Source organism: Microcoleus sp. S36b_A4 (genome assembly GCF_036700645.1).
GTDB lineage: Bacteria > Cyanobacteriota > Cyanobacteriia > Cyanobacteriales > Microcoleaceae > Microcoleus.
Genome location: NZ_JAUBPI010000029.1, coordinates 16,517 through 71,369, shown reverse-complemented (window position 1 = coordinate 71,369; position 54,853 = coordinate 16,517). Strand labels below are relative to the sequence as shown.

Below are 54,853 nucleotides of genomic sequence, written 5' to 3'. Positions count from 1 at the left end.
AACGTCTTAAGTTTAACTCCAATCAGGCAACTTAATGTTTTGTTACATAGATTGGTTTTTTCCCGCCTATCTACTTAGCTATCGGTAGTTGTTGTTTTTTGATTTGACTAATTACCAACAACTCCTTATTAGCGCTTACTGATTTTGTGCTTTTCTTTCTCGCAGTTTCAACAATATTTCTGCATGAACTTCGCGGGTTATAGGATAAAAATAGGTAAGAATCATGCCAGCAATTAAAGCAATTGTCGGCAGCGGCCCGATCGCAACTCGAATCGCAAACAGTGCAGACTCTGGCTGTACGGGTGCAGGCTGTCCCGGAACTGTAGATAGAAATCCAGCTCCTTCTAATGCTTGGCCTACCAACCACAAACCCCCTGCCAATCCGATTTTTTGCAGCAGTACCATAAACGAATAGAAAACGCCTTCGCGTCTTTCTCCTGTTTGCAGTTCGTCGAGTTCGATCACATCCGGTATCATCGACCAAGGTATGAGATAAGCCGTGGAAACTCCGACACCTGCCATGACTGCTAATACGTACATTTGCAATACTTGTCCTGGTTGCAGGAAAAACAGTCCAGCTTGGGCAATAATCCACAAACTCATGCCCATAAAATATACGGCTTTTTTGCCGTATCTCTCGCTGACTTTACTCCAAACAAATAGCATGATTAATGCAGTGCCTTGAACTGCGATCGCAACCAAGCTAAAAACGTACTGTGGCTGTTGCATCCAGTTAACAACAAAGTAGGGAATAATAGTAGCAGTTAATTGCACTCCCAGCCAAGAAAAAAGATAAATTCCAATGACGTACAAAAAAGGGCGATTGCTAAATGCAATCTGCAACTGTTCTTTCAGTGGCAAGGATGTAGAATTATCTAGATCTGCGTTTTCTAATAGTTGGGCTGCGACGTGCTTGCGAGTTCCCAAAACGCACCAGTACAAAGGCAAGACAGAGATAACTGCACAGATTGCACCTAATACTAAATATTGTTGATTCGGATCCTTTTCAAATACACGAAAGATAATTAGAGCTAAGATTAATGAAAAGATGCTGCCGCCAATGGAGAAAGCAAATCGAAAACTATTAAGGCTAGTGCGTTCGTTGTAGTCTTGAGTAAGTTCTGGAGTGAGGGCAGTGTAGGGAAGATTGACAGCCGTGTAGGCGGTGTTGAACAAAATGCTGATCGCAACATAGTACCAAAATAACACTGTGTGATCCGTGCTAGGTACAATCCACTGCAATAAGAAGAATATGCCGAAGGGAATGCCACCATATATTATCCAAGGATATCGGCGGCCCCAAGGATGAGAAGTGCGATCGCTCAAAACCCCCACAATCGGGTCATTTATGGCATCCCAAACCTTGCCAACTACTAAAATATTACTGGCTAAGCCAGCAGGTAAACCAGCGACATTGGTAAAGAAAACTAGGAGGTAAAATGCCAAAACATTAGCGGTAATTGCCGGGCCGAGGTCGCCGGCACCGTAAGCTAATTTTGTTGATAAACTGAGTTTTTGTCTTGCAGGATTGTTGGCGGCTGGTTGAGGCGGGGAAGTGTTGCTCATAAACTTTGATTTTGGGATTTTTTGGCTGTCATAGTCTTTCCAGTAGGAGTATAGCTCATGCTACGCCTTAATACTAAGTTTTTTGTAGCGATCGGGACGAGCCTGAAAATTTATATTGATAGGTTAGTGGGGGCGGGTTTACCAGATTATTTGTCTGAAGCAATTATTTTTGGTAAAACCTGCCGCTACTTAAGGAAACAGTTGCGAAATCTGAACTTCTATTTCTGGAAAAGCCAGCATTGACAAAACATCATCTTCATTAAATACTGTTTCTTGTCCGTAGTTTGCCTCGCCCGGTTCGCGAAAAACATAAACTTGCCGCGTATTAACATCCAGTATCCAATAATCAGTAATTCCCGCCTTAGCATAAGCCGGTGTTTTCCGCCTGCGGTCTGTTTCTAAAGTCGTGTCAGCTATTTCTATTAATAAGAAAATATTGTCGGGTGCGGGATGAAAATCTTGGTAAAGCCGAGGGTCGATTTGCACTACAGCAATATCCGGTTCTGGTTCTGAATTATAACTTAGAGTAACCGGGTCTTGGATGCGAATTAAAGCAAGTCCTGCCAGCAGATTTCTGAGATAGTCGGCTGCACAGAGATTAGTTGCTGCGTGGGGAGGATTTTTTGCACTTATTGAAATAATTTGCCCGTCAATTAATTCGACTCGTTCATCGGGATTGAGAATGCCAGTTTCCGTCATGCGGCGGTATTCCTCTACAGTCCACAAGCGTACATCTGTTACAGTCATGGCACAATTTCCTTTGGGGATATTATCTATTATCGATTAACATTCTAGTTTTGCTGAAATTGCTAGGTCAGCAATCTAGATTTAGCTGTAATTGCTCCCACACACCACAAAATGGCATTGACAATTTCCGATCGCTGAATATCTTCTGCATCTAAAAAACTTGCAAACTCTTCCTCAATATTCAAATGGTCGGCAAAATCATAAAGTATGCGCTTGTATTCCGTTGGCATCGGTATTAAAGTAGCTTTCACTAAATCGAAAAGCGCGTTCAAACAGTTGAGGATAGTAGCTGACTCGTCAAAATCTTCGGCATCGAGCAAGTATAGCGTTTCTGCAATGTCGCAAATAGCGTCTATTTGTGTGGGTGGCTTTCCCAGTTCGCTGACATCGATATTGCACAATTGGAGAGCGTTAATAGCTAGTTCTGGACGGGTAAAAAATACAAGTTGACCGCCGGCTATTAAGGGCGGCTCTTGTTCTCCATAGACAATTAGAGTATATAGATTTGGTATTTCGGTGCCGGGGTCGATCCGAAAACCGAACAGCCACAACAATTTTTCTGTATTTGGGTTCGCTGTTTGCAGTGTTGTTGGGAAAATATTTGGTTCTGACATGAATTTTTAATCCCTATAATACGCTGTTAAACTCGGTTTTTACGAAAAAAAATATTTATAATCTAGATAGAAACCGGGTTTATTAGGCAAGATTCCGTAATCTTTTTCCTATAAATTTTGCTGAATTATGTCGCAGCATTCGGCAACAGTGGCTCTTTTTTTCATTGCTGCTACTAGGGCTTCGTAAGCTGAGTGGTGGCTTTCGATCAGGTTTTTTGCTCGCAGCGAACCCCAGTTTTGTTTTAGTTGAATTTCGGAAATGGGACGGCGCAGTTGTGTTAAAATTGCGCTAATTTTTGTGCGGTCTTCTGCTCCTCCTTGTGCGCTGCCGTAAACAAATTTTTCTGCGACTATTCCGGCCATCCACACGGTGCAGTATTGGTCTAAAAGTTGGGAGGAAAGAGTGCCGTTTTGCAGTTGAGATGCTAATTGTTCGTCTTCAAATCGGACGCCGCCTTGGGCTGTTTGACCTTGTTTAAATGCTTCCCAAGCGTTGAGGGCGTAGCTGGTTACGGGAATTCCCAACAGGTGGGCGACTAGGAAGTGTCCGGCTTCGTGGTGAAGGATACGATCGCGCTTTTGTTTGGAAGTTCCCCCCAGCCAATCTAATAAAATAGTACCGCCTTGACCTTGCCACTGGAAACTGTCAAGGGTTGCTAGCCCCAACAGGCAAAAAGTGGCGATCGCAGGTACGGCTTCTGGCAAGTTGAATAGGGGACCCAACAATATTGAAACGGTGATGGCAAAGATAGAAATAGCGATAATATTCAAAGAAGTGTCTTTCATAATTGGGAATGGGTAACTGGGAATTGGTAATGGGTAATTTGTAATAGGGAATTGGTAATGGGAATTGGTTTTAGAGGTAAACTCAGGTACGATCGCGCGATCGGTTTGGCAGCGTCGGGTCGATCGCAGCAGCCGGGACTTCCGACAAAAACACCACCTTCCAGTTTGACTGAAAATTGCCCCTCCGAAGCCACCGATATTAAAAAGATATTAAAATAAATCAAAGTCCAATAAAAGTGTTAGTGGAATCCTTCATGTCAGTTTTGGCAGCGATCGCAGTTTTAGGTATCTTGATTGTCGTTCACGAACTCGGCCACTTCTTGGCGGCGAGACTTCAACACATCCACGTCAACCGCTTCTCCATCGGTTTCGGGCCAATCCTCTGGAAGTACCAAGGCCCGGAAACTGAATACGCCCTCCGCGCCTTTCCCCTGGGAGGTTTCGTGGGTTTCCCGGACGACGACCCAGACAGTACAATTCCCCCAAATGACCCGAATTTGCTCAAAAATCGCCCTGTGCTCGATCGGGCGATCGTCATTAGTGCAGGGGTAATTGCCAACTTAATTTTTGCTTATTTTCTGCTGGTGGTGCAATTGAGCACTGTCGGCGCTGCAGAAATGAACTACCTACCGGGAGTTAAAGTCCCGGAAGTCGCCGCAGAAGTCAGTTCGGCGGCGAAACAAGCCGGAATTCGATCGGGCGACGTTGTTCTGTCTGTTGACGGCAAGGAATTGGGCGCTTCCCGCGAAGCAGTCAAATTATTGGTCACAGCAATTCAAGATCATCCCAACCAACCCCTAGCGTTGGAAATTCAGCGCCAAGAACAAAAATTTGTGGTGACAGTAACTCCTGAAGAGTCGCCCGACGGCAAAGGTCGCATTGGTGTGCAGCTAACTTCTAACGGCACTGTGGTGCGGCAGAGGGCCGGATTTGTAGAGGCGTTTAGCAAGGCCGCCAAAGAATTTGAGCGGATTGTGGTGCTGACGGTTCAAGGTTTCGGGCAGTTACTTAGCAATTTCAGCCAGACTGCCGACAAGTTGTCCGGGCCTGTGGCGATTGTGGCGATTGGTGCAGGGATTGCCAAATCGGATGCTGCGAGTTTGTTTCAATATGCGGTGTTAATTAGCGTCAATTTGGCTGTGATTAATATCTTGCCTTTACCTGCTTTGGACGGCGGTCAGCTAGCTTTTCTGTTAATAGAAGGACTGCGGGGCAAGCCTCTGCCGAACCGCATTCAGGAAAATGTCATGCAGACTGGTTTGGTGTTGTTGCTGGGTTTGGGAGTGTTCTTGATTATTCGCGATACTGCTAATTTGGCTGGGTTTGATTTGCGAAATTTCATGCAATAGTAAATGAAGGAAGGAAGAAGGAAGAAGGAAGAAGGAAGAAGGAAGAAGGAAGAATTATGTCTAGTTTTCCTTTTTCCGATTTTCCTATTTTTCCCTCTCTTTTTTTCCTACGCAAGCGAGGCAGAGCCTCTGGTTATGGGTTCCCCGGTTGTGCATGGGAACCAGTTAAAAACAAATAACAAATGACTACTGATTACTGACTAATGACTAATGACTACTGACTAATGACTAAAAAGTTAAGTTTGAAACAACGATCGCTCGAAATTCTGATTCGCCTCAAACGCCTCTATCCCGAAGCTCCTTGCACTCTCAACTACGAAACTCCCGTGCAGTTACTGGTGGCGACGATTCTCTCTGCTCAGTGTACGGACGATCGAGTAAATTTGGTAACGCCGGCTTTGTTTGAGCGTTTTCCCGATGCGGTAGCTTTGGGAAATGCTGATTTAGAAGAATTGGAACGTCTGGTGCGATCGACGGGTTTCTACCGGAATAAGTCTAAAAATATTAAAGGTGCTTGTCAGGCGATCGTCAATAAATTTAACAATCAAGTGCCGCAGCGGATGGAACTGCTGTTAGAATTGCCCGGAGTTGCCCGCAAAACGGCTAATGTCGTTCTCGCCCACGCTTTTGGTATTAATATGGGCGTGACCGTAGACACTCACGTCAAACGTTTGACTCAGCGGTTGGGATTGACCGAACATACCGATCCTATAAGAATCGAGCGGGATTTGATGATATTGTTGCCGCAGCCGGATTGGGAAAATTGGTCGATTCGGTTGGTTTATCACGGCAGGGCAGTTTGTAATGCGAGAAATCCGGCTTGCAATATTTGCGAACTTGCAGATTTGTGTCCTTCTGCTAATATTTTGGTGTTGCACCAAGGTTAAGTACAGGCAAGATGCCTGTTCCACAAAAATGTTGAGTTATTCCAGATTTGTACCCTTTTGCTAATAGTTTGGTGTTGCACCAATGTTAAGTACAGGCAAGATGCCTGTTCCACAAAAATGTTGAGTTATTGTGGAACAGGCATCTTGCCTGTTGCTAAAAATCTTGTTAACAAAAGAAATAATTCAAATAAAAGCGATCTGAAATCACCAAAATATAGTACAATAGTAGATTGTGATTAATCTAAGGATATCAACAGATTATGGCTAAGAAGAGCATGGTCGAGCGCGAGAAAAAGCGCCAAAGACTCGTAGACAAGTACGCCGACAAGCGGGAAGACCTGAAAGACCAGTTTGACCAAGCTAACAATCAGATGGACAAAATGGCGATTCACCGCCAACTACAACAGCTACCCCGCAGCAGTTCGCGGACTCGCTTGCGGAACCGCTGCTGGGCAACTGGACGGCCCAGAGGTTACTATCGTGACTTCGGACTGTCTCGCAACATGATGCGAGAAATGGCTCACGAAGGTCTTTTGCCCGGTGTTGTGAAGTCTAGCTGGTAGCACGAAGGAAGAAGGAAGTTCGGCAACGGATTCGCTCGACGGATGTAACGGATGTAACGGATGTCAGGAAGAAGGAAGAAGGAAGAAAAAAACTCACAATTAATCGGCAGGATTAGGTTTGGGGTTGATTTTTGTTTCAGACTTATGAGTTATATTTTCCTCCTTCTTGCTTCACTGGCCGCAGCATTTATCGATGCCGAGACTTTCGAGTAACAAGTCGCTGACGGCGTTGGCGATCGCAAATTCGCCGTAGAAGCTTTTAGAAAAATCATAGGCCTGCATTTCGGTGACGATCGCAATTACGAGGCTGCCCACGTCATTTTCGCCTTCCATGCGCTGGCGGACATAGATTTGGGCAGCTCTTTTAGCTATTTGCTGGTTGGCTGCTTCTGGGATAAACTCGGAGTCTAGCCAAGCCAGCAGCGTTTGTTGCAGCCATTGGCCTTCTTGTTCGGGGTTTTTGGCGGGCGGTAAGGTAATAGGTTCAATGGTTTCAGACATGATTATTCCTAATTGCTAATGTTGACTTTGAAAAGTTAACTGAGAAATGACAACTGATAAATATATGCAATATGATATACCGACAATTATACAAGGATATGCCCAAGGCTACTTCTTGATGGCAAATGACGGCGAGGAAAGTTTGGGGTGGTATTCGAGTCGGCAGCGGGCGCTGATTCCCCTGGATGAAAGATTTACCTATCCGAAATCCCTGCGTCGCCAAATCAATCAAAATCGATTTTCGGTGGCTGTGAACCGCGATTTTGGGGCGGTGGTTGAGGGTTGTGCCGATCGCGAAACGACTTGGATTTCTAAGGAGCTCAAGAAGATTTACTGGGGTTTGTATGAGGCCGGTTGGGCTTACAGCTTCGAGACTTGGTGCGGGGACGAATTGGCGGGTGGTATTTTAGGATTGTCGATCGGCGGTGCGTTTATTGGGGAGTCGATGTTTTACCGAATTCCCGAGGGTTCTAAGGTGGCGATGGTGAAGTTGGTGGAGAGATTGCGCGATCGATCTTATCTGATGTTCGACGCTCAAATGAACAATCCGCACTTGGAAAGATTCGGAGCTTATACTGTTAAGGAAAAACTTTACAGCACTCTTTTACAAGCAGCTTTGAAGCGCCGCTGCTCGCTATTTTAAATATTCTGTTAGTAGGAAACTAGCAGTGCCATTTCCGGCGCTGATAGCGGTTTCAAACAATAGTATAATTAAGCTGAGATACTTCTCGGAGACAACCACAATGCAAGTCACAACCGAAGAAATTATTTATCCATGCAGCGACGGTCAGCCGATGGCAGATAGCACAATTCAATACAAATTAATTGTCACAATCAAATAAGGTTGCGAGTCGCTGTTGAAAGATGACCCAAACGTATTTATAGCAGCCGATTTACTGTGGTATCCGGTTGAAGGTAGAACAGATATTTCTCAAGCGCCCGATGTAATGGTGGTATTTGGGAGGCCAAAGGGCGATCGGCGTTCTTATCTACAATTTCGTGAAGATAATATTCCTCCTCAAGTCGTGTTTGAGATTCGCTCTTTCAGCGACAGCCAAATAAAAATGAACAAAAAATTTTCATTTTACAATCGCTACGGAGTCGAGGAGTATTACCTTTATGATCCCGCACAAAATGAGTTAACAGGTTGGCAGAGAATTGAAGGAATGTTAGAAGTGATTGAACCGATGGAGGGCTGGATAAGTCCAAGATTGGGAGTGCGGTTTGAGTTAGAATCGGAAGGGTTAGAAATTTATCGACCTGATGGACAAAAGTTTCTTTCCTATTCCGAATTAGATGAACAGCGAGAATTAGAGCGACGGCGTGCGGAACAAGAATTTCTGCGCGCCGAACAAGAATTTCTGCGTGCAGAAAGACAATTTCTGCGTGCAGAAAGACAATTTCTGCGCGCAGAAGAATCCTCGCAGCGTGCCGAACAAGAAGCTCAAAAAGCCGAACGTTTAGCCGCCAAACTGCGCGAATTGAACATCGATCCAGATAGCATCTAAGCTCGAACCAGGAGAATAAACCCGGTTTGTCAAAGAAATCGGGTTTCTGGGGATTGCAGTTATTTACTTTTTTCAGGGCGAACGGGGATATTTGGTCGATCGCCCCCCAGTTAAAATTACATATACTACAATATATAATACATAGATTTGAGCCAAAATCCTTGGAGCTCAGAAAAATCAGAATCGAGGCCCCTTGAATGTGTAAAAATACTGAAGCAAACATTACTAAACCCTGCACGGAGCAATTGTTGTGGATTCCAGATATAACCCCCAATCCATAGAAGAAAAATGGCAGCAGACATGGGCTGAGCAAAACTTAGACCAGATGCCAGAAGATACGCAAAAGCCTAAATTTTATGCCTTATCCATGTTCCCCTACCCGTCGGGAAACTTGCACATGGGCCACGTCCGCAACTACACAATCATTGATGTAATTGCCAGACTCAAGCGAATGCAAGGTTATCGGGTATTGAATCCGATGGGATGGGACGCTTTTGGTTTGCCCGCAGAAAATGCTGCCATCGAGCGAGGAATTCCTCCTGCACAATGGACTTATCAAAACATCGCCCAAATGAAAGGCTTATTTCGCCGCCTGGGTATTTCTTTCGACTGGACAAAAGAAGTTACAACTTGTTCTCCCGATTATTATCGGTGGACTCAATGGATTTTCTTGCAATTTTTAGAAGCCGGATTAGCTTATCAAAAAGAAGCCGCTGTTAATTGGGACCCCATAGACCAAACAGTCTTAGCAAACGAACAAGTAGATAACGAAGGTCGTTCCTGGCGTTCCGGTGCCAAAGTCGAGCGCAAATTATTGCGGCAGTGGTTCCTCAAAATTACCGATTACGCCGAACAGTTATTAAACGACTTAGACAAATTGCCAGATTGGCCAGAAAGAGTCAAATTAATGCAAGCCAACTGGATCGGCAAATCAGTCGGCGCTTACTTAGAATTTCCCATTGTCGGAATGGATGAAAAAATCGCCGTTTTCACCACACGTCCCGATACAGTTTACGGCGTCAGTTACCTTGTTTTAGCGCCGGAACATCCACTAACTCAGCGCGTGACAACTGCAGACAGAAAAGCCGCCGTAGAAACCTTCATCAAAGAAGTCGCCGCTCAAAGCGAGATCGATCGCACAGCCGAAGACAAACCAAAGCGCGGCATCCCCACAGGCGGCAAAGCAATCAATCCTTTCAGCGGCGAAGAAATTCCCATTTGGATTGCCGATTATGTGCTGTACGAATACGGCACCGGCGCAGTTATGGGAGTACCCGCCCACGACACGCGAGATTTCAAATTTGCCAATCAATATCAACTGCCAATTAAAGTAGTAATTGTAGATGATGATGAAGTTCCGCTGACCGAAGCTTACACAGAACCAGGAATTATGATTAATTCCGAAAGCTTCAACGGCATGGATTCAATTAAAGGCAAAGCAGCGATTATTCACCATGCCGAAAATGCAGGTTATGGCAAAGCTCGAATCCAATACCGCTTGAGAGATTGGTTAATTTCTAGACAGCGTTATTGGGGCGCTCCGATTCCCGTAATTCACTGTCCCACCTGCGGAACAGTCCCCGTCCCCGCATCGGATTTGCCCGTTTTGTTGCCGGAGAATGTACAATTTACGGGCAAAGGTTCGCCCTTGGCAAAGATGGAAGAATGGGTAAACGTTCCTTGTCCGAGTTGCGGCACTGCGGCGAAGCGGGAAACAGATACGATGGATACTTTTATCGATTCTTCGTGGTATTTCTTGCGCTATCCCGATGCTCAAAATCAAGAGCAAATCTTCGATGGAGCAAAGACAAATGATTGGATGCCCGTAGACCAATATGTGGGCGGCATCGAACACGCAATCTTGCACTTACTGTATTCGCGGTTCTTTACCAAGGTTTTGCGCGATCGGGGTTTAATCAATTGTGACGAACCATTTAAACGCCTGTTAACTCAAGGGATGGTGCAAGCAATGGCTTATAAAAATCCTGTTACTGGCAAATACGTTCCCCCAGCAGATATAGACCCCGCAAATCCCAAAGATCCTCAAACTGGCGAAGCTTTGGAAGTCTTCTATGAGAAGATGTCCAAATCAAAATACAATGGTGTTGACCCCTTGGAAGTTATGGGCAAATATGGGGTAGATACGGCGCGGATGTTTATTTTATTCAAAGCGCCGCCAGAGAAGGATTTGGAGTGGGACGACGCCGATGTGGAAGGGCAATTTCGCTTTTTAAATCGCGTTTGGCGCGTGGTAACAGAGTTTGCTGGACGAGTCCCTGCCACCCCCGCTCAAGCAGGAGAGAATGCGGAATTAAGTAAACCTGAGAAGGATTTGCGGCGGGCAATTCACACTGCTATTAAGGCAGTGAGCGAAGATTTGGAGGGCGATTATCAGTTCAATACTGCGGTTTCTGAAATGATGAAACTCAGCAATGCTTTGAATGATGCTAAATGTAAAGATTCGCCAATTTATGCAGAAGGAATTAACACTTTGATTCGCTTGTTAGCGCCTTTTGCGCCGCATATTGCTGATGAATTGTGGCACAACACTGGTAACAGTGAATCGGTGCATACGCAAACTTGGCCGAGTGTCGATCCATCTGCATTAATTACCGATGAAATTACGCTGGTAATTCAAGTTATGGGCAAGACTCGCGGCACAATTCAAGTGCCTTCTGGTGCTGATAAAGCTGCTTTGGAAAAGTTTGCTCGCGAGTCGGAATTGGCCAAGCGCCACCTGGAAGGTAAGGAGATTAAAAAGGTAATTGTGGTGCCTGGAAAGTTGGTTAATTTCGTGGTAGCTGGATAAAGATGAGAAACCCGGTTTCTTTAATAAACCGGGTTTCTGAGACTGGCAGTTAAGAATTAGCAATGCCAAAAATGAGTAATTTAAAAAATTCCCGACTATGACTTACGCACTCCGCAAAAGAAACCGGGTTTTTTAGGGAATCTGCTGGTTACAACAAAGTATTTTCGTAAAAAACCCGGTTTCTGAGCACCCCTGCGTAAGTCCTATTTAATTGTTAGTTTCAAAAAGCAATTGGACGATCGCTCCGCATTCCAATTTTAATACTGATTGAGCGCTGCCGCCATTAACGGCAATCTCTACCCAACCGTCAGAACCAGTTATGGCAATTAAATCGCCCGGTTCGCTGTCGCTGTAGGTTTTACCGCTGGGGATGCGAATTGCATCAGAACTATTGCTAATTGTCAATGACCAATTGTTACCTATAAGGCAATTATTGGGGATATTAGTAATTAGGTTGCCGAAGCGATCGACATATTGAATGCAGCCTGCTGCACCTCTGGCTGTAACGGCACAATTTGGTATCTCTAACTCTACTAAACTTGCAGGGTCGATCGCCTCCCCCAACTCTTCCAAAGCCACCCCGTTCGCCAAGTGAGCGCCCGCTGCTGCAAAAATATCGCGACCGTGAAAAGTGCTGCTGGGTTGAGGCGATCGCCAGTATTGAGAATTCGTGAGTTCGACAGAGGCGATCGCACTTTCCCGACTCAACACCCCGCTAAACAACCCGTTATCCGGCCCGACAAGAAAGCAATTAGCACATTTAATCGCCACCGGGCGCCTCTTGCTTCCCACCCCCGGATCGACGACAGCAACGTGTACGGTTTCCGGCGGAAAATAAGCAAAAGCAGTCATCAAACAAAACCTCGCCGCCGCAATATTTTGAGATGGTATTTGGTGCGTAATGTCAATGACTTTTAACTGCGGGTTAATTTGGGCGATCGCACCTTTCATCACTCCCACATAAACATCGCTTAATCCAAAATCCGTCAGCAGAGTTATAATTCTATTTTTAGACATATATCCAAAAGTAAAAATATGGTATCACAATGGGAAAACTTTCTGCAAAACTTGGGAGAATGGCACGGTTCTTTTACCCAGTTATCGCCACGAGGAGAGGTACTTCAAGATACTCCTAGCATTATTTCTCTCGAAGGTTTCAATGACAACAAAACAGTGCGATTGAAACTCCGTCGTTTTTCCCCAAATCCTAGCGGTGTCGGCGAACCGGAAGTGAGCGAACTTGTTCGAGAATATCAAAGTTTGGGACGAGATATCCTGTTTTTTGAGAATGGAGCTTTTTGTCAGGGAACTATTCAACTAGCGCCTTATTCTGAGTGCGGTGCCGAGTTTGGTTTTATCTACAATTATCGCCGATTGCGCTTCCCTCTGACATACAATACCGACGGCAATTTATCCAAACTTACCTTAATTCGGGAAAAACAGCCGGATAAAAATGTCCCCGAACGTCCGCCTTTAACTGTTGAAGATTTGCTCGGAGAGTGGCAGGGCGAGGCCGTGACAATGTATCCAGATTCGCGTTCTCCTGACTTTTATTCTACCAATTTACAATTGCATTTGGAAAGTAGCGATCGCCTAGTGCAGAAAATTACTTTTGGCAGTAATGCTACTGTTATCAGTTCTAGCGCCAGCATTGACGGTTCTGTATTAAATTTTAACAAAGGTGCTATGCCCGTGCAAGTTGTGCTGCTTCCTGACGGTGGTTCTTGCACTTTACCTGTCAAGATTGAATCCAGAAAACCTATATTTTTCGAGGCTGGTTGGTTGGTAGAACCTGACTTGCGGTTTCGGATGATTCGCAGTTACAACGATCGGGGTGAATGGGTAAGTTTGACTTTAGTTACTGAACGAAAAGTTAGTCATTAATTCCGAGCAGTTGTTGAGGATTAAGATTGAGTATTTTGCCCAGACAAGATGCCCGCCCCACCATAAAATTGATATATTGTGGAACGGGCATCTTGCCCGTTCTAACAATAGTACAAGATATCAGCACTACAAACATTTTTCCAATTTAGGAACCGGATTTTGTTTCCTGTGTTTGGGATTGAATCACCGCACTCCAGTCATCATTGTTAACAGCAGCTTCCAAATCCTTAGCCTGTTCGCCATCACTTTTGGCGGCTGTTTCTAACTCTTTGGTAAGAGTGGAATCTGCCATTGCTTTGCGTAATTTTAGCTTTTTTTCTTCATAAGCTTTTTGTTCCTCAGCAGACATAGCAGCGCGCGCAGCTTGACCTACCGTAGCCGCCCACATTTCGCTTTCAGCACCGTTTCCAGGCGGAATGCTGCCAATTTCTGCTATCCAAGCATCCCGCAAACTTTCCATTTCTTCCCGCTTTGGGAATTTGAAAGTTTGCACACGCAGAAAAGCGCAATTTTCAACGCCATTTTGGGCAATGTGACCGTTGATCGAAAGCAGGATATTTCGCGAATAACCTATAAACTGAGTGTTGCGGGAAGTGTCCATTACAGCGTAAACGCCGGCGACTTTCGCGTTAGTTGCCAAATCGCGCCATGTATCGATCGACATTACTTGCGTGCCGTCATTTTCTAATTCAGAAATAGTCGCTGCTGCGCTGTGTTCTGAGTCGGAACTGTATAAAAAGTTGTGCAGTCCTTCATGGGCGACAGGTACGTTTTGATGTTCAATTGCTACGTCTCGATCGGCATTCACTTGATTAGCTTCCATAAAACCCAATTCCTCAAAAAATGTCAACTTTACTCATTAAATCCCGCTTTCAGGGGCGGGCAAGATGCCCACCCCACAATAAAGTTCTCTTTGTGGAACAGGCATCTCGCCTGTTCTATTGTTTTTTTGCCCTTATCTACTTAACTTACGGCAATTTGTTGCAATTCCTCGTCAGTCAATTTAACTTCGAGCGCCTGCACAGAGTCCTCAATACTCGATACTTTGGTCGCACCGGGAATCGGAACGACGCAGGGCGATTGAGCCATCAACCAAGCTAATACTATACAATAAACTGAAACGTTTTTTTCTGCAGCTAATTTGGCGATCGCGGGCATATCTTGCAAGCTTGTGGCGCGACGGCTTCCTCCTAAAGGACTCCAAGGAAAAAATGTCAGTTTTTCGGTTTCGCAATATTCCAGTACGCCGTCTGATTCTGGCTGTCTGTGCCACGGATTATATTGATTCTGAACAGAGACAATTTCTACTGTATCGCGGGCGCGTTTGATCTGCTCTACAGAAAAGTTGGAAACTCCAATAAACCGAATCATTCCTGCTTCTACGGCTTCTTTTGCGGGTGCTAGGGCTGCTTCGATGGTATAAGCGGGATCGGGCGAGTGATATTGCCAAAGGTCGATCGGTTCCTTGCCGCCTAATGCTTCAAAACTTTCCCGAATTGTCTTGCGTAAATGATGGGGGTTGCCGTTGCGCGTCCACGCACCTTGAGGCCGCATTAAGCCACCTTTAGTGGCCACTGTAACGGCCCTAACATCTCCGCTATACTGTTCCAAAGCTTTTGCAATCAGGTGTTCGTTGTGGTGTTTGTCGGATTGATCTTGGCAGTAGGAATCTGCGGTGTCAATTAGGGTGACACCCAAATCGAGGGCGCGGTGAATTACCGCAATTGATTGCGATTCTGGCGGCCGGCCGCTTAAGGACATTGGCATACCTCCAAGACCGATCGCGCTGATAGTAAAATTACTGTTACCCAGTTTTTTTCTTTTCATTGGTTTGCCTGCGTTTGCGTGGTTTATTTCCAGTTTACATTTCCAGGATAGGTTGAAATATTACATTTATTTAACTATCTAAGTAAATAGAGTAAAATATTTTTTAGATAAGCTGTTTTGCCTTGAAAATGTAGATTTCACTTTCCTATTCCCGTGTCAAATTCTCTCCCTCTCAAACCTAATAAACAATCTAGATGTGCAGCAGTTTACCTACCTACTTAACTAGCTGGAAGCGCTGGTGTAAAAGCGGAGGGCAAATTGCCAGAAGTAGCGGGAGAAAAATAACAGCCCGATCGCCAATATTCCCGCCCCTGCGATCCAAACGATCTCACCTCTCCCCAGCATGGCTTCTGCAGGCACCGTCGTCAAGAAGGCAACGGGAACTACGAAAGTGAAGAAAAATCGATAAGCAGCAGGATAAGCTGCCATGGGAAATCTACCCGCTTCTAACAATCCTTCGAGAACTTCGGTAACATTGTAAATTTTGACAAACCAAATGCTGGTTGCCCCTAACATAAACCATATACTGTAAAGAGTAATAGTTCCGAATAACAGCGGTATTGCTGTTAAAAAATAGTTGCCGATTGCTACTCCCAATTTGTTAGCAGCATACAGCAGCAATACTGTTCCCAAGATTAAATCTGGGATTCCCCAAGGCGAAACTGTGTTTGCAGATAGCCAGAATTGGGAACTGATGGGTTTGAGGAGTACGAAATCGAGAGTACCTTGCTGGACTCGATCGACAATACGGCTGAGATTAGGTGCGAGAAACGTTGACGAAAACCCCTGCAAAATGGTGAAAATACCGAGTACAACTAAGGCTTCTTCCCATTTCCACCCAGAAAACGTGTAACCGGTACGGTAGAACAAAAATAGCCCAAACAAGCTGCCCGCAAGATTTCCGAGGCTGCTGATGGCCGCGAGGACAAAGTTGATTCGGTATTCTAGTTCGGCTGCGATCGCCGCACCCCAGAACAATTTCAGTACGTGCAAATATCGTCCCATGTTTGTCGCCATTTTTTGCCGTGTAAATACTTAAATTCCCATATTGTAAAGCTTGTGTGAAGTTAACTGCTGTAATGGCTGCTCATTTCACTATAACAATAAATTATTGATACTGTTTGCGTAAGTAATTTTACTGAGGACTGATATTAAGTTATTTAACACAATTTAAACAAAAACTAAAATTATTAAATTAAGTCAATCTTAAACCCCTATATTTTGGCAATTATTAAGCATCGTTCATGTTTGGAGACAAAAATCTGCTTAATTAATTGGAAATACTAATATGTTACAAGTTTTAATATTATAAATATTTGACAAACATCTAGCCATACCCAAACTAAACACTTAGGATGGGGCATACGTACTCAAAAGGAATACGCAATCAAAAATACGTAATCATACGTACAAAAGAGGGAGCGAGAAATTGACTTAAGTAACAACACGTAAGGAAAAAAAGACATGGATGCTTTAACATTATCGAGACTGGGCGTCAAGCACACCAAGAGTGCAGTGGCCGAATCGCTGCGGATCAATACAGGATACGACGTGACAAGCCCAGTCACTTTTTACGGGATTGTCAACGAGCGCTGCAATGTAAAATGCCGGCAGTGCGAGTATTGGCGGCTCAAAGAATATAAAGACGAAATGACGATCGAAGAATGGCAAAATGCCCTCTTGAGCGTCAAAGAATTTGTGGGCGAATTTTCAATCAACTTTAGTGGCGGCGAACCTTATATTAAAAAAGGTTTTCTAGACTTACTTGCCTTTGCGAATAAAAATGGCATTCACGCCGGCGTCACCACCAACGGCTATTGCATGACCAGGGAAAACGCAGCCAAAACTGTCGCTGCTCGTCCTTTTAATGTGAATATGTCAGTTGACGGGCCGAATGCAGAACTGCACGATTATTTGCGGGGTCAACCGGGGTTGTTCGATCGGCTTTCTAAAGGAATCGGTTATCTGCGCGAAGAACAAGAAAAACAGAACGTCCTGTTTCCGATCAACGTCAAACCGACAATGAACCGACTCAATTTCCGCCACCTCCCGGAAATAGTCACCTGGGCTCAGGGAATTGGGGCGACGACGGTGAACTTCCAACCAGTCAACCGCTGGACACCAGAAACATACGAGGAATTGTGGATTGAAAAAGAAGACATGGAGGAATTTGCACAAGTAATCGAGCAGCTAATTGAAATGAAGAACAACGGTGCTCCGATTATGAACAGCGATGAAGTGTTGCGATTGATGATTCCTCACTTTGCCGAAGAAACAGCTCCTGATTCAACTCGTCCTTGTCGCGTTGGACTCCGCAATTACTGGATTGATACGCGCGGCGATGTGAAATTGTGCGATGAGTTCCCGGTAATTGGTAATGTGAAAAATGCCAGCGCCCGCGAGATTTGGTACGGAGAAAAAGCTCAGGAAGTCCGTCGCGATACTTTGAATTGCGGCAAGCTTTGTCTGATTACTTGTGTCTCGCAAAAGACGATTTTGGATAAGGTGAAAATGGGGGTGAAATTATTAAAAAATTGAGGTTTAATCTGTGTTAGTATTGCTTGGGTTTATGGTGACCGGGTTTGAGCAGAAACCCGGTTTTTTGTTTATTTGTCTTCGTTCTTCCTGCCGATTTCCATTTGTTCTTGAGTGCTATATTTCTGCTCTTGTTCCTTTTGTTTGTATAATTCTAGTTGTTCGCGATCGCGCTGACGTTCCCTCTCTTCTTCCGGTTCAATTCCACCTGTTCGATTTCCAACATCCCGCAAATTGTGGATGTTGTCTGCTGGAACAAATCTTGAGTAGCAATCAGGTAGCTTAAGAATTTTTCAACTTGGCTTTTATATTTGCGCGATCACAAACTCAGGAACTTCAGCAAAAACACCAGTTGCCACCTTCAATGGAAAAACTTTTGATTTTAGGATTACTTTCGATATAATAATTTTTCGCATTAATATCAACAATATTGCTGTATCCTGGCAAATGCTGCAATTATTTAGCACAATCAAATATTGGGGTTCTAATTTCAACTAACAATTGCTTTAACTTCGCGAGTTAAATTTCTCGATTTGGTTCCGCTTCTATTTGAGTGAATTCTGGCAGCTTTCTTTCTAATTTGCTGGCTATTTGCTGGCATCGGCGATAGCCATTTTCAGGCCAAAAAGAGCGATAGCCTGCGCGTTGAGAAAAAGACATAAAGTGCGATCGCCATTTCAACGACAGCTTCGATGGGATACTCAATAGCCGCCGCGCGGGTAATGAGGGCGATGCGGATGCGATCTGGTAGGTAAGCGAGGATGGATTGAGCGTCAGCCGGAATTTGGCGGGCTGCTTGCGGTTGTCCGTCGGTCATGAAGATGGGGAGCGATCGCAACTGAGCGCTGCTAATCTCAAGGATGCTATCATAGATTAACAGTTACTATGTCTTTATAGGTAAATGACATGAACGCTAAAGAATTGCTCATTAAAGAAGTGGATAATATCCCCGAATTTATATTAGAAGAAGTTTGGGATTTTCTGCAATTTCTCAAAGCCAAGTATGATAAAGATAAGTTAGAAGCAAGCCTGCTCAGTGAATCTTCTTTGCAAAAAGACTGGTTAAGATTAGAGGAGGATGAAGCATGGCAGAATTTGTAAAAGGTGATGTGATAGTTGTTCCTTTCCCATTTTCAGATTTAACACAAGCCAAGCGCCGACCGGCTTTAGTCATAGCAACTTTGGCAGGAGACGATCTAATTCTTTGTCAGATTACTAGCCAGACGCTCGCCGATCGCTATGCTATTACCCTTGAAAGTAGTGATTTTAGCGAGGGCGGACTTAACCAAACGAGCAACATTAGACCTAATCGCTTGTTTACCGCTGATGAAGAAATTATACTTTATAAAGCTGGTAAGCTTAAACCTGAGAAGTTGAACGAGGCGATCGCCAAGATAGTTGAAATTATTCACCAGTAATTCTCTATTGTCAAGCGTTCCTCAGCTCAAAATGCTGTTTGACTAGATTGTGTTGTGCGATCGCCCGCGCGTTGATAAAAAGAGATAAAGTGCGATCAACCTTTCCAGACTAAAAATGCGATCGCACTCACACTCCCAACCTAATATCGCCCTTCTCATTCCACTCCTGGCGATCGCCCCATCACCTATAATTTTAATTAACATCCTGTCCCTTCCTTAAGCAGGGGTGGGGGGACAGGATGGGAGGGGAAACGAGACTTAAAGCGATCGATAAACGCGATAGTTAATTTCAGGGAAAATATTATCAATCTCCTCAACCTTCTCCAACCAACCCGAATCAACTTTCCCTTCTTTCACTTCATCGTAAAGTTTATGAAAGCGCATTAAGTGCGATCGAGTCCGCCGCACTGCATAGGGCACCATCGTCCCTGTACGCATGATAAATGCCCAGTCAGAAGATTGAGCTAGCAGCACTTCCCGCGCCGCCTGGTTCAAAGCACGATATTGCAACTCATCTTCCGGTTCCATACTTCCCAACTCAATCATCCGTTCCGCAGCCTTGTGCAAATGCGGGTAAATCCAAGCATTCGTCTCATTCAACCAATACTCGTGGAAACCCCGGAAACCCCAACTCGACTGAGACGGGCGGCACACTTGCTGAGTCGGATTTCCCCGCAAATAATCGGCTAAGTGCGTCATCTCGTAGGTATTTTGGTCGTACCAACTCTTGCGGAACAGGTAATCTAAGAACCAAGGCCCTTCGTACCACCAGTGACCGAAAAGTTCGGCGTCGTAAGGCGAAACAATAATCGGCGGACGCTGCATAATGCCGTTGAGGTGTTCGACTTGGCGTTCGCGGTTGAAAGCAAAGTTGCTGGCGTGTTCCGCTGCTTTTTCCCTTGCCCAGTAAGGATCGTACAACTGTTTATCGCCTAAACCCAATCCGCGACCGGTGATTTTGTGATATTTAATCCCGGTATTTTTCCGCTGGCCGTTGGGCATGATGTAGGGCTTAATGTAATCGTAGTCAGCTTCCCAGCCCAAATCTTTGTAGAATTCGCGGTATTCGGCGGCGCCGGGATAGCCGACTTCGGAAGACCAAACCTGCTGCGAGGATTCGTGATCCCGGCCGAAGGCTGCTACTCCGCATTCGGTGAAAATTGGGGCGTAGCTGCCGTAGCGGGGACGCGGGCGGGCGTAGAGGATGCCGTGACCGTCTGTAAGAAAGTAGCGGAGGCCGGCGTCGGCTAACATCCGTTCTAAGCCTTCATAGTAGGCGCATTCGGGCAGCCAAATACCTTTTGGTCGGCGGCCGAAGTTTGCTTCGTAGTTGTCGCAAGCTACTTGAATTTGTGCCCAAACTGCTTCGGGGTACATTTTCATCAGCGGTAGGTAGCCGTGGGTGGCACCGCAGGTGATGATTTCGAGGTTGTTGGTATCTTGGTGTTCTTTGAAGGCTTTGACTAAATCTCGATCGTACTTTTCCCAAAAGTTGCGGACTTGAGAGAAATGGGCGGCGTAATGTTCTGCCAAATAGCGGAGGTGACCATTTCCGCTATTGTGCTCGATTTCGAGATCCGCTAATTCTTCGAGTTTAGCTAAGTGGTCGTCGAAGCGGTCTTGCAGCAAGGGGTCGCGCAGCATGGCAACCAATGGCGGCGTCATGCTCATGGTAATTTTAAAGTCGATGCCGTCGCGCTTGAGCCCTTCAAAGACTTGCAGCAGGGGAATGTAGGTTTCCGCGATCGCCTCAAACAGCCATTCTTCTTCTAAAACGTAGTCGCTTTCGGGGTGGCGGACAAAGGGCAAGTGGGCGTGGAGAACGAGTGCGAGGTAGCCAATAGTCATAAAAAAATTTGGTAAGTGGGAAACGAGCGTGTCTTTAGACCGCTCGTGGGAAACGGCTAGGCGGTTTCAACCGCCGTGAATCTTTCCATTACACGGGGATTGCTAGATGGGAGTGTACTTTTGTAATGTACTTTCAGTGGGACAATTACCACATCCAACCTCGCAACCGGCGATCGCATAATGTTCGCTCCTTTATGAGCCTCTATGAGAGGGGTAATGTTAGCTTGCGCCTGAGTTAAGAGCCGATACTATATCTAGGAAACTGATTTAACCCAATAAGTCTGTTTAATCCTAAATTTCGCTTGGCAAGGAACTAGCGAGAGCATTCCCTGGTAGGCCTTTAACTCTTACCGTTAACGTAGTACGCAGGTACGCCTCTGGTCAACTATGGTTTAAGTCTTAGGCCCGAAGCAAGAAGCGTATCTAGAGACCGGGGTCATTGACATTGATTTGGATGCCGTAGTTATTAACTGACGCCAGTTAGGCACAGCTTTAAAATATTTTAAGATTTTATGCTGAAACGGGACTCACAAAATGCCGTGTTTTTTTAATGGCCTTTCTCTAACAAACTAAATGTCAGCAAATTCTGATTTTCTGCTTGCTGTCGGATTAGGGTTGCTGCTGTTTGAGAGTCTACTGGCTTTGAGAAAAAGAATCCCTGGGCGTACTCACATTTTAACCCTTTTAGTATAGATAGTTGCGAGGCTTCTTCGACTCCTTCGGCTACTACATCCATGCCTAAATTGTGGGATAAAGTAACGATAGACCGCACAATTTCTGTCGGATCAATGCCTCCTTTACTGAAATCGAACTCACCTCCCATCCTGCTAACAAAAGAGCGGTCTATTTTTAAGGTATTGGTGGGGAAGCGGTGCAGGTAGGAGAGCGAGGAATAGCCGGTGCCGAAATCGTCAATGCACAAGTCTATGTTTCGGGTTCTGAGCTGCACCAGCATTGCTGTTACTGAGTCGGAATTTTCTATGAGTACGCTTTCGGTAATTTCTAGTTTTAAACTGCTGCCGTCGAGGTGAGTTTCTGCGAGAACTCGATCGATGTATTCGATTAAATCTGGCTGAGAAAACTGTTTGACAGAAATGTTGACGCTAACGCTCAACGGGGGGTGGCTGGGAAATAGCTGCTGCCACTGGCGGATTTGGTGGCAAGCTGTGCGAAGTACCCAGCGGCCGAGGGGTACGATCAAGCCGGTTTCTTCGGCGATGGTGATGAATTCGCCGGGGGGAACTAAGCCGCGTTCTGGATGCTGCCAGCGCACTAGAGCCTCAAAACTGGTAATAGTGTTATTGGCGATCGACACGATCGGCTGGTAGTGAATAATAAACTGGGGCGCTGGGGATAAGGGAGGTAAGGCTGATTCGGGGGAGGAGGGAAAGTCTTCTTCTCTGATCGGTTCTCTAATTGATTCGATCGCCCGCCGCAGGTCGTTTTCTAGCTGCAATAGCCGCAAAGCGTGGGCGTGCATGGAACTGTTGAAAACTTCGTGTCGGGATCGGCCGAGTTCTTTGGCGCGGTACATTGCTGTGTCGGCGTCGCGCAGCAGGGTTGTCGGTTCCACGTATTCGCCAGAACTCAAAGCTATGCCGATGCTGGCGGTGATAAATACTTCGTGTCCGTCTAGAAGGATAGGGGAGGTGATTTTCTTTTGCAGACGGTTGACAATGGTGGTAGCTTCATTGATGCCCTCGATGTCTTCTAACAACAGCACAAACTCGTCTCCTCCAAGGCGAGCCACTGTATCTCCGACCCTCAGACAAGCTTCCAGACGCCGCGCGATCGATACTAGCAGTTGATCGCCGATGGCGTGGCCGAGGGAATCGTTGACTACTTTAAATCTATCTAAATCGAGAAACAGCACGGCAAACAAGTAGTCTTTGCGCCGTTTTGCCATCCTCAGAGCGTGTTCGAGCCGATCGGTAAATAGCGATCGGTTGGGCAATCCGGTGAGGGCGTCGTGAAAAGCATCGTGCAGCAGTTGTTCTTCGGCGAGTTTGCGCTGAGTGATGTCGTGACAGTTAATCACGATTCCCTTGACTGCGGGATCGTACAGCAAGTTGGTGGCTACAGCTTCTACATAACACCAGGAACCGTTGCGGTGGCGGACTCGGTACTCAACTGGGCACTGGCTTCTTTTGGGGTTTTCAATGGCTTTGTGGAGGGTTTCGGTGATCGTGGCGCTGTCGTCGGGGTGAACTATTTCTAAGGCGCTGCGGCCGATCGCCTGGTGGGGTGCGTATCCTAAAATTCGCTTGACGGAAGGGCTGATGTAGCGGAAGATTCCTTCGGCGTCGAGAATGATCGTGATGTCTGTGGCATTTTCAATCAGCGAGCGAAATCGCTGTTCGCTTTGGCGCAGTGCTGATTCTGCTTGTTTGCGATCGCTGATGTCGAGGGCTACTCCGTCTATAATTACGTCGCCGTTTTCGTTTTTGGAAAATTTAGCGCTGTCTTGAACCCACTTGACCTCCCCAGATCTCAGAACGATGCGGTACTGGCGATCGCACGGCAAAAGACTCGCTCTCGATGATGCTACGAGGCTGTCAGACGAGCTTTTGTCCTCTGGATGGATGATTTCGGTCAAGAGTTCCGGGTGCAAAATCACTTCTTCAGCCCCGAACCCAGTAACTTCGCGCACGCCCGGACTGATGTAGGGCATGGAGATTGTGCCATCGGAATGCAGCACGGTGCGGTAGACTGAGCCGGGAATGTTGGCTGCCATTGTGGCTAGCTGCTGCTGGATGCCGCAGACTGCTGCTTCGGCGCGCTTGCGTTCTGCAAGTTCGGTTTGGGCTTGTTGGTAGAGTTCGGCTTGGTGGATCGCGATCGCGCACTGATCGGCTATGGCTTTGAGTAGGGAGAGTTCTTCGACGGTCCAAGAGCGCGCCCGATCGCACTGATAGAGGCTAATTCCTCCCAAAAATGACTCCTGGTAGAGCAGTGGGGCGATCGCGACGGAGCGAAACCCTACCAACTGTGCGGATTCTTGCAGCGACGGGCACAGTGTCGATAACTCGTCGATGATCAGGGTTTCCCCAGCCGCGAGATCGGATCGGTAGTGCTCAGCCACTTTGCAATTTAGCCCGACGAACCGTTCTCTGTTGGATGCTTTGCTGATGTAGCGAACTCTGATTCCGCCTTCAGCATCTGGCTGCAAGATGGCGCAGGCGGTGATTTCGAGAGCTTCGTGCAGTTGATCTGCTGTGGTTTGCAGCACTTCGTCGAGTACAAGGGTGAAGCGCATGGCTTGGAGGATGCGGTTGACGATCGCTTCTCGCTGAGCTTGCCGCTGAATTTGGGCGATCGCTTCTTGTTGCTGGCGCCGCATTTTGTATTCTTGGAGCGATCGTTCTAAGACTGTTGGCAACCTAAACAGCCGCCCTTTTAATACGTAATCTGTCATTCCGGCTTTGAGGCACTCAACTGCCGCTTCTTCTCCCAAACTTCCCGTTACTAAAATCAAGGGTATGTCTTGCCCTAATTCCTGCATTAATTTCAACACTTCTAAACCGTTGAAGCCTGGGAGGCGGTAATCTGAGAGTACAGCATCGTACTTGCAATTCTCCAGCAGTTTTCTGCACTCTGTTGCTGTTTCTGCCATGTCGCACTTAAAATTTACCCCCCCCGATTCTAAGGCGAGCACTATTAATTCCATATCTTCTGCCATGTCTTCGATAATCAACAATTTTAATGTTGATTCCGCTACCATTTTTAGTAGATAGTTGGTCTGATTTATATCTAACATAAGGTATTCGGGAGGTTTTCAATTGGTTATTCGTGTTTTTGCTAGTAATTTTTTAGACTGAGTTTGGTTATTAATTTTATCTCGATATTTTTAGCAAAATCAATTATATACTCTACTCGCAAGACCTTTATTTAGCATCGGTAGTCGAGGGCTGACCGAACCCATTGGGGATCATCCCAATTTTTCAAAGAGCGTTTTTTAGGAGTACGAGCATCTTGCACCGCTAAGCCTAGCTCTTTCGCTTTCATTCCTGACAGTGAACACTTCTGTCACACCACAATTCGGATGCTCTCACCGATTGTGACTTATTTAAGTGTATAAGAGTTTTAAATTTTGAATTTAAAACTCTTATACACTTAACTTATGAATCTATATTACCGTTTGAGATTGTTTGCGCTAGTTTAAAGTAAAACGTGGCTCCTTGACTAGGTAGGCTTTCGGCCCAAACCGTGCCGCCGTGGCGGTGAATAATCCGCTGGACGATCGCCAAACCGATGCCCGTACCTTCAAATTCTCTCTGGGAGTGCAGCCTCTGAAAGGCTCCAAACAGGCGATCGGCGTATTCCATCGGAAAACCCACCCCGTTATCCTTGACAAAAATCGTCCCATCCGGTAGACCCTCAATAACTATTGTAGCCGGAGTGCGTCCGCGGCTGAACTTGACGGCGTTGCTAATCAAGTTGCTGAACACTTGTTGCAGCAAGGTTGGATCTCCCATTACTGTCGGCAAATCTCCGACGGCAAATTCAACGCTGTGGGGAGTTTGGGCCGGATCGGCGACGGCTGGGGGTTTAGTCAATTTAATCGCATTTTGTACCAAACGGCTCAGATCGATCGGAATTTGCCTCAACTCGGTGCGACTCACCCGCGACAGGGCGAGCAAACCGTCAATCAACAGGCTCATTTTTTGGCTGCTGTCTTCAATTACTTCCATATAGTGAACTATTTTGCGATCGCTCAAAGCCTCAGTTAACTCTAGCCGCTGTTTCAACGCTTCTACAAAACCTGAAATATGTCGCAAAGGTGCACGCAAGTCGTGGGAAACTGAGTAAGAAAAAGATTCTAATTCTTGATTGGCAGCTTCTAATTGCTCTGTGCGTTCTGACAAAGCTTGTTTTGTCTCTACCAACTCAGTGATATCGCGAGAAGTACCAATTAAAGCATAAACCTTGCCTTCTATATTTCTGAGGGGAATTTTAAAAGTATCGTAGTAAGTCGTCTCGCCAGCCATCACAAATTTATCCTGCAAGTGCATAGTTTCGCCTGTTTCAAATACCTGCGAATTTTCCCTACAAAATTGTGCGGATCTGCCTGGGGAAAAACATTCAAAAATAGTTTTGCCCTGCATCTCTTTCCTGCTATTTAATCCAGCAGTTTGGGCAACCGATTGATTGACAAAAGACAGTCGCATATTCTCGCGATTTACCACAAAAATGTGATCGGGCAAAGCATCAAAAAACGTCTCTAATTCTGCGGTACGCTGAGCGACTTGAGCTTCTAAAGTTTCGTTGAGTTCTTTGAGTTTAAACTCTACTCGTTTGCGTTCGGTGATATCTTGACCAATTCCGATACAACTGCCGTCTGAAAGACGAACATTTGCCCAAGAAGTGTCGATAATTCGCCCGTCTCTAACTTGTGTTTTGAAGTCGCTCCACTTCTGATTTGCTGCTTGGATTTCATCCCAAACATATTGACGGTATTCTGGCTGCGGATAAAATTCTGCCAAGATATCACGGTTTTTGATTTCTGCCAAACTCCAGCCTAGCACTTGTTCCCAGTGGCTGTTGACCCAGTTTATTTCACCATTTTTATCTAAGAAAGCGAGCATGATCGGCACGTTGTCGAAGATAGTTTGCAGCAGTTCTTTTTGCTGTTTTAATGATTCTTCGGCTTGTTTGCGATCGCTGATGTCGAGTACGGAACCGATAATTTGACTCATTTGTCCGTCGGGCGTTCTTTTGAAAATTGTAGAGCGATCGTGCACCCAGCGCCATTCCCCATTTTTGTGTTTAATTCTGTAGTCTCTGTCATCCGTTTCATAGGGATTGCTGCTGTATTTGAGTCGCTCCATACCTGTAATTAGCTTTAACATATCATCGGGATGAATTAAGCTAGCTAAAGCGTCTGTACCCAAATCTTGCAATTCTTCGGGAGTGTATCCCAGCATCGCTGTGACCGATTCATTTGCATAAATATTTTTGTTTTCTACTGCATCGTAAATGTAAAGGAAGTTAGGGATAGTTGTCAGGATACTCTCTAAAAGTTGTTGATGCTTTTGCAGTTCTGATTCTGCCTGCTTCCGCTCGCTTAAGTCCAGCACAAAACTGACGCCTAACTGCTTCGTTCCTTCTAAAAATGTGCTGCCCAGCAGCACCGGAACGCGGCTACCATCGGAGCGTATAAATTCTTTTTCAAAGGGGACAACAGTATTTCTAGCCTTCAGTTCGGCAACTTTTTCTGTATCTAAACGCACGTATTCTGGCGGTGTCATTTCTTGCCAGTTAATTTTTCCGGCAAGCAGCTCGTCCCGCGTATAATTTACCGTGTTTAAAAAAGCGGCGTTGGCATCTATAATGTGGCCGTTAAGATCCCAAAAAATTAAGCCGATCATATTAGAATCAACTATGGCTTTAAATTTGGATTCGCTTTTTCGCAACTGATCTTCGACTTGTTTTAGTTCTGTAATGTCACGGGAGATGGATAAAACTGTTTCTACTGAATTGCCTTCAGCAAACTCGGGAATGACTCGACAGTGGTAATATTTTATGCCCTCGGAAGTGGGAAACTCAAATTCTATAGTTTCTTGTTTGCCGCTACTAAAAACTTTTATAAAAGCCTCATCCCACAGGCTGCATAAGTGCGGTGGTATTCCTGATTCTTGGTTGGTTTTGCCAATCAAATTTTCGGCATTTTTTCCAAGAGTTGATTCTACTGCTGGGTTGATATAAAGGAGGCGTAGTTTGCGATCGAACCGGGCGATAATATCGGTCGCATTTTCGGCGATGGCGCTGAAAGCTTGTTCGCGCCGATGCAGTTCTTCTTGAGCGCGCTGGAACTCGGTTATGTCTCTGGCAAATGAGAGAATTGAAACTACTGTTCCCGATTCATCGATGAGTGCAGAATTGTACCATTCGCAGTAAATTATCGAGCCATCTTTGGTATAGTTGCGGTTGCGGCAAACGTTGCGGGTTTCTCTGCTGTGTAACAGTTCATTTGTAGCGGCGCACACTTCCTCGAAGTCTTCTTGATAAACTATTGACCATTCGTGCCAGTATTTGCCGATTACTTCTGCTGCACTCCAGCCAAATATTTGTTCTGCCATTGGCGACCACCGCACTACCCGAAATTCTTTGTCCCACTCTACAACTGCCATTGGTAAGTTTTCTAGATGAAATTCCCGCCGCGAGTTGGCTTTTTTTATTTGAGTTTGAAGTTGCTGGCGGAGTTGCTTAGCCTCGGTCAAGCGATCGCTAATTTCCTGTGTGTTTGCTGAGCCGGCGTTGGCAAGGTGAGCAATGGTTTCTGCTGTTTGTTTTTCGAGTTCGTTCCAAGCGAGTTCGAGGGCTAATTCCGCCTGCTCTAGCTCAGTGATGCTGTTCTGAAACAGTTTGGCACTTTCAACTGGAATTTCAGGCATAGTTTTGACACTTAGGCAAGTGTTACTTTGAGAGTTCAAAATTAAAGCTTAAAAAATAAAAATATGTAATTTCCTGTTAAATTATACATTTTTAATTTTTAGTCTGTGCGTGGAGCCGATCGTTGGAAGCGGCGGGCGTTATTAAATACTGCCAGTCAAAGGATTTGGGGTGCAGATTGATCAGCAATTGTGGTGGATGGATCTAAAACTCTCCTGGATAAGGGAAGGGTGCGGGCAGGAGCAGGCGCTAAGTATATTTTTGCACAGAGTTGTTGTTTGGGGGCGCTCAAAAGGAGAGCGGCGTGGCTGGGGGCGTGGGTCGATCGCGAATCTGTAGCAGGGCGTTGCCTATGCAGATATCCATTTGTCTCAACTAAACACGCTTTCCCCAAGTACGTCAGGGGTTTAAACCTGCCGAACTCAGGGTTTGACGCGCTTGTTGACACCAATGAAACCGCGCCTACCTCCAAATACTCTCCAATCACTTTGGTCAATAAAAAGCTAAAATAAAATCTAAAGTTATTCAGTCTTTTAAATTGCTTATGACTGCTTCTGCACCCTCTTCGATAAAAAACCGAACTCAGTACGAAGCCATTATCGGCCTCGAAACTCATTGTCAATTAAGTACCAATACTAAAATTTTCTCCAGTTCTTCTACAGAATTTGGCAATGCCCCAAATACTAACATTGACCCAATTTGTATGGGAATGCCGGGAGTTTTGCCCGTATTAAATCAAAAAGTGCTGGAGTATGCGGTGAAAGCAGGGCTGGCTCTCAACTGCGAAATCGCACCTTACAGTAAGTTTGACCGCAAGCAATATTTCTATCCCGATTTGCCGAAAAATTATCAAATTTCTCAGTTCGATTTGCCGATCGCTACTAACGGCTGGCTAGAAATTGAACTCGTGGATGAAACGGGAAATTCTACTAGAAAAAAAATCGGGATCACTCGCTTGCACATGGAGGAAGATGCCGGAAAATTGGTTCACGGCGGCAGCGATCGGCTCAGCGGTTCTACTTATTCAATGGTGGATTACAACCGCGCCGGTGTGCCTCTAATCGAAATTGTTTCGGAACCGGATTTGCGATCGGGCGCGGAAGCTGCCGAATACGGTCAAGAATTGCGCCGGATCGTGCGCTACATCGGTGTTGGCGACGGGAATATGCAGGAAGGTTCGCTCCGGTGCGACGTGAATATTTCGGTGCGCCCCGTGGGCAGAAAAGAGTTCGGCACGAAGGTGGAAATTAAAAATATGAACTCTTTTAATGCGATCGAACGGGCGATCGATTATGAGATCGAGCGGCAAATTCAAGCTGTGGAAAATGGCGAAACCATCATTCAAGAGACCCGGCTTTGGGATGAAAACAAGCAGTGTACTTTCAGTATGCGGGTTAAGGAAGGTGCGAGCGATTATCGGTATTTCCCGGAACCGGATTTGCCTCCGATCAAAGTTTCGGCCGAGCAATTGCAGGATTGGCAAGCTCAACTGCCAGAATTGCCGGCCCAAAAGCGCAATCGCTACGAAACTGAGCTCGGTCTTTCTCCCTACGACGCGCGGGTGCTGACTGACGACAAAGCGGTGGCGGAGTATTTTGAAAAATCGATCGCCGCCGGCGCTGTGGCTAAACAAGCTGCCAATTGGGTGATGGGCGATATTACTGCTTATCTCAAAAATGAAAAGCTGGCGATCGGAGAAATTCCTTTCCAACCGCAGGATTTAGCCGAACTGCTGGGGTTAATTGATGCCGGTACGATCAGTGGCAAAATCGCTAAGGATATTTTGCCGGAATTGCTGGCAAACGGTGGTTCGCCTCAGAAGTTTGTTGAAAGCAAGGGTTTGATTCAAATTTCGGATACGGGGGCGATCGAGCAAGCGATCGATGCCGTGTTGGCAGCCAATCCCAAGGAGCTGGAACAGTACCGAGCCGGTAAAACTAAGCTGCTGGGCTTTTTTGTCGGCAAGGTGATGAAGGAAACGGGCGGCCGCGCCGATCCCAAACTGACGAATGAGCTGCTGACGGCCAAGCTTAACGCCCCAGGCTAAGCAGTCGTTAAGGGGGTCGTGTAGCGGATACAGCAGCGGGCGATCGGTTTTTCCCGATCTCGCCCTTCTGGGGGGATCGTAACTTTATAATTAATCTACATTTCTTTACAACATCTTCACGTTTGGGGGTGACACCCCTCATCCCTATCATGTTATATTGTGTTATGTAGATGCACCCTGATGGCAGAGAGAGTTACTTAGGTAGCTCTCTCTTTTTTTGGTCTTTTTTTTTGCACGGACGTGAAAATACGGATCGGGGAGAGGGGGGTTGGCCATACCGATTCCCGATTACTGATTACCGATTAGCAATTACCGCTTTGAGTCGATTAATATCAACTTTAGTTATTAACTAATTTTGACATTATGAGCGAACAAGCTAGCGAGCTAATCAAGCAGGGGATTTCGCAATATCAGGCACGCCAATTTGAGGCGGCGCTGGGTTCTTGGCAGGAAGCGCTGGCGCTGTATCGCTCAATGGACGATAAGCGGCGATCGGGTGCCGCGCTGGGTAATATGGGCGTAGCTTACGAAGCGCTGGGAAATTATGCTCAGGCGATCGACTGCTACCAGCAGCATTTGCTGTTAGCGCGGGAAATTGGGGATCGCCGGGGCGAGGCGAATGCTTTGGGAAATTTGGGCAATGCTTGCTGTGCTCTTGAGGATTTTTCTGGTGCTATTGATTACCAGCAGCAGCGTTTGGCGATCGCGCGGGACACTGGCGACGGGCGCTCTGAGTTGGAAACTTTGGGCAATTTGGCGCTAGCTTACGATGCTAATGGAGATTTGCCTGGTGCGATCGAATGTTATCACGAGCAGTTGTCGCTCGCGCGCACCAGCAAGGACGATCGCATTGAGCGTAATGCTCTCAAGTATTTGAAGCTCGGTTACAAGTATTTAGCAGATTACGACAAGGCCGACGAGTACCGACAGCAGCAATTGGCGATCGTCCGCGAACTGTTTTTAATTGATAAAAATAAGAGTTTTGTACAACTTGCAGAAACAGTGGGTTTAAATCCGATTGAGGATTTTGCTGGAGCTAATTTAAGCGGTTTTGACTTGCACTACGCTGATTTTAACGGTGCGGATTTGCGCGAAACCAACCTCCGGGGAGCCGATTTGACTTTGGCCGATCTCAGCGGTGCTTTGCTGAGCGCTGCTATTTTAATTGATGCTAATTTGTGCAATGCTAATTTGCGGGATGCTGAACTCAGCAGCGCCAATTTGAGCGGTGCTGATATGCGGACAAAGCTGCCCCGTGCGAATTTGAGCGGTGCAAATTTAACCGGCGCAAATTTGAGCAGTGCTTATTTACCGAATGCGATTTTAGTAAATGCAAATTTGACAAATACTGATTTCAAAAATGCTGATTTAAGCGGTGTTAATTTGAGTGGTGCGAATTTAAAAGGTACTGATTTGAGCCGCGCTGATTTGAAAAATACGGTGGTGGAAAATGCGAAGTTTTTTGGTTGTGTGGGAATTTCGGAAGCCCTGAAGGTTGAATTAAGGGCACGGGGCGGGATTTTTGAGTAGAATGGGAAATGTTGGTAATTGTAGAGGGTAAGAAAAGCTATGACTGCCGTAACTGTAAAACGATTCTCGATCGCCGAATATCACCGTTTGGGAGAACTCGGATTTTTCGCCCCCGATGACCGAGTTGAATTGATTCGCGGAGAAATTATTATCATGGCTGCTAAAGGTACGTTTCACTCTGTTTGTAATTCGCTATTGCTTAAAAAATTGTACCCACTGCTGGAAGAACGAGCGATCGTGCGCGGTCAAGAGCCGATTATTTTGTCGGCTGATAGCGAACCAGAGCCTGATGTTGTTATTGCTCGCAATCGTTCTGATAATTATTTATCTTCTCACCCGGAGCCTCCTGATATTTTGCTGGTAATTGAGGTTTCCGATTCTACTTTGAAATACGACAGGATAACCAAGTTATCTCTCTATGCTGAATCGGGAATTTCTGATTATTGGATATTTAATTTGGTAGATACTCAACTGGAAATGCACAGCGAACCTTATCAGAAACAAAACGGGAGTTATAGTTATCAATTGCAACGAGTTGTTCTGCCAAATCAGACGGTGGTAATTCCGGGTTTGACCGAGTTGTCTCTAGATTTGTCTTCGGTATTTCCCGCGCAGAGTGGTGAGTAAAAAATCTGGCTCGATAGCAGATATTTTAACTCAGTAATTTAAAGAGCGATCGAGCTTTTTTCGATGATATAATGTAAAAGTGCAAAGGAATGAAGCATAAAACTAGCACTATCATCCAAAACAATTTGGTTTCTGACCCCCGATTTATTCGCGGGAGAAATCTAAAATCTAAAATCTAAAATCAGATGACTGCTAAAACTCTCGCCCCACCCGAACAAATTGTCCAGCTATCGGGTATCAGTTGGCAAACCTACGAAAATTTGCTTGCCGAAATCGGCGATCGGCAAATTCGACTGACATATAATCGCGGCAATCTGGAAATTATGGTACCTTCTCCAGAACACGAACTTTACAAAAAAGTAATGGGTCGATTTGTTGAAACCCTAGCAGAAGAATTGGAACTCAACATTGCCCCCCGGGGTTCCACAACTTTCAAGCGTCCTGAACTTAGCGGTGTAGAACCTGATGAATGTTTTTACATCCAAAATGTTAGTGCAGTTAAAGGTAAAAAAAGAATCGACATGAATCAAGATCCGCCACCGGATTTAGTGGTAGAAATTGATATTACCAGTCGTTCCGAAAATAGTTTGCAGATTTATGCGGATCTGGGAGTGCCGGAAGTTTGGATTTATAATGGAGTGCGATTCAGAATCAACAGATTGGAAAATGGAGAATACGTTGAGTGCGAGATCAGTTTAGCATTTCCTAGCTTACCGATATTAGAGATTGTCAGATTTTTGGAACAAGCAGAAACAATGGACTATTTGGAATTAGTGAAAGCATTTCGGAATTGGGTAAAAAGCCACATTCAGCAAAACCAATGAAGGGCGGAGAAAATTAAACAAAATTTACAATTTTAACCACAAAAAAAAGTTGTGTTGTGATCAAATAGAGATGATAAACTAATTTAAATATCAATTACAGGCTGGTAGTGCCAGCAATTCTACCCGATATGCGATCGCTAGAGTCTCACAACAAATACCCAGATTGCTTGTGGATGCAATTAGAAGCAATTCCCGTTCCATCGGTTGCACCCCAAACCCAGCAGCTCGACATTCACTTGAGCCTGAATTTTAACGAGCATTGGGAACCCCTGCTAGGTGGTCGCGTCAAATTTGGTCTGCAAGGCGGGACGCTCAAACTCTATCTAGAAAACTGCGAAATACCCGTAGCATCACGTCAGTTAGTCGGTGCTTTCAAGCTTTTGCCAATAGGAGAAACCCTGCCCATTCAAAGCAGTGCAGAAATTTTAGTAAGCGAAAGTCAGCGGGGAGTTCAGGGTGGCGAGAATTTGGAAAAAATTAAGGAGACAGAGAGCATATTTTGTCACGTTTCCACAATCAGCGATGATACAAAGCCAGCTTGGATTTTTGCAGTAGAACAAGGCAAATCAGTATTAAAAGGTTTGCTAAAAAGTGCTAAGCTGGGAGAAATTACTGCCAAAGAATTTCGGATGGCGGCGGCTTTTGAAGTGACTAAAGAAGATATTTATCTCACAGATGCTGAGGGTTTGTGGCCGCACGAAATCACGCCCAATCAACATTCTGTTTTAGAAAGAATTCTGACTGCATACCTGCAAGCCAATAAACTCAAACCTGCTCTCAGTTGGGCGCTATTATCCTACAATTTGCCTCCGATTGAACAGCCTGAAGAGGAAAGTGTCCCGGAAGCTGAATCGGAATTGCAGGAAATGGTCGATCGCATTATTTCCGCTGAAACGGACAACTTTGTAGAGTTGGCAAAAATCGCTAATCTCAATCCAGCACTGGATTTCGCGGGTAGCAGCTTGCGCGGAACAACTTTAAGTGCAGTGGATTTTAGCAGCGCCAATCTCGATCGGGCAAATTTCCGGGGCGCAACCTTAAACGATGCCGATTTCAGCGACGCCAACCTACAAAATGCCAAATTCGGCGGTGCAGATTTGAGTGGCGCTTTCTTAGGAAATGCTGATTTAAGCGGCGCAGATTTGCACAAAGCAAGTCTAGCTTTAGCTAACCTCAGCGGTGCCAATTTGAGCGGCGCAAATCTGCTGGAAGTGAACTTAACAAATACTAATTTCAGTGGTGCAAATGTCGAGTCAGCCAGATTCGGGAATAATTCAGGAATCGATGAGGAGATGCAGGTGAATCTACAGCAGCGAGGCGCAATTTTTGAAGAGGTTTAGTGGGTAAGTGCGAGATCCCTTTTATCCATCCGCCTCCATCGTGGCACGGGCGTCCCGCCTGTGCGAGGGAATTTAACCTTTAAACTATCGCCTCTGAAGAAAGTTGCTTCTTAATCCTTAACTCTCTAACTAAATTTATAGAGAGCGATGAACCGTAGCTGTTAAGAGGGTAAACAGGCATTTCTTGCCAACACTGACGGCACAACCAGTATACTTGACTTTGGCGAACGTGACGCAGCATTTGATTCGTGCAGCAAGGACAGCTTGTCATAAAAACCTCTTTTTTATAGATGAAAGTGTATTTGTCTCTTGTTGCCAAGTGCTGTAAGCTGCGTAGAAGCAGCAACTCTATCAATGTAGAGGTAAAGTCTTAAGAATCCTGCATCTGCCATACCAGGGAGTGTCAATCATCCCATCCCAAAATCTCTGTCACTTTTCCCGGCAGGGTGGTGGCTTCAAATGGTTTGGGAATTACCCCAGCAACACCCATTTGGGCAAATTGAGCCATATCGGTTGACAGAACTCTTGCTGTCAGCAGAATCACTGGAATCGATCGAGTTATGGGATTGGATTGGAGACGATCGTACACAGCAAACCCATCCATTCCCGGCATTGATAAATCCAGCAAAATAGCATTAGGTCGTTCTGTTTGTAGGATTTGTAAACATTCTTCTCCTGATTCGGCCACCAGGGTGTCCCATCCCGCGAGGTCTTCCAGGCACATCTGTATCAGTTCGCGGAGGTGTTCTTGGTCATCAACGATGAGAATTTGTTTCCCTTTCATCTTGTTTTCGGGCAGGAGACTGCCATCATAATTAGCTACTTGTAAAGTGTTCATTTTATTTTGGTTGATTAGAAATCAATTTTTCGGTTGCCAATTGGGTCTCAAATACAAATCTTTAAGCAATCGCTTAAAGATGTATATTTGAGAATTGAATCCGAACTTCGGATTGCTCAACTCTCAACTCTTTAGCAATCTGAAGTATTAAACCATCCTGGTCTATTTCAGCCGCATAGATTTCAGGATGTACGCGGTGGGGCAACGGAATGAGACTTTGAAATCCACTAGGAAGGAAATAACCTTCTACTACAGCCACTTCGGTAGGTTGACCTTGGATTAAAACAGTTTCTGGAGTGATTTGGAGATTCAATTTGACAAGATCAATGTCAGAAATGTGAACTTTAAGGATAAGTGTTAAATCCTTTTCTTGAATTTTAATGCCTGTGATCGGTGTTTCCTCTGTATGAGCAATCCAAAGTGTGGATTGCTGACAACCAGTGGGCAAACCGGAAAATGAACCTGCGAGCTCCTGATTTATATCATTCAAAGCCTGAAAAGCATTCATTGAGTCTCCTCCTAATGCAAAGAACTGTTAGCTGCATAACAGGAGACTAAATAGCAACGGTAAGGATTTGGTAAAGATTGGGTTATTGTTACAATAATTCACAAAAATGGTGAAAGTTATTCATCCCATCCCAAAATCTCTGCTACTTCTTCCGTCAGGGTGATTGGTTGGATCGGTTTGGCAATTACCCCAGCTACCGCCATTTGGGCAAATTTAGCCCGATCGCTGGGCAAAACTTTCGCTGTCAGCAGAATCACTGGAATCGATCGGGTAATCGGATCGGACTGGAGGATCTCGTACACGGCAAACCCATCCATTCCCGGCATAGATACATCCAGCAAAATAGCGTTGGGTTGTTCTATTTGCAGTATTTGTAAACATTCCTCTCCCGATCCTGCCCCCACTGTTTCCCATCCGCCTAAATCTTCTAAGCAGGCTTGCACAAGTTCCCGAAGGTGTTCTTCATCGTCAACAACTAGAATTTGTCTGTCTGTCATGGGATTTTGGATTGGAGATTTTGGATTTTGGATTGATGGTACAGATTAATCTAAGCGTTATTCAGTGGTGGGTAAGGGTAGGGTAAAGCAAAATGTGCTGCCTTCACCTAAGATACTTTCCGCCCAGATTTTGCCGCCATGCCGGTCAACAATACTGCGACAGATTGCTAAACCTAAACCGGTGCCTCCTTTTTCACGGGAGTCGGAGGCATCGACTTGCTGAAATCGCCCAAAAATCAGTTCTAGTTTATCGGCAGGAATGCCTCGTCCGCGATCGCTAACTTGGAACAGCACAAAGTCTGTCTGGTTTTCGGCACTCAGATGAATTGTGGAATCGGCAGGTGAGAATTTAATTGCATTACTGAGCAAATTTGTTAAAGTTTGGACGATCGCATCTCCTGTTGCCCAGACTTCGGCATCCGTGGGGGTAACGATTAATGAGATCCGTTGTTGAGTAGCGATCGCCTGAATGCAATCTACTGCTTGCTGCATCAAATCTGCAGCTTTGCAAACAGTTTTCTCCACAATTGCCCGCCCGGAGTCTAGGCGTTCCAGATCTAAAATATCATTAACCAGGTTCACTAAACGATTGGTATCAAGGAGGGCAATTTCAATCATGCGTCTAGATTTTTCTGGTTTTTTATCATAAACCCCACTTTTTATTAGTCCCAATGACATTTGGATTCCTGTCAAAGGAGTGCGAAGTTCATGGCTGACAATGCCAATGAACTCATCTTTAATGTGTTCGAGCCTTTGTCGTTCGGTAATATCTTCCCCAATGCTGATAGTTCCAATGATGTTTCCCTCTAAATCTCGCAGAACGGTATTGTTCCAAGCAATGAACCGTTCTTCACCCGATTTTTTCAAGATAGGATTTTGATAATAGACATGATATTTTTGGGCTAAAACTTCCGAGAAAACAACTTTAATCGATTGTTGAATAGAACGGGGTAATAATTCTTTAAACCAATTCTTTCCCATAACTTCGGGGTGAGTATATCCTGTGATTTGTAAGAAGAAAGGATTAACATAATTGACATTTCCCCTTATATCAAGTCCGACAACAATCAACTGCACGTTATCCAAAAGCGATCGCCAGCGTCGTTCGGCTTCTCGGATCGTGGCTTCGGCTTGCTTACGTTCTTGCAGTTCTAGCTTAAGTTGTCGGTAGAGTTTGGATTGCTGAATGGCGATCGACAATTGGCTGGCAATCTGTTCAACTAATTCTATTTCCCACGATTGCCATTGACGAGGTGCCGTATTTTGGTAGATAGCTAACAAACCCCAGAGCTTTTCTCTCAAAAATATCGGGAAAACTGCATAACTTTTTGCTTGAAATTGTTCCACTAGCTCGATATGACACTGTTGAATTTCAGCGCTGTAAATATTATTAATCACCAAGTTTTCATGATTGCGGAAGCGACCGCCGTGAGTTTCTTGCAGATAGGTATCTGCACAATTTTTTTGAAGGTCGCTCCCTATCAGTTTTACCCAACCCTCACCAACTGACTCCACGACAAAATCACCACTCCAATCAGGATTAAAGCGGTAAATGGCAGTGCGATCAGTTTGTAATGTCTGCCTGATTTCAGTAACAGCAGTATTTAGAACCGCATTCAGATCCAAAGATTTGCGAATCCCTTGAGTAATCCTCCAGAGCAAATTTTCCTTTCGGGATTTTTGTAGTAAGGCTGCTTCCGCCTCTTGTCGAACTTCTTCGAGGTGCTTCGCTACGGTAATATCTTGATGAACGGCCACCAGAACATCGCCATAGTCGGAATGATTGAATGCAGAGCAAGTGGCACTACACCAAAATGGAGTCCCATCTTTCTTGACATTCTGAACTTCATAACTAAATTCACCCCTTTGTAAAACGGCAGACCGAATGGCTTGATTTACCTCTTCAGGGCTGACCGATTCGGTGGCATAGTTGAGAATCGAAACGTGCTGACCGTTGAGTTCGCCACAGTCATAGCCAAACATCTGCTCAAATTTAGGATTGGCATAGACAATAACTGCATTCTCTGCTCTTACTAAACAAATGCCTTCCGCCATGTTGCGGGTAATGACAGCCTGAAGCTCCAGCATTTGTTCGGCTTGTTTAAGTTTAGTCAGATCGCGCAGAATAACGATTATCCCTACAATATTTTCGCCTGCATCACGTAAAGGTGTATAAGTAACGCTCAAAAATTGCCTGACTAAATTGGGAGAAGTAAACCAGTTTTCATACTGAATTTTCTCGCCATCCAAACATCTGTCTAACCGAGGTTTTATCATATTATCAAACACGTCTGCATCCAGGATATTCCTAACATAATTTCCGATCACTTCGCTTTCAGATTTGTTGCACCAAGTCAAATAAGCTTGATTGACTATTTGATAAGTATAGTTGCGATCCATCAACACAATCCCATCTGTTGTATTGAAGACGATGCGTTCATATTGGCGGAATGCTTCTTCAGTCAGTTTGCGATCGGTGATATCAAATACGCTAGAACGACTCATCATGAAGTTACCTGCTTCATCATAACTTGCTGTAGCATTTAAGTTTACCCAAATGAGTTTTCCGTTTTTATTCAACATCTGAAACTCTAAATTATTGATGTGTCCTTGTTTCTTAAACAAAGAAAAGTTGTGATAAAAAATATTTTTGCTTTCAACTGTCATTAAATCAACAAATTTCTTTTTATGCACAATTTCATCGCGGGTATAGCCTAACCACTTCAGTTCCGTATCATTAATCATAATTATTGTTCCTGCTGCATCTAGGGAATGATAGCCACAGGGAGCATTATTATATAGGTCTTCAACTTGATGGATATATTGTTGCAAGCTATGGTTGACTTCAGTGAGTTCTGCTGTCCGTTCTATGACTCGTTGTTCGAGTTCAGTATTGAGTTGTTGTAGGGCAATTTCTGCTTGTTTTTTCTCCCTCAGTTCCGTTTGTACTTGCTCAAATAAATCAGCTTTCTGAATGGCAATTCCAGCTTGAGTTGCTAGCTGTCGCATGAGTTCAATTTCTGATGGTTGCCATTCGCGAGGTTCTGTACACTGATGGGCAATCAATAATCCCCAAAGTTCTTCTCCCTTAAGGATAGGAATAACCAGGCTAGCTGTAACGTGAAAATTTGGCAGGAATTCCCGGTGAGAAGTATCAATTTCGGCAGTATAAATATCTGATTTAGATGTGAATAAGCCTTGTTTGAAGGGTTCGATATAGCTTTCAGCAAAGCAAGGCTCCTGTATCTGAGTGGATAAGATTGATCTCCATTCTGAACCAACTGACTCTACCACCACCTTGCCGCTCCAGTCTGGAGCAAATTGGAAGATAATTACGCGATCGCATTGCAGAATGTTTCTGAGTTCCGTTACCGTAGTGTTGAGAATATCTTCTAGTTGGATGGATTCGGAGAGAGAAAGTGCGGTTTTAGCAAGGATTTGTTGTTGCTGTTGTTGCAATTCCCCATAATTCTCATCAGTATGATCTATCATTAATCTACTTAATTAATTACATTTTTTAGATTGAAGCCGAAACCGGGTTTTTAGCCCTTGTGCGTAATACCAATTTAATGTGAAGTTGCACATATCTCGATCCCCCTAAATCCTCCTGGTTGTTGGGGGACTTTGATCGGAATCTTGTCCCCCCCTTATTAAGGGGGGCGCCAGGGTGATCGGATTCTATGCAGCCTCATAAAAAATTGGTATAAGTTTTATTTAAGTATTCCCACCCTGAAGTAAAGGACGAGTGCGCTTGATTCGGCTGAGTACCCGCGTGACTAATTCAGGCCCTAGTACCGGCTTGGTAATAAAATCATCGGCTCCCGCTGCAAAGGCTTGTTGCAGAGATTCTGGATCGGTATGGGCTGTCACCACCAAAATCGGTAAATTTTCCCATTGGATATCTTGTCGGACGACCTGACACAATTCTAAGCCACTGACGATCGGCATTTCTAGATCCAGCACTACTAAATCGGGTTCAGTGCTAATTAACATCTCCCAAAATTGCTGTGGTTCTTTGAGATTTGTCACCTCAATTCCCCAGGGAGTCAGTAACGCTGATAATTTAACCAGCATCACAGGGTCATCATCTACGATTAAGACTTTGGCTTCTGAAGTTTTGGGACTGGGTAGAACACGGGAAATCGCTCGAAAAATTTGCTCGGTGGTTGCAGGTTTGTGGAGAAATTGCTTAGCACCTAAGCGCGATACAGCCAAGCGATCGGCAAGGCTATCTCGTCCGGTAAAAACAATTATAGGCAGGTTAGGCGATCGCTCGGTCAGTTCTCGCAGTAGCGTCAATCCATCTTCCTCTGTCTCTGCAAAACTTAAATCTAGTAACATCACATCGGGCATGGACAGGGCAAGACGCGATCGGGCAGCAGTAATATTCGGCGCAATTTTCATCCGCAATCCCCAAGCTGCGGATTCTACTTTCAATCGCTCCGTTAATGCAGTATCATCATCAACTACCAAAACCCGATAGTTGAAAATTGAAATAGTAGAAACTGGTGCTGCGGTTGATTTAATAAGTGTTGTGGCTAATTCCTGCTGTAATCCTGTCACCAATTCCGAGAAGCGGGTAATTTCCTCAGCAGTCAAAGAGCGATCGTTTATTAGCAAATGCTCTGCAGAGCGTGCCAATTTCGAGCCTTCGGGATAACCAAAAGATCCCAGAGAGCCGGCCAATTTATGAGCTTCACGTTTTGCCGATTGCTGTAATTCAGTTTCTAATTTTCCTGCTAATATAGCAGTTTTTGCCTGATCCAATACAGCAATTTGTTGGTCGAAGCCTCCCCGAAACCGCTCTAAAACTTTGTCGATATCGGACTTATCTACCCCGCGAGATTGATGTTTTTGGGGGCGCTCAATCCCAGAATTATTTGAATGAGACGACGCAGATGGGGTGTACGGTTTCAGTCGATAGCCCATGCCATAAACTGTTTCAATGATTTCTTCAGTTAAGCCGCCGGCCTTCAGTTTCTTTCTGACATCCTTAATATGAGTGATAATGGCGCGATCGGTTGGTGCGTCATCAAATCCCCACAGCCGATCCAAAATAGCACTGCGGCTAAAGATGCGATCGGGATTTCGCAGTAATAATTCCAGCAGATTATATTCTGTTGCTGTCAGTGAAATTATTTGTTCGCAAAAAGTCACTCTACCAGACTCTAAATCTAAACAAAGATATCCCCAAGTCAATGTATTAGCCGCTGAATTCTGAGTATAACCTCCTGGATAAAGTGCTTTACTGCGTCGCAATAAAGTTCGGATTCTTGCCAGTAATACTTTCGTAGCAAAAGGCTTGCTGATGTAATCATCTGCTCCCGCATCGAAAAGAGCCACCACCTCCGCATCTGAATCCTTTGCCGTCATTAACAGGATCGGTTTGCAGTAGCCTTGCGATCGCAATTGCCGACATAGACTAATTCCATCTAGTTTGGGAACTTGCACATCTAACAATATCAGGTCATACTCAATTGTGGCTGCCAAGTCTAGGCCCACTTGTCCATCATTTGCACGATCAAACCCGTAATGATTTGCCTCCAACACCTTTGCCAGTGTTGCACTCAGCCCTCCATCATTATCTACGAGCAAAATTTTGATCGGAGACTTCTTCATTTTAGCTGTGCGGTTCAATTCCCATGCGATCGACGCGCTTTGATGTCAGGCCGAAGCGTGGCTTTTAACTAAATCACTGCTACTCATTACTACTCCTTTTATCTTACCATTTTTGCAGTCCCATCACCTAAAAATTGCTGTCATTTCCGCAGTTTAGATAAAACCGATCGCCCTTTCCTTCATCTGCGTCCATCCCCGTTTATCTGCCTACATCTGCGGTTCAAAAAAAGCGTGAAGCGAAGCTATCCCGAAGGGTAGGGAATCGCCCCCAAAAAGAGCGATCGCCCTACCAAACAAATTATCCTTCATCCTCCGACTTTACAGGAGGACGCCCAGAAATCACAATAAATCCCACAGACTCAAGAGTCATGTGCGGGCGGCGAATACCAGCTAAAACCGCTTGATTCAACAAACTTTCGGTATTGATTTCATCAGCCAAAACCGATTCTAAAAGTTGTTCGGATTTAGAAAGTCGATGCAAGCGCAACTGCAATTGATTCACCCGGTTTTCGAGTTGGATTGCAGCCGTGACAGCAGATCGATCGCACATTTCCACAAAAGCCGATCGCCCGCGCAACAATTTCTCCGATACCACCCGTCCCTTTTGACAAAAATCATCCCATTCTAGCGGATCGACAAAACTGTCAATCAGCGATGTGCGATTTTTCGACAAATTGTAATCCCGATTCTGCCCGCCTTTCCCCTTATAAGCCCGCTGCAAAATCGCTAGAATTTCCGCATCTTCCACCAGTGACATTTCTTCGCTGCGAGCATCTACAAACACAGTTTCAAAAATGGGCAGAAACAGAGCATCAGCGCGGCGCTGCAAAGCTTTCAAGTTGTAATTTTCGATGTTTTGTGCTTGCAAAACTTGCTCTGCCGGTTGCACATCAGTCTGGATGGAATAATTAAACTGAAAGCCAAACCACTCCTTCCCGGGTTCCGCATCCCAACTTTCATCATGCCGCCACATGGCAAAAGCTTGGCCCCGATCGTCCCAGCGAATATAAGAGCTAATTGCATCGATCAATCCCTCACCAATGCGGTAAAGAGCCACATCCGCATTCTGATGAGCAATGCGGCGATTGTAACTACCATATTGCTGGCAATAAGGAACCAATCTGGTCATCAAATCGTTCGAGGGAATTAAAGTTTTTTGAGTAGGTTTATAGCGCATCAGCCCCGATATACTCGGATGTTCGATTTGTTTGAAGTGAAGAGCTTGACACAACCAACCTTCTGTAGACCGCTGCATTTCTTTATGCTTAGCATCGCAGTTATCGAGAGACTCAAAATACTGAGATGCGCTGTCATCAAGAGTATCAATTTCATCGAGAACGTACTGTTCATCAATTTTGATTTTCTCTTGTTCGATTTCAGTTTTAATCGCTTCAATTTCGCTCGATAAGCCCTTGCCTCCCTCAGCAAACAACTTTTCTTCAAGTTTGAGAAGTTTTTCCTCAGCATAAAACTGAAGGCTGGCAAGAGATTTGTTGAAGATATCAAACCCATCTTTTAAAACTTGAAACCAAGCTTCGTGGGGACTCTCTGGCATATCCGGGCCTGCAAACAAACAAAATTGCACTCCCATTTTGCTACCAATGCGATCGACTCTGCCGAGTCTTTGTTCTAACTGGTTGGGAAACCACGGCAAATCGAAGTGAACTAGCCAATCTGTCAATTGCAGATTTACCCCTGCTTCCGCCGATCGATCGCACACTAAGATAAAACAATGCGGTTCAGTCTTAAACCGCTTGAGACTAGCCTCAACATCATCAGCCGATTTGCTCGTGTCATGGCTGGCGATCGCATTTTTACCAAAGATTTTCGCTAAATTTTCCGCAATCTCTTTACAAGTTGCAGTAAAACTGGTAAAAATCACAATTTTCGGGAAACGCTCGCCTGGAATCGGCCGTTTAATTTGCTGTTGAATTCTCGACAGCAAATCGCGAGGTTTGCTGTGATACTCGCGCGGAACCTTCAAAGCAACTGCCAAAAATCGGAGAATGGCGATTCGTAACAAACTCAGTCGATCGAGTCCTTCCTGGGGCTTTTCCAGGGTATTGAGCAAGGTTTCCAGCATTTCCCTTTCTTCTGGAAACAGCTCCGTTTTGGTCAAAATTGCTGTGTCATTTTGTCCAAATTCGCGATCGAGTTCAGGAGTCGATTTTTTCTGCAAGCGAGCTTTGACAACCCGTTCTAAAACATTCAGCCAAGTACCAGAAGCGCGGAAAAATAGCAGAAATATTCTCTGATATTCGCTAGACTTGGGAGCGACTGTGCGCCATTTATCGAGTACGGTTTGAATTTCCGACCACTGTTCATCATTCAGATCGTACTCAGTTTTAGGGACAGCCTCTCGCTCGAAAATCACATCCTCAACCGCATCCCGGCGGTTGCGAAGGATGCGACGATGCAGGCGGTAGGTATCGCTAACGTGAGTGCGAATAGTTCGGACAAGCCGAGCCTGTTCTGCGGTTTCTTTAGTTTTCAAACAACTTTCTAACTCTGTTGCTAATCCGATTAAATAATCATCTTTGGCAAAAATAGTGCGAAGTTGAGCGAGTTTTGTTTGCAAAACAGCAGGCTTGGCCTTTTCTCTGAAATCCAGCAAAGCGCGGCCGATTTCTTGACGGTTTTGCACCTGTTCTTTGAAGCTTTCCAGGTCATTAAGACGGTAACTTGTCGGATCTAGCAAGTGCAGCATCGTTAGAAAATCTTGCTCATGGCCGATAACTGGCGTTGCAGATAATAACAATACATTTTTGCTTTTTTGAGCTAGTTTCTGACAGAGTTCAAAGGACTGCTGCTGAGCGCGATCGCTCGAATTTGCCATTGCTGCCACATCATGCGCTTCATCCACAATCAGAAAATCTAGGTTAGCATTGCGGCTAACTTGATTGATTTCGCTAATAGCAACAAGCTGCACTCGGTCAGCAAAATGAGACAAATAGAATTTATTTTCTAACTCCTGCCGCCACTGTTCGAGCAGGTATTTCGGAACCAGAACCACAGCGCGTCCGTTGGGTTCATCTAGCAGAAATTGGCGGAGAATTGTGCCGGCTTCTACTGTTTTTCCCAGTCCTGGTTCGTCGGCTAATAAATAGCGCACGATTGGGTCTTCTAGGACGCGCCGGACGACTTCAACTTGGTGCGGATAGAGGTCTATGTTAGCAGAAATTAAACCGGTCATGCCGCGGCTGACGGCCCGCTGTTCGATCGCAGATTGAACGAATGCCAATCGGCGATCGTGAAAATACGGCGTTTCTTGGCCTTTGACTGCTAAAATGTCGATCGGATCGGCGATCGGGATATTGCAGCGAACGTAAAGTTCGCTTTCGACAGCTTGCAAACTTTGGCTGTCGGGCAGGTCAATTTCGTACTCTAATTTATCTTCATCCCAGTCATAAACTCGACCGATAATCCATCTTTCCTGAGTGGTACTCCAGAGGTAGCAGCGGGTTTGGCGCTGAAGTCTGGCTTCTTGCAGCAAACCCAAGGGTACAGTTTTGCGGATGCGGTTTTTAACTGAGCAAAAATATTCAACTACCGCCTCGGTACGCGATACCTCGACAACTTTTCCGACTCCCAAATCGTTTCTGGGCGATCGAACTAATGAACCAACATCAATCATAGTTTTAGCCTGACAATACTTACTAGAATACAGTACATCCTTTCACATTAAAAAAATTAGCAAGATGCGAGTTTCGCCGGCGTCGCTTTTTTAGTCAAATGACAGTCAATCTGCTATTCGGAAAACAATAAGTTTAGCATGGTAACTAACATTTTGGTATTCAATAAATATCCGGGCAGCGAATAAGAATACCTACTTACCATCAAGGAAAAACAACGCCTGCATTACCGGATTCCCATTTCGGGTATTTCTGCATCACACTGCTATAAATTTGAGAGTCTGTAAACTCTGCTAACCAAGCTTGTAGCGGTGGCCAAGGCTGTTCGTTGAACCAAGCTGGATCTGTATGAGCGAATTGACGAACAAAAGGTGCGATCGCCATATCAGCCAATGCTACATTGTTACCAAATAAATATTTAGTGGCACTTAACCGTGAGTTAAGTTGTTCCAGAAATAAAGAACCTTCATAACGATGTACTTGGGCATCAACACCGGGATAGCGATCGGGGTACTTATAACGGTCAAGATGATATTTAAACCTATCATCAAATAGAGCGATTAGTTCCAGCATTTCTGTAACAGAACCTTGCTGTGGCATCAACCATTTTTCAGGATCGTGTTGTCTCAATGCCCACAACATGATATCGATACTTTGATCTAGAACCCGCCCGTCAACATCCATTAATATTGGTACTGTACCTTTGGGAGATACCTCCAACATCTCTGGTGGTTTGTCTCGCAAAACAACTTCCCGCAACTCACACACCCGATTGCTAACCATTAAGGCCAAGCGCGCCCGCATAGCATAGGGACAGCGGCGGAAGGAATACAAAATCGGGTATGTTGCTGACATATTATATCAATTCCGGTTGCACCGGAATTATTGTTGACTGTTGACTGTTGACTGTTGACTGTTGACTGTTAACTGTTGACTCGATTTTATTATTCCGATGCCACTGGAAACGATATAATTAGTCGATCGCACGATCGGGTTTTTCGGGTCAGAAACCCCGTTTCTTCGTAGATTTCTCGTCGCTAAACAAGATTTTTCGTAGAAACGGGGTTTCTTTGGGCTTAGTGAATAATAATATTAGTCGCAGGCTTCATCTACTTTTTGCTTCGCATCGTAGCGCGCGCCTATATGTACTTGGTTGCGACGCTTAGCAAGCTCAATCTGACGTTGACGTTCAGATAAGGCTTGTTTTTTAGTTTCAGTTTTTGAGTCATGACAATGAGGACAACTCACACCAAGTACAAATAATTCCGAAGCCTTATCTTCCTGACTAATCGGGTGACGACAACCGCGACAAAGTTCATAGTTACCCGGCTTTAAGTCCTGACCAACCGAAACTCGTTCATCAAAGACAAAACATTCACCTTCCCAACGACTTTCTGCTTCCGGCACCGTTTCCAAATATTTTAAAATTCCGCCTTCGAGATGATAGACTTCCTCAAAACCTTGAGTACGCAAAAAAGCAGTAGATTTCTCGCAGCGAATACCACCGGTGCAAAACATTGCCACCTTGGGTTTATTGCGTAAAGCAGTTTCCCGCAGCACCCATTCAGGTAACTCAGAAAAGCTTTTTGTTTTGGGATTAATAGCACCTTCAAAAGTACCCATAGATACCTCGAAGTCGTTACGCACATCAACCACGACAACATCGGGATCGTCAAGCAGCTTATTCCACTCCTCCGGCTTAACATATTTGCCAGCCATGAGGCGGGGATTAATGTCCGGTACTCCCATCGTGACGATTTCGCGCTTCAAGCGTATTTTCAACCGATAAAAAGGTGCTTTTTCCGAGAAAGATTCCTTGTGCACGAGATCGGCAAAACGCACGTCACTACGCAAGAATGCCAGCACTGCGTGTACGCCCTCGGACGAGCCAGCAATCGTGCCATTAATGCCTTCTTGGGCCAGCAAGATAGTGCCTTTGACGTTGTTGTTGTTGCAACAATCGAGTAACGGTGCTTTCAGCTCAGCAAAATCCGGTAGTTCAACGAACTTATATAAAGCAGCGGTTAAGAAATAAGCCATAGATTGAATTGATAGCACTAATTAATTTTCATAATTCTATGAAAATTCAGTCAAAGCGGACGGTGGGACTCGAACCCACGACGTTCAGCATGGGAAGCTGACATTCTACCACTGAATTACGCCCGCGCTTAGTGTTTTTTACCTGTTTTCACCTGCTTTCACCTGGGAGGCGCAGCGGTAAAAAACGACTAGAAAGACATTGTACAACTATTTTCTGATTTTGAGTATAGCATTTTGACAATCAATTTTGGGCGATCGCCGATCGCCCCTCCACCGCACAAAAAAAGTCCTGCACCAAAGGCAGGACTTAATCTAACTTAAATTTCTTAGTGTCAAGCGAGAGGGACTTCGTTTGACAAGAAGCGGTTTCAACCGCCGATCAATCGAGGGGGATCGAACTTTGCCATTAGACGAAGCGTAAAGAGTTGCTGTCAATAGCCAGGAAAGAAACTGATTGGACGATCGCAATCAATTCATCCGAGCCCGAAGTCTTCTTGAAAATAGCGGTTCCAGCAGGCAATCCTTCGGGAGAATCACCTAACACGTAAGTGCTAGAAGCGCCTTGAAGTTGGAGGATATCTTCAGTCGGGTTAAAACCGACAATCAAAGCGTAGTCGCCTGCGCCAGTGCCGGTATCGTTGCCATCGTTGTAATAGAACTTGGTGGCATCTCCCAGCAAGAAAGTATCATTGCCTTCAGCGCCAATCAGGGTATCGATTTCGCTTAGCCCTGGGTTAGCAGCAGTGCCGTCAACCCCACTTAGAATGTCGTTGCCTTCTTTGCCGTAGAGGAAATCGTTGCCAGTACCGCCCAGCAAAGCATCATTATCTTTACCGCCGTAAAGGTTGTCGTCTCCAGCGTCGCCGGCTAAAGTATTGTTGCCTAGATCGCCACTCATCGCATCGTTACCGTCGCCGCCATACAAGAAGTCGTCACCTTTTCCTCCTAACTCGATATCGTTACCGTCGCCTCCAATCACGGTGTCATTGCCGTCGTTGCCAAATAGGAGATCGTTGCCGTCGTCGCCAAATAAGGCATCGTCTCCTTTGCCTCCGAAGAATGTGTTGTTTTCGCTATTGCCGATTAAGGTGTCGTTGCCTTTGTTGCCGTAGACGGGACTGTTAGCGTCGATCGCAATAATCACGTCATTGCTGTTGCTGCCGATGTTCCCTGACGCTGAGCCTGTCGGTGCGGGCGCGCTTGTGACTGTGAGTGCGATCGGAAGTGCGATCGTCTGAGCTTGCGCGGGAGTGAAAACGGGTGTGGGTGTGGTTGCAGGTGTGGGCGTCGTAGCCGATGTGGGTATCGGTGTGGGTGGCGGCGGGGTGGGCGCAACCGGTGTTGGCGCGGTGGGTGTTGGCGCTGTGGGTGTTGGCGCTGTGGGTGTCGGCGCCGTGGGTGTTGGCGCTGTGGGTGTTGGCGCTGTGGGTGTCGGCGCTGTGGGTGTTGGCGCTGTGGGTGACTCTGGTAAATTAGCAGTCAGAATGTCGCTACCAGAAAGGTTGTTGATGGTTTCGATTAAGCCAGCACCCGCGAGGGTTGGGGATGCACCAAAGAAGTCTAAAATCACCAAGTCATCCGCAGGGTTGGCGATTCCGTCTTTGTTGAGATCAACTACCAGACTGGTACCTTGCCGCCCTAAACCCAGAGTTCCCGCCGACAGCGACAGAGAAAGGTTTGTGCTGGTAATGCCGAAATTTATGCTCAGGTCATCTATACCCTCGCTATCCTGAATCTGAATAGCTTTTGATGGTGAGAATATTCCGTAGATATCTTTACCTGCACCGCCTCGCAGCACGTTGCCGGAATTCCCATACTGGGTAGTAAGAGTATCGTCACCCGTACCGCCTTCTAAGGTTTGATTGTTGCCGTCTCCCCTGATGTAGTCATTGCCGTCTCCCCCGATGAGAAGACCGTTGAGGGTGCTAAGGGAGAGCCTGTCATTTCCCGCACCGCCATCCAAAGTTGTAGAATCGCCGCCGCCTCGCAGCGTGTCATCTCCATCGCCACCAGCCAGACTATCGCTGCCACTGACACCGAAAAGGTTATCCCCCAAAACGTCATTGCCTGCACCGCCATCCAGCGTGTCATTGCCGTCGCCGCCCAGGAGGGAATCATTTCCTAAACCCCCACTGACACTGTTGTTTCCTGCACCGCCAAGCAAAGTGTCGCCACCATCTAAGCCAGCGAGGGTGTCATTGCCTTCTAAGCCTGAGAGGTTGTCATCACCGGCAGTGCCTATGAGGTTATCATCGCCGGGAGTACCTGTGGTTACATTGAGTCCGGGTGCCGCCGTAGCCTCAGTGAGATTAGCAGCTAGGATTGCTGTACCGGAGAGGTTGTTGATGGTTTCGATGAAGCCAGCACCTTCAACAGTCGGCGATGCACCGAAAAAGTCTAAAACTACAACGTCATCGGCAGGCTTTGCTACCCCGTCTGCGTTAATGTCAATCAGCAGGCTCGTACCTTGTCGGGCAAATCCCACCTTTCCAGGCGACAAAGATAGAGAAACGTCTGTGCCCGGGAGCTGGAAATTCGCAACAAAGAGCTGATCTGTGCCACCGGTATCCTGAATCTGACTGGGTTTCCCCGCAGGGGCAGAATAGCGATCGTTGCCGATTCCCCCTCGCAGCACATTGCCGGCATTCGCATACTGGGCATTGATCGTATCATCGCCAGCACCGCCATCTAAGGTGCTATTTGGGGAGCTATAAAAACCGCCATAAAGCAAGTCATTGCCATCACCACCAAACAGGCTATCGTTGCCGCTAACACCTGGTGCGAGAGTATCATCGCCAGCACCGCCATCTAAGGTGTTATTGGAGCCAGAACCACTCAGAGAGTCATTGCCGTCTGCCCCAAAAAGGCTGTCGTTGCCTAACCCGCCCTTGAGAGTGTCATCTAAGGATGTACCCAGAAATACTGCCATGTTTTTTCCTGCTTACGGTAAACAGGCGATCGCTAATTTTACTTAGCTACTACGCCCTAATTATCTATCAGTGCTTTTTCCCAAAAATTATGCGAATTTTCCCAAAAAGTTTTTTAGGCAAAATTTGTTTTATTTGGGACAAAAGATGCTATTTATATAAGCATATTGTTACAAAAATCACAATATTTTTGTAAGCGTATATACGTAAGCATATATCACTTGAATAGACTAATTAACCACAAGTAAGTTTTTTTAATCCTAAAGAAGGTAATAAATGTTATTAAATAGCGGAACCAATTCTCCTGTTCTCATTATTACTGGAATGCACCGATCTGGAACTTCTCTGACTGCTGCCTTCCTACAGAAAATCGGCATTGACTTGGGAGACAATCTCCTGAAAGGCAACTATTGGAATCCCCAAGGCTACTTTGAAGATATAGATTTTGTCGAATTTCAGCGAACAATTCTGCAAGCTTGCTCTCAGTCTGACGAAACAGGTTTTCCCGATTGGGGTTGGACAGAAAGCGAACAGCTAGACCTGCAAAAACTTAACACCAATATAGAGCCTGCAAAACAATTAGTCAAATCTCGATCCAACCACTCAGAACTTTGGGGTTGGAAAGATCCGCGCACCAGTTTAATGTTAGATTTCTGGAATCAAATCATCCCGAATGCTCGCTATTTATTTGTCTACCGCTATCCTTGGGATGTAGCGGATTCAATATTGCGGTTGAACATCCCATTTTTCTCACAAAACCCAGAATCTTGCTTAAGGATATGGAAATTTTATAATCGCCACATCTTAGAATTCTATAAACGCCATGACAATCAATGCCTACTTGTAAATTTGAATACCTTGCTAACATCTCCCGGCAAAGTGTTAGAATTATTAAAATCCAAGCTAAATCTACCTTTGAAATCCCCGGATAGCCAAGAACTAGATATCAAAAATACTTTGATGTCAGTTTACAACCCTCAAATGCTGAGCAGCTTGCCGCTCAACCATCCCCTAATTCAAGTTCTCAATCTGACATCGGGCGGATGTTTTGAACTCCTCAATCAGCTAGATTTAGTAGCCGACTTGCCGAGTCCATTTTCCAGCTTATCCTTGCCGCGAAATGGCGGAACCCTAGAGCGTTTATCCCTCCGACTGCATCAGGAAACTATCAAAGTTCAGCTCAACCCAGAGTCGCCTCAATTTCTCAGTTGGCTGTCCAGTTGTATCGATCGCTATCATAGCACATCCCATGAATCTGCCTTAACAGATTTGCGTCAAGCCCGCCATAAATTAGCCGAATTTTGGCTATCTGCACCACCAGATAAACTGCAAAGCAGCTATTCTGGCCGTGCGGGAAAAGCCCAGAAAATGCTATTAGCTAGTGGCATGAGAGACGAACCTCTGACTGATGTCGAACAGCGGGAAGTAGACGAGTTATCTCTATACGTTGCTAAAGGATTTGAAGCTGCTGAAGCTATTCAATATTTGCTAGCGGCAATGCTGTATCAGCGGGCCGATCAGTTGCCGTTGCAGTATGGTAGAACTGCTGTTCCCCAGTGGTTTTTTAACGATTTACTGGAGTTTATGCTTTACTTCCCCAGTTATTTTCAAGAAGTGGGAGAAGTCGAGAAATATTGTAGCTATATGCAGCAATTAGTAGATTTAGTTCACAGTCGCGTTTTCAGCAATCCTGACTCCGATATTTGGCAAAATGTTGCTTTAATATTTGCAGATACCGTTAATTTTGTCCCCCTGTATTTTAGCACAAAAAACTTAAAAGATGTTTATACTAAGCGATCGGATATTCTAGAATTTATCCTAAAAGCTAGGGGACATCAGATTGACTTCAGCTTTGACAAACGCCCCGCTAATAGAGGCAAAATTCGCCTCGGCATTCTCAAAGCAAGTTTCGCGCCCATTTCAGAAACTTTTACCACTATCCCGGCTTTTGATCATTTAGACAGAGAGAAATTTGAGATTATTTTATATGTCCTCAACGCGAGCGATCGCCCTTTGGATATATACTGTCAAAGTCGGGCCGACAAACTGGTGAAGTTGCCCCAGGAATTGCACAGTCAAGTCGAGATGATTCGCGCCGATGACCTGGATATTTTGTTTGTAGGGTCGATCGTCACCAATGCCGCTCAAAACATCATTTTACTAGCTTTGCACCGCCTAGCACGGTTACAGACCACCTATTTTGCCTCTCCCGTCACTACAGGCATCCGCAACATCGATTACTACATTTCCGGCACTTTAACGGAACCTTTGCAAGAAGCGCAATCACAATATCGTGAACGGTTAGTAATGTTAGATGGGACAGGATTTTGCTTCAATTATAGCATCCAAAAAGCAGAAGCAAGTATTAAATTTGAGAGAAAAAGCTTGAGAATTTCCGAGACAGCAGTTGTATTTATTTCCGGCGCTAATACATTCAAGATTATTCCCGAACTCAGAGAAACTTGGGCAAAGATTATCGCAGCCGTGCCCAATTCTGTCCTAGTTTTATATCCCTTCGGCAATACCTGGTCTGGTGATTACGTCAAACAGCCGTTTATCAATAAAATGTCTGCTATATTTGATAAATACAGTATCGATCACACTCGTTTAATTTTATTAAATACCCTGGCGAATCGCGAAGATGTGAAAGCAGTGTTACAACTGGCTGATGTCTATCTCGACTCCTATCCCTACGCGGGTGCAAATTCGACGGTTGATCCGTTAGAAGTTGGATTGCCTACTGTAGTGAGAGACGGGAATAATTTGCGTTCCAGACAAGGGGCAGCACTCCTGCGAGACATCCAGTTGTTTGATTTAATTACTGACAGCGAAGAGTCTTATATTAACTTGAGTGTCGCACTCGGAATTAATGCCCAATTGCGAAAGCAAAAGCGCGATGAAATCCAATACAAAATGCTGCAGCAACCGAGGTTTCTCGATAGTTGCGCTTATTCGGCAGCTTTGGGTTCGGTATTTGAAAAAATGCTAATAGTGAATCGGCTTTAGAACTCAGCCATTTTTTGAAAAAAACAAATAAAGTCTGATTTCCTACCCTACCCTTCGGGGTCTTTTGAAAGTAATCCTATTAAAATAGGATGAAATGGTTGTTTTTGGGTCAGACTTCATAGTCCGATCGCAGAATCTGGAAAGTTCACTGATTGTCCACTTTTAACAGTACAATTAGCATAATTTATACGGGATTTCCCGTTTCAATCTTGTCCCCCACTAGGAAAGCTCGCAATCCCAAATAAGAATTTTAAAATCGATTGAGCGCGCCGACCGAGCTCGCGTAGAGATTATATCGGCAGGTAGATGGCTCATTTATTCATTTTGATATATATATATATATATCAAATTTACAGGCAAGATAACTATAATACGCCGCCAGGAAGCTATCTGGTCAAAAAAATGAGTCAGAATAAGTATCCCAAGAAATCTCGACCTAAAGCTGGTATCAAAACTGATAGAAAGCCGCACAACAATCAAAACGATTTATTTCCTGTAGTCGCAATAGGAGCATCTGCGGGTGGATTGGAAGCCTTTATGCAATTACTGAGCCATTTGCCGATCGATACCGGCATGGCGTTTATAATAATTCAGCATATGTTGCCGAATCAGGGAAGTGGGTTGAGTTTGATTCTGGCTCGATCGACCCTGATGCCCGTGCATGAGGTGACAGATGGGATGCTCATAGTACCGAATCAGGTATACGTTATCCCCGCGAATTTTAGCATGACCATCGAGCGATCAGTGCTGAAGCTAAGGCCTCGCGGCACACGAAAGGGGGTATTTATGTCCGTCGATATTTTTATGTTTTCCCTCGCCGAAGAACGGGGGAACAAAGCCATCGGCGTCATTTTGTCCGGGGGCGATAGCGATGGTGCCCAAGGGTTAAAAGCGATTAAGGCCGCGGGCGGTATTACTTTTGCCCAATGTGAAGATACGGCACAAGTTAGCAGTATGCCGAATACTGCGGTGGCTACGGGTCAGGTAGACTTTATCTTGCCACCGCAAAAAATAGCCTATAAAATAGCAGAGATCGGCCGTCATCCCTACATGAGTGATCTGCCTTCGACAGAATCGACCAGCAGCGAGGATGCGATCGCAAGCGAAGATGCGATCGCAAGCGAAGATGCGATCGCAAGCGAAGATGCGATCGCAAGCGAAGATGCGATCGCAAGCGAAGATGC

The 54,853-nt window shown here is 45.4% G+C and carries 42 protein-coding genes, 1 tRNA gene and 1 pseudogene; 18 read left to right on the top strand and 26 right to left on the bottom strand.

What is annotated here, in order from left to right; all coding sequences use genetic code 11:
- Positions 1 to 135: 135 nt before the first annotated feature.
- The 4 genes from QUA03_RS11930 to QUA03_RS11915 all read right to left on the bottom strand — a co-directional run bounded on the left by QUA03_RS11930 (position 136) and on the right by QUA03_RS11915 (position 3,713).
- Positions 136 to 1,566, bottom strand: a complete 1,431-nt coding sequence (locus QUA03_RS11930; protein ID WP_333212288.1) for an MFS transporter — start codon at positions 1,564 to 1,566, stop codon at positions 136 to 138.
- A 189-nt stretch (positions 1,567 to 1,755) separates the two neighbouring features.
- Entirely contained in the window at positions 1,756 to 2,313 is a 558-nt protein-coding gene (locus QUA03_RS11925; RefSeq protein ID WP_333212286.1) for a Uma2 family endonuclease, read from the bottom strand.
- Between the two features lie 62 nt (positions 2,314 to 2,375).
- Complete coding sequence (locus tag QUA03_RS11920; protein WP_333212285.1) at positions 2,376 to 2,927, bottom strand: hypothetical protein; 552 nt, start codon at positions 2,925 to 2,927, stop codon at positions 2,376 to 2,378.
- Positions 2,928 to 3,035: 108 nt separating this feature from the next.
- Positions 3,036 to 3,713: an ATP-dependent Zn protease gene (locus QUA03_RS11915; RefSeq protein ID WP_333212283.1), complete on the bottom strand. Its 678-nt coding sequence runs from the start codon at positions 3,711 to 3,713 to the stop codon at positions 3,036 to 3,038.
- Positions 3,714 to 3,770: 57 nt separating this feature from the next.
- Here QUA03_RS11915 and QUA03_RS11910 point away from each other — a divergent pair, with 57 nt between their 5' ends.
- The 4 genes from QUA03_RS11910 (at position 3,771) to rpsN (ending at position 6,512) form a co-directional block, all read left to right on the top strand.
- Complete coding sequence (locus QUA03_RS11910) at positions 3,771 to 3,932, top strand: hypothetical protein (RefSeq protein WP_333105714.1); 162 nt, start codon at positions 3,771 to 3,773, stop codon at positions 3,930 to 3,932.
- A gap of 35 nt (positions 3,933 to 3,967) precedes the next feature.
- Positions 3,968 to 5,062: an RIP metalloprotease RseP gene (rseP, locus tag QUA03_RS11905; RefSeq protein WP_333212281.1), complete on the top strand. Its 1,095-nt coding sequence runs from the start codon at positions 3,968 to 3,970 to the stop codon at positions 5,060 to 5,062.
- A 224-nt stretch (positions 5,063 to 5,286) separates the two neighbouring features.
- Positions 5,287 to 5,949, top strand: a complete 663-nt coding sequence (gene nth, locus QUA03_RS11900; RefSeq protein ID WP_333212280.1) for an endonuclease III — start codon at positions 5,287 to 5,289, stop codon at positions 5,947 to 5,949.
- Positions 5,950 to 6,209: 260 nt separating this feature from the next.
- Complete coding sequence (rpsN, locus tag QUA03_RS11895) at positions 6,210 to 6,512, top strand: 30S ribosomal protein S14 (RefSeq protein WP_006633844.1); 303 nt, start codon at positions 6,210 to 6,212, stop codon at positions 6,510 to 6,512.
- Between the two features lie 171 nt (positions 6,513 to 6,683).
- Here the strand turns inward: rpsN and QUA03_RS11890 are convergent, their stop codons facing one another.
- Positions 6,684 to 7,013 (bottom strand): hypothetical protein, encoded by a 330-nt coding sequence (locus QUA03_RS11890; protein ID WP_190740107.1) that lies wholly within the window; start codon positions 7,011 to 7,013, stop codon positions 6,684 to 6,686.
- A 46-nt stretch (positions 7,014 to 7,059) separates the two neighbouring features.
- On the opposite strand from QUA03_RS11890, the gene aat reads away from it, so the two are divergent.
- From aat to leuS, 3 genes and pseudogenes are all read left to right on the top strand, one after another.
- Positions 7,060 to 7,656, top strand: a complete 597-nt coding sequence (gene aat, locus QUA03_RS11885) for a leucyl/phenylalanyl-tRNA--protein transferase (protein ID WP_445304847.1) — start codon at positions 7,060 to 7,062, stop codon at positions 7,654 to 7,656.
- A gap of 100 nt (positions 7,657 to 7,756) precedes the next feature.
- Positions 7,757 to 8,521: pseudogene (locus tag QUA03_RS11880) on the top strand (Uma2 family endonuclease).
- Positions 8,522 to 8,771: 250 nt separating this feature from the next.
- Complete coding sequence (gene leuS, locus QUA03_RS11875) at positions 8,772 to 11,330, top strand: leucine--tRNA ligase (protein ID WP_333212278.1); 2,559 nt, start codon at positions 8,772 to 8,774, stop codon at positions 11,328 to 11,330.
- Between the two features lie 207 nt (positions 11,331 to 11,537).
- Here leuS and QUA03_RS11870 read toward each other — a convergent pair whose 3' ends face one another.
- Positions 11,538 to 12,347: an SAM-dependent chlorinase/fluorinase gene (locus QUA03_RS11870; RefSeq protein ID WP_333212276.1), complete on the bottom strand. Its 810-nt coding sequence runs from the start codon at positions 12,345 to 12,347 to the stop codon at positions 11,538 to 11,540.
- 18 nt (positions 12,348 to 12,365) lie between these two features.
- Between QUA03_RS11870 and QUA03_RS11865 the strand changes: the two genes are divergently transcribed.
- Positions 12,366 to 13,214 (top strand): DUF3598 family protein, encoded by an 849-nt coding sequence (locus tag QUA03_RS11865; RefSeq protein WP_333212274.1) that lies wholly within the window; start codon positions 12,366 to 12,368, stop codon positions 13,212 to 13,214.
- A gap of 145 nt (positions 13,215 to 13,359) precedes the next feature.
- Here QUA03_RS11865 and QUA03_RS11860 read toward each other — a convergent pair whose 3' ends face one another.
- The 3 genes from QUA03_RS11860 to QUA03_RS11850 form a co-directional block, all read right to left on the bottom strand.
- Positions 13,360 to 14,037: a GIY-YIG nuclease family protein gene (locus QUA03_RS11860; RefSeq protein WP_333212272.1), complete on the bottom strand. Its 678-nt coding sequence runs from the start codon at positions 14,035 to 14,037 to the stop codon at positions 13,360 to 13,362.
- A gap of 140 nt (positions 14,038 to 14,177) precedes the next feature.
- Complete coding sequence (locus tag QUA03_RS11855; RefSeq protein ID WP_333212270.1) at positions 14,178 to 15,041, bottom strand: aldo/keto reductase; 864 nt, start codon at positions 15,039 to 15,041, stop codon at positions 14,178 to 14,180.
- Between the two features lie 222 nt (positions 15,042 to 15,263).
- Positions 15,264 to 16,058 carry an ABC transporter permease gene (locus tag QUA03_RS11850; RefSeq protein WP_445304778.1) on the bottom strand — a complete coding sequence of 265 codons (795 nt, stop codon included), beginning with the start codon at positions 16,056 to 16,058 and terminating at the stop codon, positions 15,264 to 15,266.
- Positions 16,059 to 16,505: 447 nt separating this feature from the next.
- Here QUA03_RS11850 and QUA03_RS11845 point away from each other — a divergent pair, with 447 nt between their 5' ends.
- The gene (locus QUA03_RS11845) at positions 16,506 to 17,579 is read left to right on the top strand and encodes a radical SAM protein (RefSeq protein ID WP_333212268.1); all 1,074 of its coding nucleotides are present in this window, start codon (positions 16,506 to 16,508) and stop codon (positions 17,577 to 17,579) included.
- Between the two features lie 68 nt (positions 17,580 to 17,647).
- Here QUA03_RS11845 and QUA03_RS11840 read toward each other — a convergent pair whose 3' ends face one another.
- Both QUA03_RS11840 and QUA03_RS11835 read right to left on the bottom strand, forming a co-directional pair.
- On the bottom strand, positions 17,648 to 17,809 hold the full coding sequence (locus QUA03_RS11840; RefSeq protein WP_333212266.1) for a hypothetical protein: 162 nt from the start codon (positions 17,807 to 17,809) through the stop codon (positions 17,648 to 17,650).
- A 383-nt stretch (positions 17,810 to 18,192) separates the two neighbouring features.
- Positions 18,193 to 18,393, bottom strand: coding sequence for a hypothetical protein (locus QUA03_RS11835; RefSeq protein ID WP_333212265.1), 201 nt, complete (start codon positions 18,391 to 18,393; stop codon positions 18,193 to 18,195).
- Positions 18,394 to 18,482: 89 nt separating this feature from the next.
- On the opposite strand from QUA03_RS11835, the gene QUA03_RS11830 reads away from it, so the two are divergent.
- Both QUA03_RS11830 and QUA03_RS11825 read left to right on the top strand, forming a co-directional pair.
- Complete coding sequence (locus tag QUA03_RS11830) at positions 18,483 to 18,677, top strand: hypothetical protein (RefSeq protein ID WP_333212262.1); 195 nt, start codon at positions 18,483 to 18,485, stop codon at positions 18,675 to 18,677.
- The gene (locus QUA03_RS11825; protein ID WP_333212261.1) at positions 18,662 to 18,994 is read left to right on the top strand and encodes a type II toxin-antitoxin system PemK/MazF family toxin; all 333 of its coding nucleotides are present in this window, start codon (positions 18,662 to 18,664) and stop codon (positions 18,992 to 18,994) included. Before QUA03_RS11830 ends, QUA03_RS11825 begins: the two co-directional genes overlap by 16 nt.
- A 42-nt stretch (positions 18,995 to 19,036) precedes the next feature.
- Here the strand turns inward: QUA03_RS11825 and QUA03_RS11820 are convergent, their stop codons facing one another.
- From QUA03_RS11820 to QUA03_RS11805, 4 genes are all read right to left on the bottom strand, one after another.
- A complete protein-coding gene (locus QUA03_RS11820; protein ID WP_333212259.1) occupies positions 19,037 to 19,198 on the bottom strand; it encodes a hypothetical protein in 162 nt (53 codons plus the stop codon).
- A 54-nt stretch (positions 19,199 to 19,252) separates the two neighbouring features.
- Positions 19,253 to 20,842, bottom strand: coding sequence for a glycoside hydrolase family 57 protein (locus QUA03_RS11815; RefSeq protein ID WP_333212257.1), 1,590 nt, complete (start codon positions 20,840 to 20,842; stop codon positions 19,253 to 19,255).
- Positions 20,843 to 21,389: 547 nt separating this feature from the next.
- Complete coding sequence (locus QUA03_RS11810; protein WP_333212255.1) at positions 21,390 to 24,563, bottom strand: EAL domain-containing protein; 3,174 nt, start codon at positions 24,561 to 24,563, stop codon at positions 21,390 to 21,392.
- A 397-nt stretch (positions 24,564 to 24,960) separates the two neighbouring features.
- On the bottom strand, positions 24,961 to 28,236 hold the full coding sequence (locus QUA03_RS11805) for a PAS domain S-box protein (protein WP_333212253.1): 3,276 nt from the start codon (positions 28,234 to 28,236) through the stop codon (positions 24,961 to 24,963).
- A 542-nt stretch (positions 28,237 to 28,778) separates the two neighbouring features.
- On the opposite strand from QUA03_RS11805, the gene gatB reads away from it, so the two are divergent.
- From gatB to QUA03_RS11780, 5 genes are all read left to right on the top strand, one after another.
- The gene (gatB, locus tag QUA03_RS11800) at positions 28,779 to 30,281 is read left to right on the top strand and encodes an Asp-tRNA(Asn)/Glu-tRNA(Gln) amidotransferase subunit GatB (protein WP_333212251.1); all 1,503 of its coding nucleotides are present in this window, start codon (positions 28,779 to 28,781) and stop codon (positions 30,279 to 30,281) included.
- A gap of 363 nt (positions 30,282 to 30,644) precedes the next feature.
- Entirely contained in the window at positions 30,645 to 31,811 is a 1,167-nt protein-coding gene (locus tag QUA03_RS11795; RefSeq protein ID WP_333212249.1) for a pentapeptide repeat-containing protein, read from the top strand.
- Between the two features lie 39 nt (positions 31,812 to 31,850).
- Positions 31,851 to 32,438, top strand: a complete 588-nt coding sequence (locus QUA03_RS11790) for a Uma2 family endonuclease (protein ID WP_333212247.1) — start codon at positions 31,851 to 31,853, stop codon at positions 32,436 to 32,438.
- A 185-nt stretch (positions 32,439 to 32,623) separates the two neighbouring features.
- Positions 32,624 to 33,262 carry a Uma2 family endonuclease gene (locus QUA03_RS11785; protein ID WP_333212245.1) on the top strand — a complete coding sequence of 213 codons (639 nt, stop codon included), beginning with the start codon at positions 32,624 to 32,626 and terminating at the stop codon, positions 33,260 to 33,262.
- A 107-nt stretch (positions 33,263 to 33,369) separates the two neighbouring features.
- The gene (locus tag QUA03_RS11780; RefSeq protein WP_333212243.1) at positions 33,370 to 34,602 is read left to right on the top strand and encodes a pentapeptide repeat-containing protein; all 1,233 of its coding nucleotides are present in this window, start codon (positions 33,370 to 33,372) and stop codon (positions 34,600 to 34,602) included.
- A 79-nt stretch (positions 34,603 to 34,681) separates the two neighbouring features.
- Here the strand turns inward: QUA03_RS11780 and QUA03_RS11775 are convergent, their stop codons facing one another.
- From QUA03_RS11775 to QUA03_RS11725, 11 genes are all read right to left on the bottom strand, one after another.
- A complete protein-coding gene (locus QUA03_RS11775) occupies positions 34,682 to 34,873 on the bottom strand; it encodes a hypothetical protein (RefSeq protein WP_333212242.1) in 192 nt (63 codons plus the stop codon).
- 132 nt (positions 34,874 to 35,005) lie between these two features.
- Positions 35,006 to 35,386, bottom strand: a complete 381-nt coding sequence (locus tag QUA03_RS11770; protein ID WP_333212290.1) for a response regulator — start codon at positions 35,384 to 35,386, stop codon at positions 35,006 to 35,008.
- Between the two features lie 127 nt (positions 35,387 to 35,513).
- On the bottom strand, positions 35,514 to 35,948 hold the full coding sequence (locus QUA03_RS11765) for a hypothetical protein (protein ID WP_333212240.1): 435 nt from the start codon (positions 35,946 to 35,948) through the stop codon (positions 35,514 to 35,516).
- A 116-nt stretch (positions 35,949 to 36,064) separates the two neighbouring features.
- Positions 36,065 to 36,445: a response regulator gene (locus QUA03_RS11760; RefSeq protein ID WP_333212238.1), complete on the bottom strand. Its 381-nt coding sequence runs from the start codon at positions 36,443 to 36,445 to the stop codon at positions 36,065 to 36,067.
- Between the two features lie 57 nt (positions 36,446 to 36,502).
- Positions 36,503 to 39,937, bottom strand: coding sequence for a PAS domain S-box protein (locus tag QUA03_RS11755; RefSeq protein WP_333212236.1), 3,435 nt, complete (start codon positions 39,935 to 39,937; stop codon positions 36,503 to 36,505).
- Between the two features lie 222 nt (positions 39,938 to 40,159).
- Entirely contained in the window at positions 40,160 to 42,064 is a 1,905-nt protein-coding gene (locus QUA03_RS11750) for a response regulator (protein WP_333212234.1), read from the bottom strand.
- A 298-nt stretch (positions 42,065 to 42,362) separates the two neighbouring features.
- A complete protein-coding gene (gene dpdE / locus QUA03_RS11745; protein WP_333212232.1) occupies positions 42,363 to 45,698 on the bottom strand; it encodes a protein DpdE in 3,336 nt (1,111 codons plus the stop codon).
- 202 nt (positions 45,699 to 45,900) lie between these two features.
- Positions 45,901 to 46,551, bottom strand: coding sequence for a glutathione S-transferase (locus QUA03_RS11740; RefSeq protein ID WP_333212230.1), 651 nt, complete (start codon positions 46,549 to 46,551; stop codon positions 45,901 to 45,903).
- Between the two features lie 237 nt (positions 46,552 to 46,788).
- Positions 46,789 to 47,736, bottom strand: coding sequence for an oxygen-dependent tRNA uridine(34) hydroxylase TrhO (trhO, locus tag QUA03_RS11735; protein ID WP_333212229.1), 948 nt, complete (start codon positions 47,734 to 47,736; stop codon positions 46,789 to 46,791).
- Positions 47,737 to 47,790: 54 nt separating this feature from the next.
- Positions 47,791 to 47,862: transfer RNA gene (locus QUA03_RS11730), tRNA-Gly, on the bottom strand.
- Between the two features lie 280 nt (positions 47,863 to 48,142).
- Positions 48,143 to 50,665 (bottom strand): calcium-binding protein, encoded by a 2,523-nt coding sequence (locus QUA03_RS11725; protein ID WP_333212227.1) that lies wholly within the window; start codon positions 50,663 to 50,665, stop codon positions 48,143 to 48,145.
- A 274-nt stretch (positions 50,666 to 50,939) separates the two neighbouring features.
- On the opposite strand from QUA03_RS11725, the gene QUA03_RS11720 reads away from it, so the two are divergent.
- Positions 50,940 to 53,669 carry an O-linked N-acetylglucosamine transferase family protein gene (locus QUA03_RS11720; RefSeq protein WP_333212225.1) on the top strand — a complete coding sequence of 910 codons (2,730 nt, stop codon included), beginning with the start codon at positions 50,940 to 50,942 and terminating at the stop codon, positions 53,667 to 53,669.
- Positions 53,670 to 54,071: 402 nt separating this feature from the next.
- A partial coding sequence (locus tag QUA03_RS11715; protein ID WP_333212224.1) for a chemotaxis protein CheB occupies positions 54,072 to 54,853 on the top strand: 782 nt, incomplete at its 3' end.

Bases quoted from the DNA above. Each gene is read 5' to 3' on its own strand.
- QUA03_RS11930 (WP_333212288.1), bottom strand. From the start codon at position 1,566: ATGAGCAACACTTCCCCGCCTCAACCAGCCGCCAACAATCCTGCAAGA.
- QUA03_RS11925 (WP_333212286.1), bottom strand. From the start codon at position 2,313: ATGACTGTAACAGATGTACGCTTGTGGACTGTAGAGGAATACCGCCGC.
- QUA03_RS11920 (WP_333212285.1), bottom strand. From the start codon at position 2,927: ATGTCAGAACCAAATATTTTCCCAACAACACTGCAAACAGCGAACCCA.
- QUA03_RS11915 (WP_333212283.1), bottom strand. From the start codon at position 3,713: ATGAAAGACACTTCTTTGAATATTATCGCTATTTCTATCTTTGCCATC.
- QUA03_RS11910 (WP_333105714.1), top strand. From the start codon at position 3,771: ATGGGAATTGGTTTTAGAGGTAAACTCAGGTACGATCGCGCGATCGGT.
- rseP (WP_333212281.1), top strand. From the start codon at position 3,968: ATGTCAGTTTTGGCAGCGATCGCAGTTTTAGGTATCTTGATTGTCGTT.
- nth (WP_333212280.1), top strand. From the start codon at position 5,287: ATGACTAAAAAGTTAAGTTTGAAACAACGATCGCTCGAAATTCTGATT.
- rpsN (WP_006633844.1), top strand. From the start codon at position 6,210: ATGGCTAAGAAGAGCATGGTCGAGCGCGAGAAAAAGCGCCAAAGACTC.
- QUA03_RS11890 (WP_190740107.1), bottom strand. From the start codon at position 7,013: ATGTCTGAAACCATTGAACCTATTACCTTACCGCCCGCCAAAAACCCC.
- aat (WP_445304847.1), top strand. From the start codon at position 7,060: ATGACAACTGATAAATATATGCAATATGATATACCGACAATTATACAA.
- QUA03_RS11870 (WP_333212276.1), bottom strand. From the start codon at position 12,347: ATGTCTAAAAATAGAATTATAACTCTGCTGACGGATTTTGGATTAAGC.
- QUA03_RS11865 (WP_333212274.1), top strand. From the start codon at position 12,366: ATGGTATCACAATGGGAAAACTTTCTGCAAAACTTGGGAGAATGGCAC.
- QUA03_RS11860 (WP_333212272.1), bottom strand. From the start codon at position 14,037: ATGGAAGCTAATCAAGTGAATGCCGATCGAGACGTAGCAATTGAACAT.
- QUA03_RS11855 (WP_333212270.1), bottom strand. From the start codon at position 15,041: ATGAAAAGAAAAAAACTGGGTAACAGTAATTTTACTATCAGCGCGATC.
- QUA03_RS11850 (WP_445304778.1), bottom strand. From the start codon at position 16,058: ATGGCGACAAACATGGGACGATATTTGCACGTACTGAAATTGTTCTGG.
- QUA03_RS11845 (WP_333212268.1), top strand. From the start codon at position 16,506: ATGGATGCTTTAACATTATCGAGACTGGGCGTCAAGCACACCAAGAGT.
- QUA03_RS11835 (WP_333212265.1), bottom strand. From the start codon at position 18,393: ATGACCGACGGACAACCGCAAGCAGCCCGCCAAATTCCGGCTGACGCT.
- QUA03_RS11830 (WP_333212262.1), top strand. From the start codon at position 18,483: ATGAACGCTAAAGAATTGCTCATTAAAGAAGTGGATAATATCCCCGAA.
- QUA03_RS11825 (WP_333212261.1), top strand. From the start codon at position 18,662: ATGGCAGAATTTGTAAAAGGTGATGTGATAGTTGTTCCTTTCCCATTT.
- QUA03_RS11820 (WP_333212259.1), bottom strand. From the start codon at position 19,198: ATGTTAATTAAAATTATAGGTGATGGGGCGATCGCCAGGAGTGGAATG.
- QUA03_RS11815 (WP_333212257.1), bottom strand. From the start codon at position 20,842: ATGACTATTGGCTACCTCGCACTCGTTCTCCACGCCCACTTGCCCTTT.
- QUA03_RS11810 (WP_333212255.1), bottom strand. From the start codon at position 24,563: ATGGTAGCGGAATCAACATTAAAATTGTTGATTATCGAAGACATGGCA.
- QUA03_RS11805 (WP_333212253.1), bottom strand. From the start codon at position 28,236: ATGCCTGAAATTCCAGTTGAAAGTGCCAAACTGTTTCAGAACAGCATC.
- gatB (WP_333212251.1), top strand. From the start codon at position 28,779: ATGACTGCTTCTGCACCCTCTTCGATAAAAAACCGAACTCAGTACGAA.
- QUA03_RS11795 (WP_333212249.1), top strand. From the start codon at position 30,645: ATGAGCGAACAAGCTAGCGAGCTAATCAAGCAGGGGATTTCGCAATAT.
- QUA03_RS11790 (WP_333212247.1), top strand. From the start codon at position 31,851: ATGACTGCCGTAACTGTAAAACGATTCTCGATCGCCGAATATCACCGT.
- QUA03_RS11785 (WP_333212245.1), top strand. From the start codon at position 32,624: ATGACTGCTAAAACTCTCGCCCCACCCGAACAAATTGTCCAGCTATCG.
- QUA03_RS11775 (WP_333212242.1), bottom strand. From the start codon at position 34,873: ATGACAAGCTGTCCTTGCTGCACGAATCAAATGCTGCGTCACGTTCGC.
- QUA03_RS11770 (WP_333212290.1), bottom strand. From the start codon at position 35,386: ATGAAAGGGAAACAAATTCTCATCGTTGATGACCAAGAACACCTCCGC.
- QUA03_RS11765 (WP_333212240.1), bottom strand. From the start codon at position 35,948: ATGAATGCTTTTCAGGCTTTGAATGATATAAATCAGGAGCTCGCAGGT.
- QUA03_RS11760 (WP_333212238.1), bottom strand. From the start codon at position 36,445: ATGACAGACAGACAAATTCTAGTTGTTGACGATGAAGAACACCTTCGG.
- QUA03_RS11755 (WP_333212236.1), bottom strand. From the start codon at position 39,937: ATGATAGATCATACTGATGAGAATTATGGGGAATTGCAACAACAGCAA.
- QUA03_RS11750 (WP_333212234.1), bottom strand. From the start codon at position 42,064: ATGAAGAAGTCTCCGATCAAAATTTTGCTCGTAGATAATGATGGAGGG.
- dpdE (WP_333212232.1), bottom strand. From the start codon at position 45,698: ATGATTGATGTTGGTTCATTAGTTCGATCGCCCAGAAACGATTTGGGA.
- QUA03_RS11740 (WP_333212230.1), bottom strand. From the start codon at position 46,551: ATGTCAGCAACATACCCGATTTTGTATTCCTTCCGCCGCTGTCCCTAT.
- trhO (WP_333212229.1), bottom strand. From the start codon at position 47,736: ATGGCTTATTTCTTAACCGCTGCTTTATATAAGTTCGTTGAACTACCG.
- QUA03_RS11725 (WP_333212227.1), bottom strand. From the start codon at position 50,665: ATGGCAGTATTTCTGGGTACATCCTTAGATGACACTCTCAAGGGCGGG.
- QUA03_RS11720 (WP_333212225.1), top strand. From the start codon at position 50,940: ATGTTATTAAATAGCGGAACCAATTCTCCTGTTCTCATTATTACTGGA.